The following is a 57,671-nucleotide window of genomic DNA, read 5'->3' as shown; positions in this document are numbered from 1 at the left end:
AAATGACAATCGTATTACAACATCAATTTCGGGATTTAAGCGTATCAGACACTGCTTTCGAAGTAACACTCTCTTTTAAAGAAATTTCTGAAAAATTGGTGATTCCTTTTTCTTCTATCCAAGTATTTTATGATCCTGTAGCAGCATTTGAAGCAGCATTTGACCTACCTTCAAATCTTACCTCTAAAGAAAGTAAAGGTTTAGAAAATAGCACACCTGTAATGTTATCGGACAAACAAAAAAAAGAAAAAAACATATTTACAAAAGAACAAATTTCTAAAACAAATAAAAAACCCTCAAACAATGACGTCAAACAAAGTGCTGACGTTGTTTCCTTGGATTCTTTTCGAAAAAAATAAATAAATTTTCTCATGACTGAACCGATTAACCTTCGCCATTTTCGCAAACAAAAAAAACGTGCAAAACAAGCCATTCATGCAGAGGAGAATCGTTATCGTTTTGGACGAACAAAAGCGGAAAAATTTTTAGAGAAAAAAGAAACTCTAAAAACTCAAAAATTTCTTGAACAGAATCGTTTATGTCGCGATGAATAAGAGTAGAAAAGATACAGATGAACGATTTTATCGATTGGTCAGAAGTAATTTCACAGAAAATATCCGTTCGAATTAATGGACATTCAACGAGCATATCTTTAGAAAAACCATTTTTGGATATTTTGAAAGCCATAGCGCGCAAAGAGGGGCAATCTTTAACTTCTATTATCACGAATATTGACAAAAAAAGACCACAACAAGTGAATCTTTCAGCTTCATTACGTATTTATGTACTCCAAAGCATTCTCGCCCAACGTCTTTAATATTTACTTTTATCTTTTCTTCTTTTGTGACCTCTATAATGCCTATTCAACCAAAGGTGCTGTAGCTTTCTTGAGAAAAAAAATTTTTAGACCTAGCGCTTAAATCAAAAAAATACTACACAATAAGGTATAATGAACAATTTTCTCGATCACATACCATTTTTTGAAGATGAGCCCCTTTCTCGTAAGCACGATAATAATTCTGGATTACCTGATCATGCTACACGAGTAAAAGAAAAAAACCTGTGTGATGCGGACTATTTAAAAAAACTTAATCCTGAACAACGGCAAGCTGTCATGAATACAGAAGGGGCTCTCTTAGTGCTTGCGGGTGCTGGTACTGGAAAAACGCGTGTTTTGACTACCCGCATTTCTCACATTTTACGCTCTGGACTTGCCTTCCCTAAACAAATACTAGCTGTAACTTTCACCAACAAAGCAGCGCGCGAAATGAAAATGCGTATTGGTGAACTTATTGGTGGAACTGTTGAAGGCATGCCTTGGCTTGGAACTTTTCACTCCACTGGCGCAAAGATTTTGCGCCGCCACGCAGAACTTGTCAACTTAAAAAGAAACTTTACAATCCTTGACAGCGATGATGTTGTTCGCCTTTTAAAACAACTTATTCAAGCTGAAGGATTAGATGATAAGCGTTGGCCAGCACGTCGCTTTGCAATAATGATTGATTCTTGGAAAAATCAAGGACTTTCACCAGAACACATTTCAGAAAGTGATGCCCATTCCTTTGGCAATGGCATGGGACGAAAACTTTACCGCAGCTATCAAGATCGATTAAAAAATCTTAACGCTTGTGATTTCGGCGATTTGCTGCTGCATTCCATCTCTATCTTCCAAAGTAATCCAGATATTCTTCGCGAATATCATTCCAAGTTCCGCTATATTTTAGTAGACGAATATCAAGATACAAATACAGCACAATATCTTTGGCTTCGCCTTTTGGCGCAACGACCCAAAGATCAGGTCGTTAACCTTTGTTGTGTCGGGGATGATGATCAATCCATTTACGGATGGCGCGGTGCTCAAATTGATAATATATTACGTTTTGAAAAAGATTTTCCTCTCGCAAAAATTATTCGTTTAGAACGCAATTATCGCTCAACATCACATATTCTCAAAACCGCTTCTCATCTCATTTCTCATAATCAAGGAAGGCTTGGAAAAGAACTATTTTCTGACCAAATAAATACTGAAGAAGAAAAAGTAAAAATTCATTCCGCATGGGATTCAAAAGAAGAAGCGCGCGCAATTGGGGAAAAAATTGAACAAGCGCAACAAGCTGGTCATTCATTAAATCATATAGCTATATTGGTGCGTGCATCATTCCAGATGCGTGAATTTGAAGATCGCTTCGTAACACTTGGTCTCAACTACCGCGTTATTGGTGGTCCACGCTTTTATGAGCGGATGGAAATACGTGATGCCATGGCTTATTTACGCGTTGTTGTCCAACCAGCAGACGATTTAGCCTTTGAACGCATTATCAACACACCAAAACGCGGTTTAGGAGATGCGACCTTACGCTACCTTTATGAAAGTGCACGTGCACGTGCTATTCCTCTCTTATATGCTGCTGCTGAAATAATTGAAACCGATGAGTTAAAACCCAAAGCACGCAGTGCTTTGCGAAACATTGTTGAAAGTTTTCGCCGCTGGCAAAATATGCTGCAATGCACACCTCATAGAGAGCTTTCTGAAATAATCCTCGATGAATCAGGCTATACAGCTATGTGGCTAGAAGATCGTTCTCCAGAAGCGCCAACACGATTAGAAAATCTTAAAGAAATGATCCGTTCCATGGAACAATTTGAAAGCCTTCACAGCTTTTTAGAACATGTTGCACTGGTTATGGATTCTGAAAGTAATGAAAATATGGATGCGGTCAACATTATGACTCTCCATTCAGCCAAGGGACTTGAATTTGAAACAGTTTTTCTTCCTGGTTGGGAAGAAGGACTCTTTCCCCATCAGCGCTCATTAGATGAAGGCGGACGCTCAGGATTAGAAGAAGAACGACGATTAGCGTATGTAGGGCTGACAAGGGCAAAAAAACATTTGCATATATGGTTTGTATCAAATCGAAGAGTTCATGGACTTTGGCAGTCTACACTTCCCTCCCGTTTTCTGAATGAATTACCGCAAGAACATATAGAAGTAGTAGAAATGGAAACATCTTATGGCGGTTATGGGAAACAACGCTTTAAGCATCAGAATCCCTTTTATAATGATTATTCCACACCAAAGTGGAAGCACTCACAAAAAAACATTGAAGGGGAAATCATCGCCCAATCAATATCTGATGTACCCTCCAATTTTTCAATCAATGATCGAATTTTTCACATAAAATTTGGCTATGGTTATATCTCAGCAATAGATGGTCATAAATTAACTATTATGTTTGATAAAGCTGGAGAAAAGCGTGTGCTCGACAATTTTGTAAGTAAAGCTTAAGCTCAAACAGAGTGAAACCACCTTTCCAAACAGAAAGTTATTTTATCATTTTACTTTGAATGCTATTTCCATTTGCGAATAAAAGTCTCGATCGACAAATTTTGCATATCAGGTAATGCGTTGTAAATCTTATCCAGCGACCAATTCCACCAAGCCATATCTAAAAGTGTTTGGATCACATCATCTGAAAAGCGCATCCGTAACCGCTTTGCAGGAACACCAGCGACAATCGCATAAGATGTAACATCTTTTGTTATAACAGCGTTGGCACCAATGACAGCGCCATGCCCAATTGTCACCCCCGGCATAATAACTGCACCATGTCCAATCCATACATCATGTCCAACGGTAACACGTTTTGCACAACGTCTTTCACGAAAAGAGCTATCTAGCGCCATATAGCGAAAATATTCGTTAGGGCGATATGTTATTTTATGCGTTGAAACCCGTTCTATAGGGTGCTCTAACGCATTTACACGTACATGAGACGCAATAGAACAAAAACGCCCAATATCGCTATAAATAGCCTCACTGTTTCGTTCAAAATAAGAAAAATCCCCAATGGTTACATCACGCAAAACCACCCGCTCACTAATTGCCACATAGCGTCCCAATTTACAACCATGTAATCGTGCCGTCGTATTGATACAAGGTTCACTCTCATGGAATCGAAGATCTTTCTGAGTATTCATCCATCTTCCACCAATTGTTTTTCCATAAATACGATAAGTAGATAATATGAGAAAACATACCGACTATGTGAACAAAATCAATCATAAAAGAGAGATTGCAAAATTAACCTGCCAATGTTATAGTTTTCAGGCATTTTAAGAGGATAAAATTATGAAAAATGTAATACGCATTTTGGGGCTAACAGTTATATTTCTTGCTGGAGTTTTCATTTATGATGCGTTTAAAAATAAGCCTTTAGGGGATAATTTTATACTCACTGATTCCAATGGAGAAACTGTTACTGAAGCTGATATTCGAAGCAAGCCTTCAGTGGTTTTCTTTGGGTTCACTATGTGTCCTGAAATCTGCCCTACTACACTGAGCAATCTTGATCGATGGCTTACAACAATTGGATCAGAAGCCGATAAATTGGGATTATGGTTTGTTACTGTTGATCCTGAACGTGATACGCCAGAAGTACTCCATGATTATCTGAGTAATTTTACCAGTAAAATTATTGGTATCACTGGGGATCCTGAAAAAGTTCGTAAAATGGTGGATTCTTTCAACGTTGTTGCTGAAAAAGTTCCTGGAACAAATGGGAATTACACCTATAACCACACAGCAGCCATTTTTTTACTAAAAAAAGGTGGAAAATTAGCTGGCATTATTCCTTATGATATTCAAGAGAACAACAATGAGTTAAAAGACGACATTGCTATTGAACGGCTTAAAAAACTCGTCTCAAACTAAATTGAAAAACTGCTTTCAGAGAAAAAATAGCATGTCGCAGCAAGTTCGTCTGTATTATACCGCTTTCAAAAGCGAAGCAGAGCGGTTTTACACTCTCATGGAAGCAGCTTTTGACGAAGAGGGATGTCCCCTTGCTCTTGCAGAGATAGATGAAAAAAATGCTGTGTATGAACTCTCGCTTTATGTAGACAACGAAAACCAAAAGAATATTTTGGAGCGTTTTGCACACATTCTTTCTACAGATCCTGATAAAATTAGTATGGAGATTTTACCCGATATTGATTGGGTTCAACAAAGCTTGGAAGGTTTAACGCCTGTGCGTGCAGGTCCTTTTTTTCTTCATGGAAGTCATAATCGAAACGACATTCCATCTAATGTTTTGCCTATTGAAATCGAAGCTAATCAAGCCTTTGGTACAGGACATCATGGAACGACAGCCGGTTGTTTAGAAATGATTGCCAAAGTGATGCAAAATGAAAATCCACAAAATGCCCTTGATCTTGGCACTGGTAGCGGTATACTCGCCATTGGCATTGCAATGCTTAAGCCTATTGCTGTACTTGCATCTGACATTGATCCAATTGCGATTCAAGTGGCACAACACAATATCCAACTCAATGGCGTAAAAAAATATATCACAGCTATTACAGCGACAAATTTTAATCATGACCAAATTGTATCGCGCTCACCCTTTGATCTCATTGTTGCTAACATTCTTGCAAATCCTCTCATTGAACTTGCACAAGAAATGGCACAGATACTCCAAAAAGGCGGATCGCTCATATTATCTGGAATTCTTGAAGAGCAACATGCTCATGTTTTGGAAACTTATGTAAAACAGGGTTTAAGGCATATTGAAACATACCACCGTCAAGGATGGGTCACTATACATCTAAAATGAAAGAAAGACGTTGCTATGTATCAATCTTTTGAAGCAACAACAAATCCAGCCTATGCTGAAGAGCGTATTTCCTCTCTTCGTAAAGAACTTGATCGCCTCGGACTAGATGGCTTTCTTGTCCCGCGTGCAGATGAACATCAAGGAGAATATGTTCCCCCACATGCTCAACGTCTTAGCTGGCTAACTGGTTTTACTGGATCATCTGGTATCGCATTAATTTTAAAAAACAAAGCCATCATATTCACAGATGGACGTTATAAACTCCAAGTTCGCCAACAAACCGATCCTCATATTTTTGATTATGAAGATCTCGTAACTTGCCCACTATCACGGTGGTTTGAAGAAAATAAGCAAAAGCTTTCTATTGGCTTTGATCCATGGCTTCACACCATTGCTGCCACAGATATATTGAGAAAAGCATTAGAATGTAAAGCAGGTGGAAAGCTTGTAGCGATTCACCCCAACCCCATTGATCTTATCTGGCATGAGCAACCAAAATTACCGCAATCTGCCTTATCAATTCATCCTCTTCAATATGCAGGCTGCAATACCGACGAAAAGTTAGCATTAATTCGCAAAAATATACAACAAGCCAATGCAAATGCTTTTATTTTTACAGACCCTTCTTCTATTGCATGGACATTCAATATACGTGGCAATGATGTTTCTAATACACCTTTTGCCCTTTGTTTTGCTCTCATTCCAATCAAAGAAGTACCTGCCTTATTCATTGATAGTAAGAAGCTTGGTGAAGAACAGAAACAATATCTGGAAAATTATGCAAAATTGTATGAACCAGAACAACTCATTACAAAAATCAAAGATTATGTTCAAAAAAGAACAGTTTTTGCCTTAGATCCCCGGCTAACATGCGAAAAATTACGTGCTATTATTGAAGAAGAAGGCGGCTCTTTTACTACGCTTACCGATCCCGCAGCTCTACCACGTGCCATTAAAAATACCACAGAACTAAACGGAGCACGCAAAGCGCATTTGCGCGATGGCGTAGCGCTTACCCGTTTTTTTGCTTGGTTAGATAAACAAGCACTAGGTACACTGAATGAAATTTCTGCTGCTCAAAAATTAGAAGAGCTTCGCATAATGACAGCAAAAGAAATGGGAGAAAAACTTGCAGATTTGTCCTTTGATACAATCTCAGCAGCAGGTGCAAATGGTGCAATTGTTCATTATCGTGTAACTACCCAAACAAATAAACAAATGAATGCTGGTGAACTTTATCTTGTTGATTCAGGCGGACAATATCGCGATGGCACCACAGATGTCACGCGCACAGTAGCAATTGGGAATGTTGGAGAAGAAGAAAAACACTGTTTTACTCTTGTCCTCAAAGGTATGATTGCTCTTTCAACTGCACGATTTCCAAAAGGCACACGCGGACAAGACATTGATGTCCTTGCACGTATCGCATTGTGGAAAGCTGGTTTTGATTATGCTCATGGCACTGGTCATGGAGTTGGGTCTTATCTTTCTGTTCATGAAGGACCACAAAATCTCTCACGTCACGGCAATCAAGAACTCATCCCTGGAATGATTATTTCTAATGAGCCTGGATATTATCGTGAAGGCGCTTTTGGCATCCGTATTGAAAATTTGATGGTCGTACAATCAGCACAAAAAATTAACGGTGGTGATATAGAAATGCTATCGTTTGAAACCCTCACAAATTGCCCCATTGATCGACGGTTAATCCTGCCAGAGCTTTTAACACTCCAAGAAAAGCAATGGCTTAATGATTACCATGCCCATGTTTATCACATTAATGCACCTTACTTAAATGAAGAAGACAAGAAATGGGCAAGAGAAGCTACACTACCCCTTTAAATGAATCAGCATACAACTTTACTCTTTTTACAAAACATCACTCCCCTTTCTCTTTTTAAGAGAAAGATGCGTATTTACCCTCAAAGGATATAGGAAATGATTTCTTGAGCTGTACCTAAAATATTTAAAAATTAATGCTTTTTATAAAAATAAGGCTGATTATACGAATTTAAGGAGAAGAAAAATTATAAATATTCATCACTATAGCATATGAGAAAAAATTTATACCTCACATAAGATGAACAATAGTGTTAATGTATTTTATCGTTTTTTAAGAAAAAATTAAACATAATGTCCCTCAATCAATTGCAACCAAGTCTCTTCATCCATAACCTCAACACCCAATTCTTGTGCTTTGGTCAATTTTGATCCCGCTCCAAGTCCTGCAACAAGAAGATCAGTTTTTTTAGAAATAGAGCTGGATGTTTTAGCACCTAATCGCTCTGCCAATGCTTTTGCTTCATCGCGTGACATCCGCTCTAAAGTGCCTGTAAAAACAATTATCTTTCCTGCTACTGGTGAATAAGATATCGTGAGAGGTTTTTCCTGAAGAAGCACTACTTCTCTAAGCAAAGCAGACAAAACCTTGCGGTTATGTGCTTCTTGATAAAAATCAATAATTGCTCTCCCTACATGTGATCCAATTCCCTCGATATCAGTAAGTTCTCTCCAAGCCTCATTGCCTTGTTCACCGACCTTGTCGCACGGCATAATGGCTGCCATTGCAGCAGTTTCAAAAGCTGTATAATTTTGATAAAATCGTGCAAGACGTCGTGCATTAACCTCTCCAACATGGCGAATCCCTAATGCAAATAAAAAACGACTTAAAGAAGTTTTTCGGCGAGCATTAATAGCATCATAGAGTTTACGAACTGAAACAGTACCAAAGCCTTCCATATTTTCTAAACGGGTCAGAGATTTTTCTTGACGTTGTTGTAAAGTAAAAATATCGGCTGGTGTATGAATACAAAGCGTCTCATCTTGAACATGAAAGAAAAACTCTACCTGCTTTTTACCAAGCCCCTCAATATCAAAAGCATTGCGTGAAACAAAATGGCGAATACGCTCAATTGCTTGTGCTGGACAAATCAGTCCACCTGTGCATCGACGCACAGCTTCTCCTACTTCACGAACAGCATGGCTCCCACAAGCTGGACACAGATGAGGAAAAATAAAAGCAGAAGCATCCTTTGGACGATTTTCAGCAACAATATCAACAATTTGAGGGATCACGTCACCAGCACGCTGCACAACCACTGTATCCCCAACACGGATATCACGCCCTTCACGAATTGGTTCACCTTTATGACCAACACCTTTAATATAATCCTCATTATGCAAACTTGCATTGGTAATCACCACACCACCAACAGTAATGGGTGCAAGACGCGCAACAGGAGTTAATGCTCCAGTCCGCCCTACTTGAATATCAATGCCCTCCAAAAGCGTCATAGCTTTTTCTGCTGGAAATTTATGCGCTATTGCCCAACGTGGCGAACGAGATACAAACCCCAAACGCGTTTGTAGCATCAAATCATTCACCTTATAGACAATCCCATCAATATCATAACTTAAACAATGACGGCGTTCTTCGATATCATGATAATATGAAATAATCTCTTCTATTGTCTTAAAAACTTTTGTTAATGGATTGATAACAAAGCCATATTTTTTTAGCTTGTTCATCATATCCATTTGATTTTCTGCAAACATTTCGCTCACCTCACCACAAGCATAAGCAAAAAAATGAAGCTTTCTGCTAGCGGTTATCCGTGAATCAAGCTGGCGTAAAGAACCTGCTGCTGCATTTCTAGGATTAGCAAAAGCTAATTTGCTTTTTTCCTGCTGAAGCATATTAAGTGCTTGAAAATCTTCCCTTTTTATATAAACTTCTCCGCGAACCTCAATGATATCAGGAAATTCGCCCTGCAAGACCTTTGGAATATCAGAAATTGTTCGTGCATTTGCAGTCACATTTTCACCTACATATCCATCACCACGCGTTGTAGCATGCACAAGTCTTCCTTTTTCATAGCGCAAAGACAACGATAAACCATCAATTTTTGGCTCAGCAGTTATTTCCAAAACTTGCGTTTCTGGGAGTCGTAAAAAACGACGAATTCGTTCAATAAATTCACTGACGTCTTCAGAATTAAACGCATTATCAAGTGAAAGCATCGGCTGTGCATGAACAGATTTTTCAAATTTTTCAGAAATTGGTGCTCCAATTTTATATGAAGGAGAATCTGAGCGAATTAACTCAGGAAATAGAGCTTCGATTTCTGCATTACGACAACGAAGAGCATCATATTCTGCATCAGAAATTTCAGGCTGATCGTTACTATGATAAAGCACATCATGACGCGCAATTTCTTTTGCTAACCATTCTAATTCATTTTCTGCTTCAAGAGCAGTCAAGTTTTCAATTGCATTCTTTTTCATAAAATTTATTTCAAATTATGGGCTATAGCCATCAGAAACCCCATCCTCGTGTTACGAATAAAATCCAAACAAACACGTGCCCATCAGTATCTTTATCGCTTATCAATTATATCTGAGTAAGAAGCTGTTGAGCAGCCGCACGTGCTTCCTCAGTGACCTGTTCTCCTGCTAACATGCGTGCAATTTCTTCTGCACGTTCATGCTCTTCCATTTTATGGATAGCTGTAATAAAGCGCCCTTCATCACGACTTTCACTTTTTGAAATAAGAAAGTGACTACATGCTTTAGATGCTACTTGCGGTGCATGCGTAATTGCAAAAACCTGAACATTTTTTGATAAACGCTGCAACCGTTTTCCAATGGCAGCTGCAACAGCCCCACCAACCCCTGTATCAATTTCATCAAAAATCAACGTAGGAGCTGATCCACGATCAGATAAGACAACCTTTAATGCCAATAAAAAACGAGATAATTCACCACCAGAAGCGACACTAAGCATTGGTCCAGCCCGTGTCCCAGGATTTGTCCGAACCCAATATTCAACGCGATCTATACCTTCTGCACTACGTTTCCCAGCATCACTTTGCATTTCAACGATAAACTCTGCCTTTTCTAATTTCAACGCAGGTAATTCAGTCATAACGCTTTTAGACAAGCGATTTGCTGCCTCTTTACGCTTCATCGACAGCGCTTGCGCTAATGTATCATAATTTCTTTGTGCTTCACGCGCCTCATCTTCAAAACGCTTTAATGTAATCTGAGCTTCCTCAAAATCAACGAGCTCGGCATCCATTTTATCACGCAACTGCGCTAATTCATCCGCAGAAACGTGGTATTTGCGAGCAATTCCCCGAAGAGCAAAAAGACGCTCTTCTATTCGTTCCAATTCACCAGTATCAAAATCCAACGCCCGCATTGCCGCTTCGATACCGTCTTGTGCTGTTGCAAGTGCATGCAATGCATCATCAATGGATTTCACTACAGGTGTAATCAGCGCTTGCGCTTCAGGAATTTTGCGCTCCAAACGTCTCACCAAATTAGAAAGCACAGGAATTGGCGACTTCGAACCACTCAAGAGATCATCAGCCTCCTTAATATCCGCTGCTATTTTTTCTAATTTAAGCATATCTGCACGACGAAGAGACAGTGCATCTTCTTCACCCACTTGAAAATCAAGCTTATCAAGCTCTTCCAAACAAGCACGAAGATAATCAACTTCACGCACACCATTTTCTACTTTGATACGCTGCTGCTGCAAACGCTCCTCAAATTCACACCATATCCGATAGCACTGACGCAACTTTTCCGTTTCACCCTCCAGCCCACCAAAAGCATCTAACAACTGGCGATGCGTAGTAACATCAACAAGCGCACGATCATCATGCTGTCCATGAATTTCAACTAATACACGACCAATATTCCGCATCAATGTGACACTTGCTACTTGATCATTAATAAAAACGCGACTACGACCATCACTTGACTGCACACGTCGTAAAATAATATCACCTTCGTCATCAAAACCATTTTCACGGATAATTTGACGTGCAGGATGTGAAACAGGCACATCAAAAACAGCTGTCACTTGCCCTTGTGTCGCACCATGACGCACAAGCGAAGCATCTCCGCGCCCACCAAGAGCCAGTGACAATGCATCTAGCAAAATAGATTTTCCAGCACCCGTTTCCCCAGTCAAAACCGACAAACCCGCTGCAAAATGAATGTCGAGCGTTTCGATCAAAACAATATTATGAATCGAAAGCTGTACTAGCATATAAAATCAACGTGCCCTATTTTTATCACCACTTAAAGCATTTGATATCCAAGAAGATTTATGCTCCTGTGGCGATACGCTATTTTTTTGCAATAAATTGTAAGACAATCTATACCACTCACTTTTTGGGTAATTACGCCCTAAAATAGCTGCTGCTGTTTGAGCTTCCGCAGTTAAACCAAGAGCAAGATTAACCTCTGTTAAGCGAAAAAGTGCTTCCTCAACTTGGTTGGTATCTGGGTATTCTTCAATCACCGTACGAAATCTTCTACTTGCAGCAAGATACCGCCGACCTTCTTCATAGTAACGACCAATTTGCATTTCTTTACCAGCAAGCTGTTCGCGCCCAAAACGTATTTTAGCTTTAGCATCTTGAACGTACTTAGAATTCGGATAGCGCTCCACAACAAGTTGCATAGCAGCAATAGCACGCTTAGTATCTCGCTGATCACGTGTTACATCAGGAATCTGATGAAAAGAAGAAAGACCAATGATATAATAAGCATAAGCTAAATCATCTGATCCTGGATAAAGAGTAATATAGCGCTGAGCCATGCTAATTGCATCATCATACTTGGCAAGCCGGTAATTTGTGAAAGCACCCATCACTAAAGATTTGCGACCCCAATCAGTATAGGCATACTGTTTCTCAATCGTAAGAAACTTTTTTGCTGCCTCTTCAAGTTGCCCATTATCAAGATTCACACGCGCCTGATTATACAAAACATCTGGTGGATCTATTTTTAAAACATAAGCAGATGAAGGAAGGGTATTTTTATCTTTAAATAAACAACCTGCCAGCAAAACAGTGCACCCTAAAAGCCCCCCACCTAATACTTTGCACACAATATCAGATTTCCTATATGCCATACTTTTAACACATGCATAAAATTTTATCATAGCTCTTTTGGTCTCCAGAGAACATCACCTTGTAGCAAGACTGACTTATAAAAATTCTTATACCATATCACTTAAAAACCCACTAACCAATTTAGTGGCTGAAAATCAATCATCCCCTTAAAAATCAAATAGATCGCAACAAAATCTTTTTAATTTTTTTCACTTTACCTATAAATAGCCTATCTCGTAACATGATTCGTTTGCTAAAAGAGCTTTAACCAATTGTAAATTAATCCTATGTCCACTACAATATGAGCGAAATAATCCTATAAAAGGCGCTCCAAGCAAAGCAACATCACCAATTGCATCAAGCATTTTGTGTCGAACAAATTCATTTTTCCAATAGGGACCATCTGGATTTATAATCTGGTCATTAAGATCAATAATAAGGGAATTTTCCAAAGAAGCACCCAACCCCTTCCCAGAAGCCCATAATGTTTCCACATCTTTGATAAAACCAAAAGTACGTGCACGCGACAAATCATCTCGAAACCCTTGCGAGGTAAGATCAAAACTTAAATGTTGCTTTCCAATAGCAGGAGAAGAAAAAGAAATCATGACATCAAAACGACACCCATCAAACGGCAAAAATTCTGCAAACCCACTACCTACCTCAACCCGCAGTGGCTTCTTGATAATGAAATAAGAGCGCAACACGTCTTGCTGCACAACACCGACTTCTTCAAAAGCTTGACAATACTGCCATGAAGAGCCATCCAAAATAGGGAGTTCATTATTCGACACTTCAATAACAAGGTTATCCAGATTATAAGCAGCAATTGCAGCCATCAAATGCTCAATTGTTGCAATTTTTACATCCCCATGTCCAAGCACTGTTGATAATTCAAGTGCTCCTGTTTGCGAGGCATGCGCTTGAAATATTTGTTCTCCTTCCATTTCACAACGCTTAAAAATAATCCCACACCCAACGTCAGCTGGACAAATTTTTATCACAGACGAACATCCACTGTGAATGCCATGACCTTTAAATGTTACTTCCTTTTTAAGAGTAGACTGATATTTTGGCATTAATTTTATCATATCGCTTCATTCAACTTTTTGTGCTTTTTAGAATATGAATAAAACCATAACAACTATATCCATAATGAAGAACAAACCCGCTTATAAATAATAAGCGGGTTTATATACAACACAAAAGCGCTTCAAAAAACACTGCACGTTCCATTGCACAACGCTCTTCTCCAGCCATAAAAGAGGTATAAAAATTTTTCTTCTCGACTACTTTTTCCAAAATTAGTTCGCTTGACGACGTAAAAACGCTGGAATTTCAAGCTGATCTTCTTCACTAACAAAAGTACGCTGATCCTGCGGAACACGTGGATGTAACTCACCAGAACGACGCGGAACATAAACAGAAGCATCTTGAGAAAATGGTTGAGGATTTTTATTATAAACGTGAGACTCTTGCTGCTGAGAAGATCTCACCGCAGGCTCTAACCGCGCCTCTTGTTCAGCCTCTTCACGAGATGTCAAGCTCTGCTTTAAACGTTGCCAAAGATTGCGAGGACCTTGATCTGCAGCAGATACTCTTTGATTTTCACCATGAGCAACAGAGGGAAAATCTTTTAAATTTGGCATCCGCACAGGTGCTGAACGAGGCTGCATCTGTCGTATTTGCTTCTCATTTTGCCTTACCTCCCCCATCACATCATCGAGAACATGCGCCGCTGCTTCCGTACTTACTGCTACGTTCATAGACTGCTGCGAAGCACGATTCACCTGCATACGTGGTGCATTTTGTATCTGCCCATGTACAGCACTTGATCCAGAAGCGGTTGGATTCATATTCCGTGCAGGAATTGTATCTGCAGGCTGTGAAAAAATGCGACTTTTGGGATGAAATTGCTCTTCAGCTGACTTACCCATTTCCATTTCAAGTGCTTCCATCACTTCTACCATTGAATCAGAACGTGATGAAGGAGACTGAGGATGAAAAGAAGTTTGTGATGTTCTAGAATCACTTTTACGAACTGAAGCTGCAGGTTTGTGTTTAGGATGAGAAGGCTGAACCACATCACTAGCCTCACGGTCAATCCCCGTTGCAACCACTGATACACGAATAACACCTTCTAGTGATTCATCGTCAATGGCACCAAAAATAACATTCGCATCAGCATCAACTTCTTCACGAATACGATTAGCAGCTTGATCCACTTCAAATAAAGTCATATCGCGACCACCAGTAATGGAAATCAGAAGACCGCGAGCACCACGCATAGAAGTATCATCCAACAGCGGATTCGCAATAGCAGCTTCAGCAGCATTCAAAGCACGTCCTTCACCAGATGCTTCACCAGTTCCCATCATAGCGCGACCCATTTCGTGCATAACAGAGCGAACATCAGCAAAATCAAGATTAATGAGTCCCTCTTTAATCATCAAATCGGTAATAGAAGCAACACCAGAGTAAAGCACCTGATCAGCCATAGCAAAAGCATCAGAAAATGTCGTCTTTTCATTTGCAATACGAAAAAGGTTTTGATTAGGAATAACAATCAATGTATCAACAGATTTTTGTAATTCTTCAATACCAATCTCTGCCGTTTTCATACGGCGAGCACCTTCAAACTGAAACGGTTTTGTCACGACACCAACGGTCAAAATACCTTTGTCCCGTGCTGCACGAGCAACGACAGGTGCCGCCCCCGTTCCAGTACCTCCTCCCATGCCTGCAGTAATAAAAACCATATGAGAACCTGCAATATGGTCGAGAATTTCATCAATACATTCATCGGCAGCTGCTTTTCCAACTTCTGGTAAAGCCCCAGCACCTAAGCCTTCCGTAACTGCCGCACCAAGCTGGATCACACGCTCAGCTTTTGACATTGCCAAAGCCTGCGCATCCGTATTAGCAACAACAAAATCAACTCCCTGAAGACCAGCATGAATCATATTATTCACGGCATTTCCTCCACCACCGCCGACACCAAAAACGGTAATGCGTGGTTTCAATTCCGCGATATCTGGCCGATGCAGATTAATCGTCATTTCCTTTTCCTTCTCATAAGACATCGCAAGCCAAAGCGATGAAAATTAACTTGATCTGAATAGACTCACTTAAAAACTCTCACGCAACCACTGAGCAACACGCCTAAAACACCCACGCGTACCCATAGATAAATGATTTACCTCAGCCTGTACTGTCTTTTCTTCAAAACCCACTAATTGCGGATAAATTAACAGTCCAACAGCAGACGAAAATGCCGCCCCTTTTGCAAGAGAAGGAAGCCTCGAAATACCCAAAGGCCGCCCCACACGAACATTTCTTCCCAATATAGTGCGTGCCATCTCTGGCAATCCCGTCAACTGGCTTGCCCCCCCAGTCAAAATAACACGCTTCCCAATAATGTGACCAAAACCAGAGCGATTCAAACAATCACGCACCATTTCCAATATTTCTTCAACACGTGCACGAATGATACGACTAAGAACAGCACGTGGATATTGAGTTTCACGATGCTCGCTCCCAATCTCTGCCACATTAATCATACGCCGATCATCAACACTTGCCAAAAGTGCTGAGCCATACACAACCTTTAAACGCTCTGCCTCTTGAATAGACATAGAGAATCCACGCGCAACATCAAGAGTTACATGATGTCCACCAACCGCAAGTGCATCCGCATGAACAAATTTTCCCTCAGAAAATACTGAAAATGTCGTTGTTCCACCACCAAAATCAATACACGCCGCTCCTAAATGCGCCTCATCATTAACTAAAACAGAAAGACCACTTGCAAAAGGCGTTGCAACCATTGCTTCGACACTCAAATGCGCACGATTAATGCAAGCTTCTAAATTACGCAAAGACGCTGTTTCCGCCGTTACGACATGCACATCTACACCAAACAATTCCCCCATCATCCCAACAGGATCAGAAATTCCTTTATCTCCATCCAACACATAAGATACTGGAACTGAATGCACAACATGACGCTCAACATCAAAAGCTTTGCGCGAAACATCTGCCAATGCCATACGCACATCACGCGTAGTGACTTCACGACCGTTCAAACATACCATACCGTTGATAAGGGCACTTTGTAATCGGCTTGAAGAAAAATTTACAATCACCGAATCCACTACCAAGCCAGCCATTTTTTCTGCCGCATCAACAGCCAACCGTATTGATTGCTCTGCTGCAAACATATCCATCACAACACCAGATTTAATTCCGCGTGAACGCTGTACTCCAAAACCTAGAATTTCCATAGAATGCGTACGACCATGTAAATGTTGCGTATGCTTTAAAGGACGCAAACAAGCAATAAGACAAACAATCTTACTTGACCCTACATCGAGAACCGTCAGAAAACGCGTTTTGCGCACCCCTACATGATGTGATCCTAGCAGCATCATAAGCTCCCTGCCTTTCGCGTCTTTAAAACGCGCTCTTCTGCTGCCACAATAACGTCACGACGTTCCAACGCCTCATCCGACAAAGAAACTGTAATCCGATCAGAAAGACGCAAATCAACACTCAAAACATCGCGCGAAAAAAGATCTTGTGCCATACCTGTCTCAATAAGAGAAGCAAGCCTTGTTAGCGCACCATTTTCAGGCAACATAATGCGCATCCCATTATCCAAAACAAGATCCCAACGCCGATTAGCTACACGAACATAAGCACGAACACGATTATATAACTGCGGATACACCGAAAATGCTTGAATAAATATTTTTGCAGCATTTTGTGCCCCCTGACCAACCACAAGAGGCAAGTCCTGCGTCATCCCTCTCTGAAAAGGCACAATTACGCGCCCTGTATTATCAACAATATCCACCATGCCATCATGTTGCCAAATTGCATACGGCTCACGCTCTACAACTGAAATGCGCACGCGATTAGGATAAATTTTCTGAACATGAGCTGACTGCACCCAAGCTTGCTGTTCTAAAACAGAACGCGCCCAATCAACATCAAAAACAAATATTGATGGAGAAACATCAAGTCCTAAAACCTTCAAAATTTCCTGCTTCATTACGCGTTTATTGCCGCTGACATCAACAGCGGTAACGACAAAACCAATATCCGATACCGCAGTTTTCATAATCATTCCCATATGACCACTCGATAAAACTCCATAAAGCAGCGTAACAAAGAAAAAAAGCAAAACCGAGAAAGAACCTAAATGACGAGGCACGTGAATAGCAGTAAAGACGAATTCGAACATAAATCGAAAAAAGCGACGATAAAGACGCGGCAAAGCTGGCACTGATCGCACCATAGAAAGATCTGCTTTGTCAACATTCAACGCATACATGACGCGTCCTCCACCATCCACTGAACGATATCGCTATAAGTACGGTCACTTGCTTTTGCGATATCAGGAAAAAGAGAAGTTGATGTCATACCAGGTTGCGTATTAATTTCGAGCCAAACCAACTCTCCCGTCTCCTCATTAAAACGAAAATCAGAACGACTAACACCTCGACAGCCTATTGCCTGATGCGCCGCTAAAGACATTCTTTGCACCTTTTGGTAAATATTTGGTGAAAGTTGTGCAGGACAAATATGAAGAGAACCATTAGACTTATATTTTGAGTCATAATTATAAAATTTGAAACGCTGCTCGGGGAAAATTTCACAAACATCTAAAACTTCATTTCCTAAAACAGCACAAGCAAGTTCACGCCCAGGGATATATTTTTCAATCATCACCTCATCTGCATAAGCCCATTCATCTCCCACAATATCACGCGGTGGCAAGGCTTCTCGCTCATCTACGATCACAACACCAAAACTCGACCCTTCACATACAGGCTTAATGACATAAGGAGGATCCATGGGATGCGCCCCCTCCACAGCAAAGCGGCTCATCACGCGAGAAGGAGCGACAGAAACACCAACATTGGCAACAATAATTTTTGCGCGTCCCTTATCCATTGCCAGTGCTGACGCCATCACACCAGAATGGGTATAGGGAATTTTTAAATACTCCAAAATACCTTGAATACGACCATCCTCACCAAATGGTCCATGCAACGCATTAAAAGCGATATCAGGCTGCAATTGCTCAAGGACAGAAGCAACATGAGCATCAACATCCACGCGGCTCACACGATACCCTTGAGTTTCGAGAACATCAGCACAAGCAGTACCTGAAGACAAACTTACAGACCGCTCCGAGGAGACCCCCCCCATCAACACAGCTATATGCTTATCCCTCATAACAACTTATCCTTTTTATACTATATATAGACTACATAGAAATCCACAATACCACATACAGGAAAAGACAAAATTTATCCTTGCGAATCAACAGCCTAGCATTGTCTCTAATGAATCAGACTCAGACGCATGACGCAAGAGTTTATCTGTTAATTTATTGATTTTTAATGGATTTTTTTATTATCTCTTTGAAATGACTCAATTTTTTATTTATGTTAAATAGAGGAATTAAACTGATTAAAAGAAGGAACTATACGATCCTGTTCAAATTGACCAATACGCTGGATTTCCCACTGTAATAAATGGGACGAATGACTAAAAACACGAGCACGCACTGTTTCACCCAATATTTCAAGATCATAACCTGTTGCTTGACCAGTATTAACCATAAAATTACAATGCATTTCACTCATTTGAGCACCACCAATCTGCAAACCACGACACCCCGCTTCATCAATAACATGCCATGCAGATGTACCTTCAGGGTTCCGGAAAGTTGATCCGCCTGTTTTTTCGCGAATGGGCTGTACTGTTTCCCGATGCAGAGAAACTTCATCCATAGCAATACGAATATCATCTCCCTTTCCTTGCCACCCCTCTAACAAAGCAGCAGTAAACACGAGATCTTCAGAAATACCACAATGACGATAAGAATAGTGCATATCTGCCAAACTCAAGATATGGCGCTGTCCTTTACGATCAAGTGCATAGACCTCAACAACACGCGCAGCTGTTTCAATACCATTGGCTCCTGCATTCATTTTGAGCGCCCCTCCAAGACCACCAGGAATACCATGATAAAAATGAAATCCTGCAATCTCAGCTTCTAAAGCTGCTGCTGCCAAATGTTTATCCGCCGTAGCAGCACCAACCCAAAGACGCTTTGGAGAAACTTGCCGCACTTGCCCAAAACCTTTTGCCGAAAGACGAATCACAACTCCAGGAACACCCCCATCACGCACGAGAAGATTAGAACCAATCCCCACAATGGTGATAGGAATAGATTCAGGCAAAACTTGAAGAAAGAGAGCTAAATCTGCCTCATCAGCAGGCTGATAAAAAAGCTCTGCCAACCCACCAGTGCGAAACCACGTCACCTTTCGCATATCAACATTAGGTGTAAGCTTGCCTTTGATACCACTTAACGCTGGCTGCAATCGCGCTAAAAGCGCCTCACCATCAATTCGTTGAAAATTCATCATTGTTATCCAGCACCATCAACTTGTTAGGTAACGCATAAGCCCATTGTGTGATATTGCCAGCCCCAAGAAAAACAATATAATCACCAGACTTAGCAGATGTAGAGACGATGGAAACAACATCCTCTAAAAAATTAATCAGACATACATCACGGTGACCTGCCATTTGCAGATGTTCAACCAATTCCTTAGCACCAAAGCCAGCAATTGGCTCTTCACCTGCTGCGTAAATTGGTGCAATCATCACTGTATCTGCATCATTAAAACAAGCAGCAAAATCATCAAATAAATCACGTAAACGTGAATAACGGTGTGGCTGTACAACTGCAATAACCTGCCTTTTTGCACTCTCACGCGCCGCACGTAAAACAGCTCTTATTTCAACAGGATGATGCGCGTAATCATCAAAAATTTCAATGCCGCGCCAACTCCCTGTTTTCGTGAAACGCCGTTTCACTCCGCTAAATTCTGCCAAACCTTTTTTTATAGATTCACTTGAAATGCCAAGTTCATGCGCAATAGCAATCGCTGCAGTCGCATTAGAAACATTATGCTGTCCAGCCATCGGTAAAATTAAATTTTTAAACTCAGTCTCTCTCCCTGTTTTGCGCGAGCGAACAAGAACATCAAAATACGTTTTTTGACCATCTCTTGATAAATTTAAAAAACGAACATCAGCTTGTGGATTTGCACCATAAGTGATAACCCAGCGATCATCAATACGGCTTGCCAACGCCTGAACCTCCGGATGATCAAGACACAACACAGCAAAACCGTAAAAAGGAACATTTTCTACAAACTGCCGAAAAGCATCACGAACAGCACCAAAACTCCCGTAATGATCCAAATGTTCAGAGTCAATATTTGTAACAACAGCAATATCAGCAGGCAACTTTAAGAATGTACCGTCACTTTCATCCGCTTCAACCACCATCCAATCACCGTCCCCCACACGAGCATTGGTACCATAAGCATTGATAATACCGCCATTAATCACCATCGGATCAAAACTACCAGCATCAAGGAGTGCTGCTACCATTGACGTAGTTGTTGTCTTCCCATGCGTACCACCAACAGCAATTGCTCGACGAAACCGCATCAACTCTGCAAGCATCTCTGCACGCTTTACAACTGGTAAATGCCTCTTTTTTGCAGCTATATACTCAGAATTTGTTTTTTTTATAGCAGTAGAAATAACAACAACCTCTGCAGCTCCTAAATTTTCAGCAGAGTGACCTATATGAACATTAATTCCTTTATTTCGTAAACGTTCAACATTTGCATTATTAACTTGGTCAGACCCTTGAACTCTATAACCAAGATTATGAAAAACCTCAGCAATTCCACTCATGCCTATCCCACCAATTCCAACAAAATGGATAAGACCGATATTAAGCGGCATTTTCATCAAAAAACTCCTCTCTAATATCTGACAGCGATTGCCCCAAAATCAATGCTTCAGCCATATCTGCAAGACGACTAGTCGCATAAGGTTTTCCAACTTTTTTTGCAGCCAGCGCTTGTTTTTCCAGTAAATTTGGTGCGCAACAAGCTTCCGTTAAGATAGAAGCAAGCCTTTGCGCACTTAAATCTTTTTCTGGTACAATTTGAGCAGCTCCCACTGCAGAAAGCAATGCTGCATTGGCTGCTTGGTCGTGATCCAAAGCATGAGGATATGGAATAAGCAAAGCTGGTCGCCCAATGACAGCTATTTCACAAACGGATGAGGCACCAGCACGTGATAGAATAAAATGAGAAAGTGCCATACGTTTAGCCATATCATCAAAAAAAGGTGCAATCTCTGCTTGCACGCCCATATCACGATAAATTTTTATCAACTCTACAGCTTCACCCCGAATTTGCTGAACAATCCGTAAACGTTTACGTATCTTACTATCCAGCAAAGCAATTGCTTCAGGTACAATATGTGAAAAAAAAGAAGCTCCTTGACTTCCTCCAAAAACCAAAAAATAAAATGGCTTTTCACCAACAGCAGGAGAATAAGGAACTTTTGCTGCTTTAAGAACAGCCTCACGTACGGGATTTCCAGTCAAAAACGTTTTATGAGCGTGAGCACCATTTGACGATAACAGACCACCTGCTATCGCATGCACCACAGCTGCCAACACGCGATTAGCACGTCCCATAACAGCATTTTGCTCATGAATAAATGTTACACGCCTCGTCAAAAAAGCAACCAAAAGAGGAGGAACGGTAGGGTAACCACCAAACCCACCCACAAGAACAGGACGCAGTTTATAAAAAAGCGCTAAAGATTGCCCCATTCCCTTCAACAGATACCAAAATGTTTTTATCAATGCCAAAGGGTGACGTCGTGCAAATGTTGCCGATGAAATAATATGAGTATGCTCCTCATCAAAGCAGCGCACAAAACGCTTAGCTCTTTCATCCGTTGCCAAATGCACATCATATCCACGCTGCCTAAATTCAACAGCAAGAGCTTCTGCAGGGAAAAGATGTCCACCTGTACCACCAGCAACCAAAACAATCACTTTTTTATTTGTCATAAGCAACGTCCGAAACAACAGATGAAGAAAAAGCTGAAAGGCGTGCTTCTGGCCAGCGACGTGTCAAACTGAGCAAAATACCCATCGAAATAGCAATTGCTATCATAGATGAGCCACCATAAGAAATAAACGGCAATGTCATACCTTTTGGAGGCATTAAATGAAGGTTAACAGCCATATTAATCCCTGATTGAAAGCCGATCATCATTGCTATGCCAGTAATACCAAGACGTGTAAATGAATCGCGCGTATTCAATGCTATATAAAGTGAGCGCATGACGATAAAACCAAAAAGCATCATAATTAATATACAAAGAATAATACCATATTCTTCAGCAGCGACGGAAAACACAAAATCCGTATGACTATCGGGAATGATACGTTTCACGGTTCCCTCACCTGGTCCTTGTCCAAACCAGCCACCATTCAAAATAGCTTCACGTCCTACATCTACTTGAAAAGTATCACCCTCACCTGTCAAAAAGCCATTAATACGTTCACGCACATGATGAAGAAAAAGATATGCGAAAACACCTCCGACAACACCTAAAATAAGAAATAAAAAAATGACGGTAAGAGATACACCTGCAACAAAAAATAAACCACCCCATGCTGCACTCACCAAAAGTGTTTGACCAATATCAGGCTGAAGAACAAGAAGCACACAACAAAAAACATAAAATGCAATCGCTAGCATGTAGTTAAGAATAATCCTACGTTGTACCTGTCCTGAAAAAAGCCAAGCCGACATAACCACAAAAGCAGGCTTCATAAATTCTGAAGCTTGTACAGAAACGCCAAATATAGAAATCCACCGCCGTGCTCCTTTTAATTCAGGACCAAAAAATAAGGTTGCAACCATAAGAGCAAGAGTTGTCACTAACAAAAGGGCACATAAACGACGAATATTACGGGGTGAAAAAAAAGAAATAGTAACCAACGTAAAAAACGCAGAAGCACTAAAAATGATATGCCAGCGAACAAAGTAAAAACTATCGTCAATTCCAATTTTTTTCGCAATAGTCGGACTCGCTGCAAAAGACAGCATAATCCCAATTCCCATCAAAAGCAAACAAGCAGCAAAAATGGAACGATCAATTGTCCACCACCAATTGGCAATCGGATCTCGATCTGCACGTGTAACCATCATATTCACTTGATCCTTTTCATTTTTCTGCTCAAAGTGATATAATCTCCTTATTTTTGATAAGCACTTCAGCAACTCAATTACATGAAAAAAGATTCTGGAATATTAACAAAAATCATTTTTTTATATTTTATGTTTCTTTCAATTGCGTAACAAAAGAAATAAACGCTTCCCCGCGCGCTTCATAATTTTTGAATTGATCATAACTTGCACAAGCTGGTGAAAAGAGAACAACAACCTCTTTCGCCTTACAACAAGTTGCATCAATAGCTGCTTCATGCACTGCATTTTCCAAAGTTAAGCTCATTGAAAAAGGAACGGTGGATCCAATAACATCGGAAAATTCTTCTGCCGAACTTCCAATCAAATAGGCTTTGCGAATTTTATGAAAAAATTCTCTAAGAGCGTCAATCCCACCTTTTTTCGCCTGTCCTCCAACAATCCAAAAAATATCATTAAACGCAGAAAGTGCGGGAGCTGATGCACCTGCATTAGTCGCCTTGCTATCATTGATAAACAAAACTGGTCCAATTTTACGCACCTGCTGCATACGATGCGCCAATCCTTTATAACTTGCTAAGTGCTTTTCTATATGTGGATCAGTTATTTTTAAAGCCTGCAATGCTGCCAATACCATAAGAGTATTTTGCGCGTTATGGCTACCACGCAATGCAGTCATATTCGCGAGATCTGCAATCATCTGACATTGCCCGTGGCAAACAGAAAAAAGTTTAGTTCCATCCGCATAGAAACCATTTTCAATTAAACGTTCTTTGGAAATTGCCTCCACTTGACAACCTTCATGAACCAATTGTTGATACAAAACCTGACAAGCTGTATCATCCACTGAAATAAAAGCATGAGAAGCCCTAGCAACTAAACGCTTTTTGGCTTGCACATAGTGATCAAAGCTACCATGGCGATCAATATGATCGGGCGTCAAATTTAACAAAATACCAACAGTTGGCTGAAGAGATGGTGTCAGATCAATCTGAAACGATGAACATTCAATCACATAAATACGTTTTTTAATAAATGGCTTAAGCGTTAATATTGCGGTGCCAATATTTCCCCCCATCTGCACATCATAACCCATTTGTTTTAACAGATGGACAAGCAAAGCAGTCGTTGTTGATTTCCCATTCGTACCTGTAATGGCAACAAGCGGAACATCCTGATCGCGAAGATTATAGTGCTGTAAAAAACGGTTACGCGCACGAACAAACAATTCAATATCACCGATAATTTCTATATTTGCTTGACGCGCTTTATCAACAACCCAATGAGGCTTAGGATAAATTAAAGGAACGCCTGGCGTTAAAATTAATGCAACAAACTCTGACCAATCTTCATCTTGGAGATTCTTCGTTGGAATATTTTCCCGACAAGCAGCTTTCACGCCTGAAGGATTATCATCCCATGCCACAACTTCTGCACCGCCACTCATCAATGCTTGTGCCGCTGCTAATCCTGACCGCCCCAATCCAAATAAAGCAACTTTTTGCCCCTTATAACACTCAACTGGAATCAAAATCTCACCGTAATTTAAGTGTTGAAAGACCAATCAAAGCGAGAACGATCGAGATAATCCAAAAGCGTATCACGATCTGACTTTCCGTCCAGCCTTTTTTCTCAAAATGATGATGAATCGGTGCCATAAGGAACACACGCTTTTTTGTTAATTTGAAATAACCAACCTGAATAACAACCGAAAATGCTTCCAAAACAAAAAGCCCGCCAATGAGAACCAAAACAAGTTCATGCTTGGTTGCTACAGCAACAACGCCCAACAATCCTCCAAGTGCTAATGAACCAGTATCTCCCATAAAAATAGCTGCTGGAGGTGCATTAAACCATAAAAAACCAAGACCCGCACCAACAACAGCGCCCAAAAGAACAGCTAATTCACCTGTCCCTGATACATAATGGATTTGTAGATAATCAGCAAAATTTATATTACCAGATAGGTAAGCAATAAGAGCAAAAGAGAGAGCCGCAACCATCACAGGAACGATAGCAAGCCCGTCAAGACCATCGGTCAAATTAACTGCATTACCAGTTCCTACAATAACAAGAGTAGAAAAAGGAAGAAAAAACCAACTCAAATTGATAAAATAATCTTTCACGAAAGGCAACGCTAACCCAGGGGAGCCAACTTGCAAGATAACAAAAGCAGCAATTGCTGCAATCAAAAACTCTAAACTTAACCGCGCCTTACCAGAAAAACCCTTCTCCGTTTGTTTTGTTACCTTAAGATAATCATCATAAAAACCAATTGCTCCAAAGGAAAGCATAACGCACAGCGATACCCAAAAATAAATATTCGATAAATTACACCACAAAAACGCTGAGACAACAATGCCAGTTAAAATTATTAACCCACCCATAGTCGGTGTTCCAGCCTTTTTAAAATGCGTTTGAGGACCATCAGCCCGAATAGGCTGTCCTTTTCCCTGCCGCAATTTGAGAGCAGCAATGATGCTTGGACCAAACAAAAACACAATTAACCCTGATGTAAGCATAGCTGCCACAGTACGAAAGGTAATGTAACGAAAAACATTAACACCTGGGAGCCAATCGCTAAGCGAAGAAAAGAATAGCAGCATAGATAAAACCCTACTAAAATTATAAAGAAGCCACTTTATAACGATCTAAAAGCGCAGTCACAATATTTGACGAATAAATACTATGGGATGATTTAATCATGATAAGATCTCCATCTGAAATTTCTGAAAAAATAAGCTGTAAAAGCTTTTCAATATTTTCAGCATAATGAACCGTGACATAAGCAGACAAATCGCTAATTAAACACTTCATTGCTTCACCAAATAAAAAAACCAAATGAGCACCAGAAGTACGTATTGGTTTTACCAGATCACGATGAAGTTTTTCACTATAGACTCCCAATTCAAGCATATCACCCAAAACAGCAATTCGCCTTCCCTTCTTTCCTACGGGGCCTGTAGTAAGAAGATTAAGAGCAGCCTGCATGGAAGCAGGGTTAGCATTATAACTCTCATCAATTAAATGAAATACACCACTATTTGGTAAAGACAACCGATAACGAATGCCGCGACCTTTTTGGAGAGAAAGACAGCTCAATGAAGGCGCTGCATGTGTTAAATCAGCACCAACTGCATCACAAGCTGCAAGAACGCCTAAACTATTTTGTACAATATGTCGACCAGGCGCACCAATTTTAATCGTCATATCACGACCAGAAATGCACACAGTTATATGAGAGGAATCTGTCAAAAGACGAAGTTCTTTTACTTGATAATCAGCAAGCTTACTTTCACCAAAACTCAAAATCTTTTTCACACCATATTGCTCTGCTTTATGAGCTAAATAGGGAAAAAAATTATCATCTGCATTTAAAACAGCAACACTTTCCTCATCGAATCCTTCAAAAATTTCAGCTTTTGCCTCTGCAATTTCTTCAAGATTTTTAAAAAACCCCATATGTCCAGCAGCAATACGAGTAATCAAAGCCACATGTGGACGAACCATCTTCACGAGGGGGCGAATTTCATCCTTATGATTCATACCAATTTCGAAAACGCCGTAATCACTATCTGCAGGCATTCGCGCCAAAGTGAGTGGGACACCCCAACAATTATTCAAAGAAGCAAGATTAGCATGAACCTTCCCAACAGTTTCAAGTGCTCCTTTAAGAGCTTCTTTTGTGGTTGTTTTTCCAACGGAACCTGTTATCGCTATAATTTTAGCTTTTGAACGCTTACGTGCTGCTTGCGCAAGCTTTTCTAGTGCTTGCAAAACATCAGGAACAACAATCAATGGAAGAGATAATTTTTCCATTTCAGACAAATGGTCTTGCGCAATTACAACAGCTCCAGCACCTTGATCGTAAGCTTGTAGTGCAAAATCATGACCATCAAAACGATCACCTTTTATACAAAAAAAAATATCGCCTTTTACAAGTGTGCGGCTATCGATAGAAACTCCAGAAAAAGCTTCTGCTACACACCCAATTGCAAAACCATCCATTGCAGTTAAGAGTGCCTGTTTATCCCATAAAGCGCTCATTTATGTCTTTCCTTTAAAGCAGAAAGCGCATGCAAACGATCTGAAAAAGGATATGTTTTCTGCCCTATAATCTGACCGTCCTCATGACCTTTTCCAGCTATAATCAATGTATCTCCTGCTTCAAGAATCCCCACTGCATAGGAAATTGCTTCACCACGATCTGCTATTTCTATCGCTTCTGGTGCGGCTTGTAGAATATCTTTTCGAATTTTCTCTGGTGCTTCAGTGCGAGGATTATCATCAGTTACAATAACAATATCAGCTCTATTGGCTGCAATTTTCCCCATTAAAGGTCTTTTTCCCTGATCACGATCACCACCACAGCCAAAAATAAGAATTAAACGTCCCTGCGTAAATGGGCGAACAGAAAGCAATACTTGCTCCAAAGCTTCTGGTTTATGTGCATAATCTACATAAACAGGAGCATTATTTTCTGTCTTTCCAACCAATTCTAACCGACCAGGTGCTCCTTGCAAATTTTCAAGAGAACGAAAAACTTTATCAGAAGATACACCTGTTGCAATTGCTAACCCCGCAGCCACCAGTGCATTAGCTACCTGAAAATCTCCAGCTAGAGGCAAATCAAATGTATAAATATCATTATCCATACGACATTCAACACACTGTTTTGATCGTTGATGCTCAACACGATTAATTGTGATAAATTGCCCTTTACGCCCAACTGTTAATACACGACGATGCGCTTGTTTGACATAATCAATAACTTTTTGCGAATAAATATCATCGGCAAAAATCACAGCAGGAAAATTTTGTGGCAAAATTGTATCAAATAGTTTCATTTTAGCACATAAATAATCCTCCAAACTTGTGTGATAATCCATATGATCGCGCCCTAAATTCGTAAAAGCAGCAGCAGCCAAATGAACTCCATCGAGTCGACTCTGATCCAACCCATGCGAAGAAGCTTCAAGAGCTGCATGTGTAACATCCTCTTTAGTAATTTCATATAATAAACGCTGCAAAACTACTGGATCTGGCGTCGTAAGAGACCCATAATCGTTCCGTTTAGGAGAAATAACGCCTACCGTTCCGATGCTGGCTGCACAAAATCCAGCAAATTTCCAAATTTGCTGAACAAAAGATACAACTGATGTTTTTCCACTTGTACCTGTCACAGCCACTATAGTTTCAGGTTGAGAGCCGTAAAAACGTGCAGCAGCTATCGCTAAACTATGACGAACATCTAAAACACGTAAAACTGGAACAGATAAATTTTCAGACGCAAAATCACAATCCGTAACGATTGCCCGTGCACCACGCTTTATCGCATCACTTATATATTGCCTGCCATCACTTTTATTTCCCTGAACAGCCACAAAAACATAACCAGGCAATATTTGCCGAGAATCTGCACTTATTCCCGTAACTTCAATGAGTCCAAGATAATCTTCCTTAATATCTTCTGAAAACAGCGCTCCAAGTAACATGACCACACACCTATCTTATGTTAGTTTCTCACTATTGTTTTTTTACAATCACATACTACCATTTGGACTTAAAATTGGTTCATATTCTTTCTTAAAATCTGGTTTAATCTCTAAAAAACTAGCAGAACGGCGAATAATATTAGCAAGAATCGGCCCCGCATTCATCGCTGCTGTTGCCAATTTTTGTCCATCTTCAGGCTGAGGTTCATCAATAATTGTTAAGACAACATAAGCAGGATCATCAATAGGAAAAGCAGCGAGAAAACTATTGAAATTTTTTGTCTTAGAATATTTTCCATTTTCAACTTTTTCAGCTGTTCCCGTCTTACCACCAACGCGATAACCTTCTACTTTTGCATTACGCCCAGAACCAATATTGCTGTTTAACTTATAAAGATAACGCATATTTTGACTTGTTTGAGCACGCAAAACTGATTTTGCATGCTTCAAAGCTTGTTCTTTTGTGCTTTTTAAAAATGTAGGTGCAATCAACAAACCACCATTCATTAAAGCAGCTGCTGCTACTGCCGTTTGCAAGGGCGTTGTTGCCATACCGTGCCCAAAAGAAATTGTCATGGAATGGATATCTTTCCAACGATGCGGCTCAACAGGATGGGCAACTTCAGGCAATTGCGTTACCATACGATCAAGTAAACCAAGACGTTTCAAAAAATTACGATGACCATCAATCCCTATCGTCAATGCTTCTTTAGCAGAACCAATGTTAGAAGAATAAATAAAGACTTCCCATAATGTTAGAGGACGATTTTTTCCATGAAAATCACGAATAAAGTAATTTCGACTTGCTTGAATGGGTCGTGAAGCATCAATAATACTGTTTAAATGAAAAATATCTGAATCAAGTGCCATTGCAGTTGTAAAACTTTTAATGACAGATCCCATTTCAAAAACCCCAGCAGTCATCCGATTTAAGCGATCACTTTTCAAAGCATCCACAGGATTGCTAGGGTTAAAATCAGGTATAGACGCCATAGCCAAAACTTCACCAGTGTGAATATTTAAAATAACTGCTCCCGCAGCAATCGCTTTATAACGCTTCATTGCTTGGGTCAATTCATCATGCACAATTGTCTGAATGCGAACATCTAACGAAAGCTGAACTGGTTTTAATGACGATTCAGTTACAAAACCCGCAGCACGCAAAACGCTCAAGCTAGCATCATCAATATATTTCTCCATACCTGCTATGCCCTGATTATCAACATTAACCATGCCGAGAATATGCGAAGCTACAGAACCACCTGGATAAAAACGACGAATCTCAGTACGAAAACCAATCCCTGGAATACCAAGTGCCATAATTTGTGATTTTTGCGTTGGCGTTAACCCACGTTGTATCCAAGAAAAACCAGACTTTCTTTTTAAACGCTTATAAGTTTCCTGCCAATTAAGATTGGGCAAAACTGTTGAAAGCAATTCAATTGTTTCATCCACATCAATAATGCGTCGTGGTTCAGCAAAAAGCGAGTAGGTTTTAATATCCGTTGCCAGTAAACGACCATTGCGATCAACGATATCGGGTCGAGTTGCCAACTGAATAACTCTTGGCCCTTTTGCTTCTTCAATCTGTCCGCCTTTCAATCCATAAGAAATAAGACAAGCGCCCATAATACCGTACAAAATAAGAAAACATAACAAAGAAAAAAGCAAACGTAGACGACTAGAGTGCAAACGACGAGCAGAAAAATTATGAACATCTAACTTATTATTCAAATGCTTTTTCTTCCACGAAAATAGAAATAATGTTTTTATCACTGCACGCCCTTTTGAATAACGCTATTCATACGTGAAACATGATTATTAGCCTCAAAATCTTTATTTTTCTCCAAAGTATTTTGTTTAATCACTTCTGCAACTTGATCATGTTGTACACGTACAGGAATATCATCAAATTCAATAACTTGGCGTGGTTGAATTATATCTAAAGCAAGCTCTTTTTGATAACGTTTTGCAAGTCTTTGCATACGTGAAGGCTCTATCATTACAGCCCATTCAGCACGGAGGAGATGAACCATATTTTTTTCTGCAGAAATTTCACGTTCAAGACGACGAACTTCGCTAATTCGTTTTTGAACATCATATTTTACCTTATAAGTGAAACCTGCTGTACAAATCATAATTATCGCTAAAATCATATCCACTGTGCGAAAAACTGTCATTTTTTGCTGCCTTCAAAACTGACAACCTCACTCAAACCGAATAATTTCATATCTGCAGCAAAACACTCTGCCTCAGTGCGGACACCAACACGCAACCTTGCAGAACGTGCACGAGGATTTCGTTGTAACTCCTCTTCATTTGCAGTTACTGTACCTTTAAACAGAGGAAGAAATGTCGCTGGAGGAGTTTCTATTTCAGGAAAGTAGCGTGATCTCCCATGTCCTCCTGAGCGAGCAGAAAAAAATCTTTTGACCATACGATCTTCAAGAGAATGAAAACTAACGACTCCTAAACGACCTCCTGCTTTCAAAACACGTTCAGCAGCAAATAAGCCACGCGCCAATTCGCCCATTTCATCATTTACATACATACGAAGAGCCTGAAACACACGTGTTGCAGGATGAATGCGGTCTTTTGGGTTACGACCTACAAGTGCTTCAATGGCATTGGCAAGATCACCTGTACGCAAAAAAGGACGAATACAGCGACGTTTTGCTATCATCCGTGCAATTCTACCTGCATAACGCTCTTCTCCAAATATTTTAAATATCCGTGCTAAATCCTCTATTTTGAAACGATTCACAACATCGCTGGCTGTAAAACCAGTCTGAGCCATTCGCATATCCAACGGACCATCTTTTTGAAAAGAAAATCCCCTTTCAGCTTCATCAAGCTGCATTGAAGAAACACCAATATCTAAAATAACTGCATCTACCTTCTTTTCAACTACGCGATCTAACTGCGAAAATTCCATCTGCACCAAACGAAGTCGTGGAAAAAACGCATCAACAAGTGGTTGTCCATCACGAATCGCGTGAGGATCACGATCAAGAGCAACAACATCTGCCCCCGCACTTAACAGAGCACGCGTATAACCACCAGCACCAAAAGTGCCATCAATCACTTTTGCTCCAACCAATGGTTCAAGCCCAGCTAAAACTGGCTGTAACAACACTGGAATATGGCGTTCAGCTCTGTCACTCTGTTTTATCAAAATAATCCGTCTTGATTTATGCTTGTTCAAATCAATAGCCATCAATGGCAGCTTATACCACAATAACTAAAATTCACTGTCCATATTCATCACAATGAAAGAAAATGGATCTAAAGTTGACCTGATACATATATTGACGCACTATACTTAAAAAAATGTTATAATTTTCTAAAAATACACTCTTTGTTTGAGTGTAAAGCAAAAAAAACCTTCATAAAAGCTCACATGCAATACTGAGTGTATACAATGCCAATCATGAAAATACTTGCTAGTACGTAGATTAGATTCTGTATGGTAAAACTTACACTGATACAAAAATTATTCATCTAAAACGGATGTACCATCTACCTTACTATAATCTACCTAAATAGGCTACCTCAAAATTGGCTGCAAGCTAAATCTTGTGTGTCATTCTATTCAGCCTTGCTCTCAATAAAGTGGAGATTACCTTGTTACATTCATTATTGAAAAGCCCATATGCAATACTGGATATATACAATGCCAATCACACAAATATCAGTCGGCCTGTAAGCCGGGTTCTGTATAGTAAAGCTTACACTCTACATGGCAGCCATTCATCTGGGACGGATGTTACCACCCGCCTCGTGCAACCTACCCGAATGACTCGCCTGGAAACTGGCTGCAAGTTAAACCTTGCGCGTCATTTCTATTCGGTCTTGCTCCCAGTGGGGTTTACCTTGCCACATTCATTACTGAATGCGCGGTGGGCTCTTACCCCACCCTTTCACCCTTACCTATAAAAATAGGCGGTTTGCTTTCTGTGGCACTTTCCCTAGGGTCGCCCCCGCCGGGTGTTACCCGGCACCGTTTTTCCATGGAGCCCGGACTTTCCTCACTTGCCGCCTTTAGGCATTGGACAAGCGCGGCTGCCTAGCCGACTGACACGTCACTTATAAAACATTTTTCATGAAGTGAAAATAGCCCCCCATCAAGATATTTCACAAGTCTTTTCAAAAGATTCTCATCTTTAAAATATATCATTATCTTAATGAAGCGAGATAAGTTTTAACTTTAAGGCAATATTTTGCCGAAGTAGAATTCATTTTTTTTGCAGCATGACCTGCATTATATTTAAGGATTGTGCCACATGTATTGCCACCACTTAATTTATATGCCCGTGCCAAATAACGCATACCATATTCAAGATTGGTCGCAGGATCATAAAGATCTTGTACAGAACCATTAAAACCCAACCCGCGTGCAGTAGATGGTTTAATTTGCATTAAACCTATCTCGCCAGCAGCTCCCTTGGTATATGCTTTATAACTGCTTTCAACATGCACAACAGCATGTGCCAAATTAACAGGAACATTATATTTGGTTGCCAATTTTTGAATAAGAGACTCGTAAGGACGAACAGATACTTTAGAAGCCGTTGTTACCGATTCATTACCTGAATTTGCAACATTTAATATTGCATAAGCCCAGCTCATCTCAAATACACATAATACAGCAAACGCCACACTTAGAACGATTTTCAAAAATTGCATTCTCTCTCTCTTCATGAATAATTTTTAAATTAAGACATAAAAAACCCCGCAGGTGCATTATATTTAGAAAAAAAGCTAAAGAGCGTCATAAAAACGAAAATATTAAGACAATTTCAATATAACTTTAATTACCAAAAGAAGCACGATCACTTTACTCACTCTATATTTCTATATTACAAAAATATCGAAAAACAAAAAAACTGTAATGAAGATTTTAACGTGCTCAATAAAACACTATAATATATCCATTACTAATATAGCTGCCCCGTGCTCAACTTTTAACTAATGAAAATACCACTTGAAAAGCCTCTATTACTTTTCACACCCAATTATTATAAATCCCTATTTATGTTAATCTCATAATCGAGACAAGCTAACATAAACCAAAATGCTTTCACCAAAACACCATAAGTTTCGTATATCACTTTAGAAAAAAACAAAAACCTTTCTCCACTCTCTCAGAAGCAGATAAACACCAGTTGTTATACAAACTTTATGCCAAACAAAACTGTTTGCCAAAATTAACCATTTTATAGAAAACAATACATCAGCTTTTAAATGCATAGCATAGCTGAATAAACACTTTTATCCGTTTTTGGAAAATTTTACAAAATCAGCATAAACCCCACTATTCATCGAGTAAAAATTTATATTGCTGACTCTCCCCGAAAACATTTTTCCTCTATATAATTATGGCACAATCACACTTGTAACCATTTTGTATTACACATATCCATATTCAAGAATCATACAAAAACTGATACTCTAACAATAGCTTAACTCTCTCCCCTCTCCCTATAATATCCAAATCAAAAATCGGAGGATCTTCCCGCACATTTTTCAAAGCGCTACAAAGAGCATAATATTCACTTAGAATCAATAGTAAATGTAAATTTTTTCAAGAAATATAAAAAAAATAGCTAAAAATAAGCATCACTAACGTAAGGATGAAAAATAGCTTTTGATAAAGCGACGGAAATAACCTCACCAAACTTTTGCGCATCCTCATCACTCTGACCATTCGCAGAAGCTATAATAACCGCATCCTGCCGTATTAACTCAACCAATTGCTGTTTCTGTTGAGGACTCATCTTAGAAAGGCTAGCTATAACATCTGGAAAAAATAACACTAATCTCTCTAAAAATGTATCTCCTATTTCTGTTAGGCTTACTTGACGAGAAGGCAGGGTTTCGTTGAGTACAATTTGGTAAGACCCCTTAATTCTAGGAATAAAAAAACTCGCTCCAAAGACCAAAAATACAAAAAAAATACAAACAATACGATGCATACAGCTCACTTATAAACATTATAAGACATAAAGCGTGCATCCCCCCTACACAAAGAAAAGTCTTCAATCAAAAACCAACCGCCAAACACTAAGAAAAACTAACCTCCCCCAATTAAACAATTCTCAATACTCCCGCTTATCACTTTATACTAACTATACAATACAAGATAGCTCATAGTTTCTCAAAACCCCGCTAAACACTTCATAAGACTTTAATACCGCCCCCCAAAGCCCGGCTGAGGATTTCCTCAGTCAGGCCAGACAATCTAAGGGATCCACGCGGGGGGGGGGAGGAGGCTCCCTGATTGTCCTCTCGCATCAACCACTAAGATAGCCAATGCAATGTTCTTGCTATGGAATAAAATATTCTCAACAACAAGAATTTATTATCATCCTCATGCGAAAAAATATAAAAAAGTTACAAATTGCTAAAAAGTGGAAATATTGAGGCAAAAAAATATTTAAATTGATCCAATTTGAGGCAAAATTATTTTAAATGCACTAAGAAGCATCTATTAATTATCTTAATTTCTATTTTTTTTGCTAAAAAATGCATCACTGTAAAAATTTTAAAAACACAAGTAATTTTTATAAATCGAACCCCTATAAAGGAAAAACCATATCAACACAGTCATCACTTATTCAACAACTGCCATCATTGAAAGAAAAATACGGAGATGGAAATATCTTTTAACCTATGTAAACTATATCGAAGAATCAAAACATACGCACTAACGTAGGCATTAACGGCTCTCATCTGCCTAAAACAATAAATTAATATAACTTCAACATAATCAAAATAAAAATACTAAACCTGACATATTTTCGTTACAGATATTGAGAATCATCATCAAAAAATTGTTACCTATACAGAAACGACATTAATGGTAAGTTTGAAAAAATTAATTGCCGCACAAGACTAAAATTTTCAGTATACTTATTTTGAATTACCCATCGTCATAATCCAAGATAACTGCAAATTATTTTCTAAACGATCAACAAACCCAAACGCATTACCTCGCAAACAGCGATGAATATGGACATTTTTTTGCCATCTTTCTTGCCTGTACAATTTTCATAAAATGATAAAATGACAAATTCCTGTACCTAAAATTGCTGTATTATAATCTCGTTCAACACACACTGTATCATCGTAAGCTAAATAACTTCGCTTCTGTAAAAATACCTTGTTTATGTCTTTACATATTGAAACACCTGCACTCTATTTCATAAAGGTACGATGGCAAGAATGATAACATTCAATAATTTCCTCAATTCCTTCTTTGCATTTTTAATCAAGAAAAATCAAAATCGATAAGATACTGTAGAAAATATAATTTATGCAAACTCCACATGTTTATCTTTTATATCATCTATTAGTAAACGCGGATCACGAGCAAGCCAAAGCTTCACCATCAAGCCTTTTTTGTTTTCATTTTGCATAGGAGTAAGACAAACCGTTTTTTCTAGAATGAGCCCTACACTTTTAAGCCATTGTTTTATTTGTAAATTTGAAAATCCCAAACGCATATAAGCATGGTGAGCATATGAAGATTTAGTTTTGTGGAAACAAAAATCTACAATTAAGAAACGTCCATTAGGGCGCAAAATACGCGCTACTTCATTAAAAACTCTCTGAGGGCTATCAAGAAAATATGAAACCCAATGAAGAATTACCAAATCAAAAGTTGTATTCCCAACAGATAAATGCAAAGCATCGCTCTCAATAGCGATTTCAACTGCATACGTATAAAGACCTGAAAATAATTTTAATACAGAGCCTGTACCTGTACCAATATCCAACATCGTCTCAAATGGTTTATTGCCGACAATTTCAAGCAAAGCATTTTCTACAACGTGATCTGCAACATATGATAGCCGTAACGCATCCCATTGCGCAGCATTTTGTAAAAAATACTCCTCAATCTTTTTTCGATGCTGCTCTTTAAGATCTACCAAACGCGCTAAATCGCGCCCTAACATCACGTCGCTCTCTGGCAAAGATAAAATTGCAGCCATCACAATCTCTTTATCCCAACAACCATGGCAAAGCTTAAAATAAACTTCCTCCTCCTTTTGATAACGCTCAACCAACCGTGCCTTATACAACAAACGTAAATGCCAAGATACAAGAAACCGTGATTTACCAAGTATAAAAGTAAGCTCTGAAACCGTTAAATCTTCGTGATACAAAAGCACAAGAACACGCAAACGACTTGATTGTGCCATCGCTTTCAGCAACAAAGTCATCGCATCCAAACTTGCCACTTTTTTCATAAATACTCCCTCTATCACTCATATAAACGTTTGTTTCTATTAATAAAAAGTCAAGCAGAAGGCACACATATTTGCATTTATTCTACGAGTGATTTTTGATGATAACATGAAAAATTAGGTAATTGCTAAAGAGTTAACGACACGCATTTTCATTTCACTGTAATAGCTAAAATGTTCGCACCTTAAACACACCAACTTTATATGAGAAACTTATCATTCCTCATTACAATTTAACAAGCAACAATCGGCTTACATATCATTGCCATAAAATATAATTATTTACTGCATGAAGGATATAATTCAAGATTCAGCACTCTTTTTTATAACCCTATAGCTCATTGATACTCTATAATCTGCTATAGAATAATCTCTGCCTGCCTATAATAATAACATGCAGAAACTATTCTACTAAAATCTACAAAGTCGTACCACAAAATAGAATTTTTAACTGATGAAATTGAACGACTCAAAACTCTATAACTTAATGATCTTCATGCAGGTCACAACAAATCACAATATGTAACGTATGCAACGATTTGTACCAGATGAATTTACTTTTATTAATTTTGATGATTTAGGTGTTATCAACAAACACCTTAAAAACGTATAATTCTCTTTTGCAAAACAAAGCGAACACAGACATCATCAACATTTGCTCAATTCAGCTTATAAGCTTAAGGCAAGATAGAAAATGCTAACGTGTAAGCGGCTTATAACTTACACGCTTATTGAGAGCATCTGAACCAAGACGGCGAATTTTATCAGCCTCATATTCGGCAAAATTACCTTCAAACCATTCCACATGACCATTCCCTTCAAAAGCCAAAATATGCGTTGCTAACCGATCAAGAAACATACGATCATGCGATATAATAACCGCGCAACCAGCAAAATTCTCCAATGCATCTTCCAATGCGCCCAACGTTTCAGTATCAAGATCATTTGTCGGCTCGTCAAGAAGAAGAATATTGCCTCCCTCTTTTAAAAGCTTAGCCAAATGTACACGATTACGTTGTCCTCCTGACAAATTTGCCACTTTTTGCTGTTGATCTGCACCCTTAAAATTAAACGCACCGCAATAAGCGCGACTATTCATCTCATATTTACCTAGTTTAACAATGTCATTTCCGCCAGAAATTTCCTCCCAAACGGTTTTATCACCTGCCAATGAATCACGACTCTGATCAACATAACTCATCTGAGCAGTCTCACCGATGCGTATTTGACCCGAATCTGGTTGTTCTTGCCCCGTTAACATTTTAAACAAGGTAGATTTTCCCATACCATTGGCACCAATAACTCCTACAATCCCACCAGCAGGAAGCTTAAAAGAGAGAGAATCGATCAACACACGTTCGCCATATGCTTTAGAAAGATTATCAACTTCAATAACAACCTGCCCCAACCTTTCACCAATAGGAATAATGATTTGCGCTTCTTCAGGATGACGCTCATGTGCAGCCTGAACTAACTCATCATAAGCCCTAATTCGAGCCTTTGACTTTGCTTGCCGACCCTTAGGGCTAGAAGCTATCCATTCTTGCTCACGTGACAATGCACGCTGACGAGCTGCCTCTTCACGACCCTCCTGAGCTATACGTTTGGCTTTAGCCTTCAAATAAGCAGAATAATTCCCTTCATAAGGAATACCTTTGCCGCGATCTAATTCCAATATCCAACCCGTCACATTATCAAGGAAATAACGGTCATGGGTAACCAAAAGTACCGCACCAGAATATTCGCGCAAATGCCTTTCAAGCCAAGCTGTCGTTTCAGCATCCAAATGGTTTGTTGGTTCATCTAAAAGCAATAAATCAGGTTTTGACAACAGTAATTTACAAAGCGCGACACGTCGCTTTTCACCTCCTGAAAGTTTTGTCACTTCCTCATTGGCTGGCGGACAACCAAGGGCAGCCATAGCCATTTCTACTTGATTTTCTAAATCCCAAAGATTCTGGCTGTCAATGATATCTTGCAGTCGCGCACTTTCATCAGCTGTTTCTTCACTATAATTCATCATCAATTCGTTATAACGTTCCACAATTGCCTGCTTATCCGCAACACCTTCCATCACATTGCCACGCACATCTTTGTTCGTATCCAGAATAGGCTCTTGCGGAAGATAGCCACAACGTGCCCCCTCAGCAAGCCATGCTTCTCCCGTATATTCTTTATCTAATCCAGCCATAATACGTAAAATGGTTGATTTTCCTGCACCATTTGGTCCTAAAATACCGATTTTTGCATCTGGATAAAAAGACAAATGAATATTTTCCAAAATTTTTTTATTGTTGTAAGCCTTACTAAGCCCAGCCATGTGATAGATAAATTGACGTGCCATAAATTTCTCTTATATCGTGTAGTATTATATTATTATTTATATTGTGCAGTATTAAATTATGCGGCAATAAAGGTTAGAATTTTAAAAATACTTTTACTTTTCTTAAACCTTGCGATAAACAACGCTTACTTCATATCAAGAGCTGTTAGCTTTATATTGATACATTTTTTTAATCTCACAAGCCTCACTATAATTTTGAATGCAAAAACATACCCCTTCGACAAGCAAAAAACAAATCTTTTTAGCTGTACCTGAAACATGCTATCAAACGTCATCTCTTTTTTCCATACCAGATATAAAATTATGTTTTTATCGTATCAAACCGACCTATCAGTGTGATACGACACCACAAAGAAAACCAATTCTCTATGCTCCCTCTTTTTTTGCTTTGTGGGCTTTACAATATACCGTAGAAAATCCCCATCTCTTTTCATCGCTTTTGTGTCATGGAAAACAATGGTATTCACCTCTTGCCTTAATGTGGATCAAGTTGTGTTTACAAAAAGACCGCCGCCTTATGGGATCTGATGTACCAAGTCCTATGATCATTAAAGCCTTGCACCAACATGTAGCTGTAAGTGACTATAGCGCACTCCCCATTGGCACGTGGTTGCAATTAGTGAAAAATTATAAAACTAATTGTAAAAATTTATCCTCGCCCCTCTTTTGGCTTGATAATTGTAAAAATTATACCAACATCCGCCAAATTATCTCCAAACTTTAAGACAAAATAGAGTCTTTAAAGGCTATTACAAAAAATAAACCTCCTACAGGAGCATATTCATGGAAAAAAAAGCCTTAATCGTCATTGACATTCAAAATGACTTCTTGCCTGGTGGAGCACTTGCAGTACCACAGAGTGAGACCGTTTTATCTCCTATCAATAATCTCATGGATCATTTTGATCATATCATTTTAACCCAAGACTGGCATCCTAAAAATCATTCTAGCTTTGCCTCTTTCTATCCTGAAAAAACGCCCTACGATACCGTCAATCTTGACTATGGTTCCCAAATACTTTGGCCTGATCATTGTATACAAGGAACACAAGGGGCAGACTTTCATACATCTCTCAGAGTTGAGAAAGCACAACTTATCCTTCGAAAAGGTTATAATCAAAAAATTGATAGCTATTCCGCCTTTTTTGAAAATGATCAAAAAACACCAACAGGCTTACAAAGCTATCTCAAAGAACACGGTTTTACAAAGTTAATCATGTGCGGCTTAGCGACTGATTTTTGTGTCGGTTTTTCTGCACTCCATGCTATAAAGTGCGACTTTCAAGTCAGTGTTTCATTAAACGCCTGTGCTGGCATTGATCTAAACGGATCACTTAACACAATGCTCAAAACTATGAATGAAGCTGGCGTAGAACTTTTGATGACTTCTTAAAATTTTCTCTTTTTTTACGCTGTTGTAACGATAATAAAAACTTTTAACCTATCCAGACACAACATGTTTATTGAGATGATGACGCTTAAAGCGAATAGAAGAATAAAATGCCATCCCAATAATACATACCCCAACAAATCCTGTTAACACCTCAGGAACCGATATGATGGTTTGCATATACATAATCACTGCAAGTACCAAGATCGCATAAAAAGCACCATGTTCTAAATAGCGATAATGCAACAATGTTTCTAATTCGACAAATATAATCGTCATAGAACGCACATAAAATGCACCTATACCAAGACCAATTGCAATAATAAAAAGATTGTGTGAAAAAGCAAAAGCACCAATGACACCATCAAAAGAAAAACTTGCATCCAAAACTTCTAAATAAAAAAATGAACCCATCCCCCCCTTTGCGACTGCAGATAAAGTGGCTTTTGGAGCATCCAAAAGCGAACCAACAATTGCAACGCCTATAAATGTCAAAAGCCCATAAAGCGCAGCAAGTAAAAAAGTCACTTTATCTTCTGGTGCAACCCACCTTAAAAAAAGTAACATCAGCATCAACATAATGGCAATATCAATCCCGACAAGCGACCCTAATTTTTGAGCAGGTTTTTCGATAAATGTAAGCCAATGCACTTTTTTTTCAGAATCAAAAAAATATTTCAAACCAACCATCATGAGGAAAGTTCCTCCAAAAGCGGCAATACCCACATGCGCATTCGTTAAAATTGCAGCATACCGATGTGGTTCCCATACCGCTAATTTTACTGCTGCAATTGGATTAATCCCAATAGCAACAGCAACCACCAATAACGGAAAAACAATCCGCATCCCAAATACTGCCACCAAAATACCCCATACTAGAAAGCGACGGCGCCATATCTGATTCATTCCTTCAAGGATACGCGCATTGACAATAGCATTGTCAAAAGACAAAGAAATTTCTAAAATTCCTAAAACACAACAAACAAAAAAATATTTAAGAAACCCAGAGGCATTTCCTGTTTCAAACCAACCAATCCCCCCTCCTGCGAAAATGCCAATAATTGTGCAAAAAAAAGCCCCCCGAAAATAGCTAAACAGAGCCATCATCATTCCTCAAAATTTATTCTGTGACTCATTACGCAACTCCAAAAAGTGCATCCTTCTTAATAAAAAAGTGCATCCTTTTTAATATAAGGATAGAATATATACGAAAATTTACATGGAATTTTTCTAAGGAAAAGCAAGAGAAAAACTGATAAATGCACTTTTTATTTGAAATGAATACCACTCTTAAATAAGATACGATAAGTTTAAAATTATTGCCTACTTACTAAAATTTTAAAAATAAAGAAACAAAAATTATAAATATTGACTACAAATATTGACATTACATAATAAGTTATTAATACATAGTGTGCTTTTATTAGTCAAAGCTTACACCATGATGATTTACTGAGGGAGATAATTCGTGGCACGTCCTGAAACTGAAGCAAAAACTATATTTGGAAAACGTTTACGTTATGTACGCCTCGCTTTGGGGGATCCATCACGTGAAGCATTAGCTAAAAGTTTTAGCATGACAAAAAACTCTATTGCTTTTTATGAGCGTGGAGAAAGAGAGCCTAATCTTAGTGTCTTACAAACATATCACACATTGTATGGGGTCAATATTAATTGGCTACTAACTGGGCAAGGAAAAATGTTTGACACTGAGTATACTAAAAGTGACTTTGACTGGAATTATTTTATTAAAAAAATTGAAAAGCTTGAAGAGATTCTTACCAACAGCGGCCGTAACGAAGAACCAAACAAAGAAAAAATTGAGAGTTCTTATGAAAAATTGCAACAATATCTGTTGCCACAGAACTCATCCAATGATCTCAATCCCAAAGCGGCAACTTCTCTGATTGATATGAAAGCAAAGATGGCTAATTCTTATGCCCTTAGCCTTTTTATTGATTTACTCATTCGAAGCATATCACAAAAGGAGATTATAGCTAATCAATAAGCTTTTAATATTATGCAATAATAATAAAAAATTTGAACTTTACTTGCACAACAAAAAACACTCTTATTGTTTTACGCAAGTAAAGTTCAAGGTGGGACATAAATTCTGTTTTTAGAATAGCATAACTAAATATATTGCTAAAAATAAAAAAAAATCTTTCCATTTTAAATAAAAAAAAGTAAAATTGCTTCACGTATAAAGTATTTTTTGTAGATTATTAACAGTAAACGTTTTTTCATTACAGGATATAATTTTCATAGAATTTATTGTAAAATAAAAAAAATTAAGAGAAGTATATTGACTGCTTATTACAGTGACATACCTAACATTTATAAATCAGATAGATTGTATACTTATCCAATCAGGCGACGACTATTTTTGAGGTAAGAAGCATGTATTTTGAAGTGTTTCAGGGGGTTCATAATCAATGGTATTGGCGTTTAATCTCAGGAGACAAACAAAAAATTGCTTTCTCGAGTAGGGGCTATCCAACAAAGCAAGATATTCTAATGAATATTGAACAGATCAAAAAAATTACGCATAAAGCCTTTATTAGAGAGCTACAATCTTAGCTTTTTTACGATTAAGATAAGATTTACTTTGTATATTACTTTTCATCACATTTTTGTGATAAACAGCAAGGTAATGGATTTTTCTTCAATAATAAAAGATGATATTTTATATAGCTGCAAAGCAATTTGTTAAACAAACTTTTCATGAGCGGAATGCTTTTCTCTTAACTGATAACAAAATAACTCATTAATCAGTAAGAGTATTAGTTGTTATGAATTTTAAAAGAGAATAAAGTAATTCCACTCTACATAAAAAATACGTTATTATTACTTCATTTCAAAATATTTTATACTATTTCTTTTAGCGCACAACCTAATTCCCATACGAAAATATACAACTAACTTAATTTCAGGGATTAAAAGAATAAATAAATTAATGTTAGAAAATGAATTAAAAACTTGAAATTTTTCTCAATAAATGAAGTAATTCCTATATTTATAAAAATACTATATATGATTGTGGAGCTCAAATTCACCATTAAGCACAAAAAACCACATATTTGTCTCTTATCTTTAGCTTAGTCAACCTCCCCTCAATTAAAGAAAAAATATATAGACAATGATAGCTGTGAACATTAACTTCAGCATAACATATTTTAATTAATAAAAATCTTTACAGTTCAGCATATTTCACAACTTCTCTAGAGGATATAACCATAATTCCATTTGGCAATATCACGAATCACAAGCGCGCTAAAAATCGTGTAAAGAAGTAAAGCTCCGGATATAAAAACTTCAAAAGTTTATATAGAACCAATAATTACAAAATCTCTTCATATTGTAATAAAGGGCAACGTGGGCCCGGAGGGACTCGAACCCCCAACCAAGCGGTTATGAGCCGCTGGCTCTAACCAATTGAGCTACAGGCCCCACAGACTGTTTTTCTCTAAACTAAAATGTTTCATGATACAAGAGCTTGCTTCAATTATAAGCCATCTTTTTCTCTTTTTTATCAGTTTTTGTTCTCAAAACCCTAATTTCTTTACAAGAACTTCAGAAGATGAGAAAATGATAAATCGACAAACATAGAGGAATAGATATGACAAAAACAATTTTTCAACTACTAAATAGTTATCAAATGAGAGTAGGCATGATAGCATTCACATTGCTAGCCACTTCATTTACCGTACATTCTGAAGAAAGCAAAATTAAAAATCCAACTATTACAGTTACTGCAACTGGCGAAAGCAAAGCAGTACCAGATATGGCAATTATCAATTTAGCCATTGTTACTTCCAATAAAACTGCCCAAAAAGCGTTAGCAGCTAATAATAAATCTATGACCAGTGTTATAAACGCTCTTAAGAAAAGCGGTATTCAAGAAAATGATTTGCAAACTTCAGGACTATCCATTTATCAATCAAGTCCAGATACACATAACGCAAAACAAAACAATGAAAGCCTCTATTACGTTTCAAAATCTTTAACAGTGCGTATTCGTGATCTTTCTAATGCTGGGAAAATATTTGATCAAGCAATGGCGCTTGGTGTTAATTCTGTTAATGGTATTACCTTTACCAATACCAATACAAAGCCTTTTTATAAAGAGGCGCGGGAAAGAGCTATTGCTGAAGCGATTGAAAAAGCTGAAACTATTGCACAAGCAGCTCATTTAAAATTAGGAAAAATCATTAAAATCAATGAAGGCGATGATGGCTATCATCCAACACCGCGTCTCATGAGTAGTGCAATAAATACAAGCTCTGCAGACACCAGTTTTTCAAGTGGTGAATTAAACTATAACGTCAATGTTACTGTGACATTTGTTATTGAATAAGTCATATAATCAACACTGAATAATCAATTATCGTATAAAATAATTTTATCACTGGTCTTCATGTATAATACCAGTGATATATTGAAGATAATCTTCTTCAGATGATAATTCATCTTCATGAATTTCTATCTGTCCACGTGCAGAAAATGGTGTCTGATGTACCGTCTGGGAGTTTCCTGACACCAACGGATGCCACCACTGAAGATCTTTTCCCTCATAAATCAGTCGATAAGCACAACTTTCAGGAAGCCAACGTGCCGTTTTAATCGTTTCAATATCTAGCGATATACAATCTGGAACTGTTGCTTTACGGTGAGCATAGTTTTGACATTGGCAAGTCTCTCCATCTAAGAGACGACAAGCAACACTGGTTGTATAGATTTTACCTGTATCATCATCTTCCACTTTGTGTAAACAGCAACGCCCACAACCATCGCAGAGGCTCTCCCACTCAGCAATAGAAACTTCTTCCAGTTTTTTTACTTTCCAAAAAGGAATCTCTTTGTTCATAAAAATTGACCGTACCTTTTTAAAATAAAAAAATTGATCAAAAAACAGAATAAATGAAATTTAATTTCAATAACTGTGCAAATATTTTTGTCTCTCTAAAAATTATTTAATTCAATATACTGCCTCAAAATAATTTTCTCAAAATCCAGTTTAATAAAAATGAAAGACATTTTCAGCAAACATTTTAGAAAAATAAACAATAACCTATCTCAACATCTTTCATGAACAAACATTAACACAAACCATCATGCATGATTGTAAATATTTTACAGCATAAAACAATCACATAATTTAAACGCATAATTTAAATGAAATTTTTCGGACACTTACATATTTAAGCATAAGTGCTTTCATATAATGCCCCTATAAAGCAGAGTTTCCTCATTCATCTGAAAATGATAAGTGCACTTTGACATCAAACACTCTTCATACATTCATTATTTATGTATAAACGCACTCGTGCATGCAAAATAATGCGTTAAGTCTTACGCATCCCTTTTTTTAAATTACTACAAAACCCTATGCAATTTGATCCACTGCTTTATGGGCCGCAGTATAAGTAATAACAAAGCTAAGAGAAAGTTTTACCAAGATTATTCAACCTGCCCCGTAACCTTCCTCAAAAAGATATCTCAAGAACAATAATGATATATCTTTCATTCATACTTATTAATAAACGGCGCATTTTTTAAAATGCGCCGTAGACATTAAGAATCAAGAAAACTACGCAATTTACGAGAGCGACTTGGATGCTTTAATTTACGAAGCGCCTTTGCTTCAATCTGACGAATACGCTCCCGTGTAACTGAAAATTGTTGACCAACTTCTTCCAACGTATGATCAGTGTTCATCCCTATACCAAAACGCATGCGTAAAACACGTTCTTCACGTGGTGTAAGTGAAGCAAGAACACGAGTCGTTGTATCACGCAAATTTGCTTGAATAGCTGCATCAATCGGTAATAATGCATTCCTATCTTCAATAAAGTCACCTAAATGAGAATCATCCTCATCACCAACAGGTGTTTCAAGTGAAATTGGCTCTTTTGCAATTTTAAGTACTTTCCGTACTTTTTCCAACGGCATAGAAAGTTTACTAGATAATTCTTCTGGTGTAGGTTCTCTTCCAACTTCATGGAGAATCTGGCGCGATGTGCGAACAATTTTGTTAATTGTTTCAATCATGTGAACAGGAATACGAATGGTGCGTGCTTGGTCAGCAATTGAGCGTGTAATCGCTTGACGAATCCACCATGTTGCATAAGTTGAAAACTTGTACCCACGCCGATATTCAAACTTATCCACAGCCTTCATCAAACCGATATTGCCTTCTTGGATAAGATCAAGAAACTGCAAACCACGGTTAGTATATTTTTTTGCAATTGAAATGACGAGACGCAAATTAGCCTCCACCATTTCTTTTTTGGCAATTGTTGATTCGCGCTCACCTTTTTGCACTTGCATAACAATTCGACGAAACTCACCAATCGAAATGGCAGTTTCTTGTGCAAGATTTTGTATCTCACTACGCAAACTTTGGATTTTTTTAGCTTCACGCGTTGAAAATTCTTTCCAACCACGCCCTGACAGCGATGCAACATAGTCAAGCCAATTTGCATCCAATTCACGACCTTGATATTCTTTTAAAAAATCTTCATGACCAATACCATAATTATTGGCAATCCGCTTCAGCTTACCCTCATTATGAATCAATCTCTTATTAATGTCGTAAAGCTGCTCAACCAAAGCTTCAATGCGATTCTGATTCAAAGAAAGGGATTTTACTGCTTGAACCAGTTTATTCTTCAACTGGGTATATGTTTTTTTCTGAGAAGATGAAAGAGCTCCTTCTTTACGTTCTGCCAAGCTGCTTTCAACATGCTGATCTTGTAATTTTCGCAACTTTATATAAGTTTCGGCAATAAAGTCCAATGTTGCCATAACCTGAGGGCAAAGTTCATTTTCCATTGCAGTAAGCGATAGATTCACTTCATCATCATCTTCTTCATCATCCTCAATGTCTATATTTCTCGTGATCCCCTCCATATCACGTGCATTATGAGATGACCGTTCCTCTTTTATTTTTTCAACTTCACTTCGCTCAATAAGTGGAGCCTGTTTAGCCTCTGGACCAGCATAAGTCATTTCAAGATCGATAATCTCACGAAGAAGAATGCGCTGCTCTTTTAATTCTTCACGCCAAATAATGAGAGCTTGAAAAGTCAAGGGACTCTCACAAAGTCCCGCGATCATTGTCTCACGCCCTGCCTCAATACGCTTGGCAATAGCAATTTCACCTTCCCGCGAAAGCAGCTCAACCGCCCCCATCTCACGCAAATACATGCGCACTGGATCATCCGTACTATCTGTTCCCTCACGCTTAGTTGTTGTTGCAACTGCGCGGCTAGTGGCTTCTACTAAATCACCACCCTCCATAGCAGATTCTTCATCATAATGCTCGGACTTAGCCTCATCTTCATCATCCACAACATTAATGCCCATCTCAGAGAACATCGCCAAGGTATCTTCAATTTGTTCAGACGTCACTTCATCAGGAGGAAGAACCGCATTCAGTTCATCCATTGTCACGTAACCATTTTTTTTGGCGAGTTTAATCATTTTTTTGATGGCATCATCAGAAAAATCAAGAAGAGGACTATCCAAACTCGCTTGGCCCTTTACTTCCGTATTATCTTTCTGTTTAACCTTTGTTGCCATACCGTTAACTCCACTTGACCACTACACAGCTTTTATGTGACCAATCTTTACGTCCTTATTTAGCGTATTTAGCGTACCAACAATTTTTATATGCTTCCCTCCTCTTAGAGGAGGGCTTTTATTGAAAAGAATACATTTTGTATAAACTTTTCACTCACACAAAAACACGGGAAAACCACAGAAGCTTCCCCGATACCTCTCAGTTTTTCTGAGACAATCTCTGCACCATACAATTAAGAACCAATTTCCCGCTTTTCCCAAAACTTAGTCGCCATTTTTATAAAAATGCCACAGCTACATAAACTTCCTCATACTAAAAGCTTTAGGTGACTGATTCGTTCAAAAAAAGCGAATCATTTTATCTTATCTTACCTATTCCCGTCTATTTTTTCATCAAATTAGCGTCCAAGTTTCTCAATTAAAGCTTCTATTGCTTGCACCTGCTTCAGCTCAACTTGTATTTCATGAAACAGACTAAAAGCTTCATTATCAGGATTTTTCATGAGTTGCTCTTCAATATCTTGTAATCTCTTATGTAGGTGGTGTTCTTGAAGATGCAAGTAGATAGCTTGTTTTAATGTAGTACGAGCATCTTCTATAAAATTTCCAGAAAAGACCGTACGTATACCAATGCTTTGCGCAAGATTTACCATACGTTCTAAAAGAGCTTTTTGTCCTCTTTTTTCTAAAAGCGCAACCATTGCCTCTCGATCATAAGACTGTTGAGCCCCAAGAATTTCCAACATAGTTTGATGAAAATTTACCAATTGAGCACTTTGCAACTCCAACTTAGCAAGAAATTCAAAATTTTCATGCCATAATTCAGGATAGTAAGCTAAGATCAGTAAAATAACTGCCTCACGGATAGGAACAAAATGCGATGAATTCCGCACTATGTTAGAATTTTCCAATGAAGAAAAAGACTGACCTTTTAATATTTTATTTGAGAAATGAGGATTATATTGCTCTGCGCCTCTTTTTTTCGAAAAAGATGGACGAAAAAAATTAAAGAGTCGCTTCTTTATATCTTGAAAATAATAGCGGCGAACATCCTCATCCTTAATCGTAAAAACTTGCTGCTTCAATTGTTTCTCCAACGCTGCTCGTGCATCTGGAGTTTCAAAATGCTTTCCATATATTGCGCGTCTCCATAAAAGCTCAATCAACGGGATTGACTTTTGCAATAAAGAAGAAAAAAGTTGTGCACCACCTGCGCAAATAATTTCATCTGGATCTTTGCCTTGTGGCAATAAAATAAAGCGTACTGACATCCCTGCCTTTAAAAGAGGCAGTACATGATCAGCAACACGAAAAGCAGCGTTTAAACCAGCATCATCTCCATCAAAACATAAAATTGGATCAGGATCCATCTGCCATAAAAGCCCAATTTGTGCTTCCGTTAACGCTGTCCCTAAAGGGGCTACTACTCCCTCAAAACCAGCTTTAGTTAATGCGATGACATCCATATAACCTTCAACAACAAGGACAGAGCAAGCTTTTGCACCCCCAACAGAGCGGCTATTTTTGCGAGCTGCTGCTGCATTATAAAGCATATTACCTTTATGAAACAGTACTGTTTCAGGACTATTAAGATATTTTGCCCGTGTATTTTTATTTAATGCACGACCTCCAAAAGCGACTACACGTCCACGCAAATCTTCAATAGGAAACATAATACGATTTCTAAATCGGTCATAAGAAACCGTACTATCGTCACTCAATTGAAGAAGTCCACAATTTTCCATTTGTTTTATTGAAACCCCACGTGCACTCAAAGCTTCTTTCAAAGCTGTGCGCCCCATTGGAGCAAAACCAATCCGAAAACGCTCTGCAAGTTTTGGTGTCACACCACGCGCATCAAGATAATTTCGTGCCTGTTCTCCCCCTTTATCGTGTAAATTATATTGAAAAAAATCTGTAGCTATTCTCATAACATCATAAAGATCAGCTTTTTCTACTTGACGCTTATGGCTTTGTGGATCAAAGACAGGTAACGTTATCCCCGCAAAATCAGCTAAACGCTCTACACTTTCCGAAAAGCGTAATCCATCAAGCTCACAAAGAAAGGTAAAAATATCACCACTCACACCACAACCAAAACAGTAATAACGGCCTTTGCGGTCATCACAATGAAAACTAGGCGTTTTTTCACCATGGAATGGGCAGCAACACCAAAAATCTCCTCGCGAAGGCTTGCTTTTTTTGGGATCAAACATCACCCTTTTGCCAATAACTGTTGAAATTGGTAACCTAGCACGAATCTCATCAAGGAAATCAGGAGGAAAACGCATTATCTCTCACAGAATTTAAAAATTCTTTTTTGCATGTTTAACGACTTTGGAGCATAATTCCAATACTTCATATTAATTAAGCGGTTGAAAAATTTTAAAAGCTCGGCAGCATATCATTTAGAAATGGAGATAGAAAAAGTGATCAACTTCTTTGTTCAGTATCCGTTGTTAGAAACTATTATTTGGCTCATTGCTCTCATTCTCATTGCGCTTTTAATTAATTTTTTAGCACGAAACCTGCTTATTCATGGAGCAAAACGACTTTCTTCCTTTCTTCCTCAAAATACAACCGCTGATATTGAGCGTGCCATTCAATATATGGCTAATATTGCTGCAGCTTTTATACTCTCAATCGGGATTAATTTTATCCCCACACTACCCAAAACATTCAGCACAATTATCCGCAATGTCTCTAATGCCTTTATTATTTTTGTCGTTACTCTCATCATTTCTGCTCTTCTCAGTGTCATTAATACCATTTACGAACAACGACCAACATCACGGTTAAAGCCGATAAAAGGTTATATTCAAATTGCCAAAGTTACACTTTTTGTTGTTACTGCAATTTTAATGGTTGCCACATTGCTTGACCGCTCGCCTCTTATTCTCTTTTCTGGTCTTGGTGCCATGGCAGCTGTTTTGATGTTGATTTTTCAAGACACACTCCTTTCCCTTGTTGCAGGCATCCAAATTTCATCTACTGATATGGTGCGTGTTGGCGATTGGATTGAAATCCCCGATCTGGGTGCAGATGGTGATGTCACTGAAATTGCACTTCATACCGTCAAAGTTCAAAATTTTGATAAAACCATCACCACTGTCCCTATTCGTAAGCTTGTAACTAATTCTTTTAAGAATTGGCGTGGAATGACAGAATCTGGTGGAAGACGCATCAAACGATCTTTATTTATTGACCAGTTGAGTATCCGTTTTCACACAGAAGAAGAACAAAAATACCTTTTACAATTGAACTTGTTAGAAAGTTATTTTGCGCAAAAAATACCACAGATCAATGAATGGAACGCCCGATTAGATAAAAACCCCAATGTATTAGCCAACACCCGCCGTTTAACCAATATTGGCACTTTCCGTGCTTACGTTTTAGCTTATCTAAAAAAGCATCTAGACATTAAACAAAATGAAACCATAATAGTGCGACAATTATTTCCTACACCCAACGGTCTACCTTTAGAAATATATTGCTTCACGAATACAACCGTTTGGTCGGATTATGAAAAAATTCAATCTGATATTTTTGACCACCTTTATTCCATTCTTCCCAGTTTTGGTCTTAAAGTTTTTCAAAATCCAAGTGGCTATGATTTTATGCATGCCTTAGAAAAAAAATGAAATGGTAAACCTCAATTTTATAAATTTTGAAGTTGCCCCATATTCATAACAACAGAGAAAGAGAAAGTATCATGGATGGTTCATTGATACTCCTTCGTCTTGCAGGCGCTATTTCCTTACTTCTTTGGGCGACACGCATGGTGCGTACAGGCGTTGAGCGCGCCTATGGTGATAAACTTAAATTAAAAATGCGTCACGTCATGTCCAATCCATTTTTTGCTGTAGGTTTTGGACTTTTCACAGCAGTCATTTTACAAAGCTCTACAGCGGTAACACTCCTTGTTGGATCTTTTGTTAACTCTGGCTTTGTCTCTAGTTTAATGGGACTTATGGCTGTGCGTGGAGGAGAATTAGGATCAGCACTCGTTGTCAAAATTCTTGCCTATGACCTTAATATCGCTGTACCGCTTTGTCTTTTCATCGGCACTTGTATTTTCATGACAACTGAAAAACGTGATTGGCGTCAAATAGGACGCATTGTCATCGGCATTGGTCTTTTGCTTTTATCTTTACAAATGACGAGCGCAGCCACAAAACCTTTCCGTGATAGTGCAATTTTACCCAGTATCATGGGCTATCTTTCAACTGATCCTGTTTCCGCTTTTCTGTTGGCAGCAGCATTGACCTACCTGTTGCATTCGTCCATTGCTGGAATAATTTTATTGGTCAATTTCGCTAACTATGACCTTATCCAAGCCCAATTATGTATTATCATGGTTCTTGGCGTTAATTTTGGCTCTTCTCTCATAGCACCACTTTTAACACGCAATGCTCCCCCTAACGCTCGCCTTGTTCCCTTAGGAAATTTACTCATGCGTGGAGCTGGTTCCATTCTTATTTTTATCTTATTTCTCTCTTTTCAACCACCAATCACATGGCTTGGCAATAATGCGTCTACTCAAACTATTAATGCCCATATCATTTTTAATGCTTTCATCCTTTTTGCTGGAATACCACTATCAAAATGGGTTTTAAAACTGACCACTAAAATTGTTCATATAAGTACAAAAAAAACGCAACCTGATAAAATTCTTAATTTATCTGATCAAACAGCTCTCGATGATAGCGTTATTGAGCGTCCAACTTTGGCACTTTCTAATGTCATGCGTGAAGTCATTCATATTTGTGATCTTGTGGATATCATGCTGGAAAAAGTTATAGAACTTTATGAAAAGCCTAATCCCACCATCACACGTGAACTTAACCAGCTTAACACTTTACTGGACAAAAAGCATATTGCAATCAAACTTTACCTTGCACGATTGGCTGGACAAAAATTATCTGATGAAGAAGCCCTTCAAACACAAGAGCTTTTAGGCGCTTGTATCAAGTTGGATCAAGCAGGAGACATTATTATTCATAATATGCTGATGCTAGTAAAAAAGAAACAACAAAAGGGTTTACAATTTAGCAATGACGAATGGAATGACCTGCTGCGTTTCCATGCCATTGTTCTAGCGAATGCGCATATTGCATTTAATGTTCTTGTTTCACATGATGCACATACTGCGCATTTATTGGTGCAAAAAAAAGATCAACTCCGTAATTTAGAAAAAGAGATGAGCCTAAAGCATTTTAAACGCCTGCGTGAGGGTGATTTCAAAAATGTAGAATCATCTAGTCTTCATCTAGACACTGTCCGCGATCTGAAACAAATCAACTCTCTTCTAACCTCAATGATCTACCCAATTTTAGAGGCTCAGGGACTACTTCAAAGTTCTCGCCTGCGTCCTCCCCCTAAACAACAAATAGCAAAACTGTAACTTTGAGGTTCTTTTAACAAGAAAATTAATGATTTTCATTCAGAGTAAAAGATATATCGTGAAAGATACAAACATTAGTGAGATTGTACATTGGCTAGGTTGGAACTGTTATATCAATATTTTTTCAGTTCGACCTGCACAACTTTTTGTAAAAAATTAAGCAGAAATATTTTTAACATCATTCCAAGTATTATTGATATCGCAAATGCTTCCTTCCCAACTTTTTGATCGTTAATTTTGCTAAGTTGCTTTCATCATGCCATTTCAGATTTTTTGAAACTTAAGTTATATAAGCCAACAAAAAAATCCATCTATCTATAAATGCTCTTTGGCACGCACAAAGAACTCTTTTGCAGACATTCTTTCTTTTTACATAAAACTGTTTTTAATTTCTTAGCATTTTTGGAAACCATGAGCAAAGCTGTGTGTCTTTGTGATTTCGTGGATATAATGTTAAACGCATAACATATTCACATGAATTGAAAAAACAGAAAAGTGAAAACTGTAACAAAATTCCTACTTATAACATCCCCTCAGACAAAAAAGAGATAAACCTTGATCTTTACCAAGCTCACCCTAGTTACAATTAACAGTCTAAGTTCGTGCAAAGAAAAATATAATGGAAGGGAGAATATAATGGAAGATGCAAATATTGGCTGGATTGCAGCTATTATTATCGGTGGCCTCGCGGGCTGTGCTGCACAATATCTTATGAAAAGCCAAACAGGAATATTTCTAAACATTGTGTTGGGAATTATCGGAGCAGCATTAGCCAGCTTTCTTTTTGGTCTTTTAGGCGTTAATTTTGTTGGCTGGATTGGCTATCTTATTTCAGGTTTTATTGGAGCTTGCATTCTTATATTTGCAGGACGAAAAATTCGACTATAGAGTGTTTTATGTGTTTTTTAGAGGCACCTTTTGGTGCTTCTTAAGACCCGCTAAATATTTTCGTTATGGCATTGGAGGTGCGGGGTGTTGGCTTTGGAGGGAAAGTGATTAATTGCTCAATTTCCAGCCTTTTTGAGCCATCATCATATCGTTAAGTAATAACGAGGAACTTTAACGCGTTGCCTCTATCTCTCACTTATTGTGCCTTCATATGAAAAAGGAAGGCGTTTGCATTAAGCCAATTTTTGCTGTATTTGTTATACGCAGTGAGTCATCTTTTTTATAATTCACGCACAAATATCATTGTTTTCAACACAGAATTGCTTACAAACATCATAGTGATAATCAAAACTTGTTAATTGAACTATTATCTCAACGTAATCAATGAATTATTACAAAAATTTAAACCAAATTATAAAAATTTTCATCACCCAGTACTTAACCAACACATCTTTCACTAATAATTAACGCTTTACTAGAAAACTCAACGCCCGCTTTGAATCCGTTAATGAAAGCAGAGTCGTTTTCGTATTAGCAAAAAGTAAAAATACTAAAAAGAATACATCACCCTCCTTTTTACATCTTTCCCATTTAGAATCTTGCTGCCTTTGCATTTCTGCATTACAATAAAACCGTCTATTTGTATGATCCAGCATAACGCATATGGAATACGGATTTAGGTGTAGAGCGAAATGATATCTGACCTTAAAGATTCTATCTTGCCGCCTCTGAAATGGCTATCCGATCAAGATCCTCCAGTACCAGCTGACGTCAATGATTGGCTCATGGAAACGGGATCTATGACACGTCGACTAGAAAATTACTGCACTCGCGTACATGTCGAACCGCAACGTGAATGTTTCATTACGCGTGATAAACTGGAGGAAGAAGCTGAACACCTGCCCAATAGTGCACGTTATTGGCTACGTGAGGTCATATTAATGGGAGACAATCAACCTTGGCTCCTTGGGCGCACTGTGATCCCACAAGAAACCTTACTCGAAGACAATCAAGCATTGATGAACTTAGGGAGTGTACCACTAGGACGTTATTTATTTAGCAGTGGTCAACTAACCCGTGATTACATTCACATCGGTCGACAAAATGCACTGTGGGCACGTCGCTCCCGTTTGCGATTAGCAGACAAACCATTATTACTAACTGAGCTATTTTTATCAGCTTCACCGCTGTACACAACAAATCCCGCATAAATGGGAAGATGTAAATATCCTAAAGAAAAGACAGTAATAAAGAAGAAGCAGATATTTTGTTTCCCTATCAGCAAAAAGAATCTACTAACTTGCTTTCTTTAAAGAATTCCTTTGCGATAAACCTTTATTGTATAATGTCAGCTACTGATATTTTCCTATGCTCTTTACACACTTGTTATAACTTGACAGGCGAACGATGATAATAAAAACACTTCTAGATACCCTCTATATTAAAATATAGTAATTTATTGTAGCTTTTTACGAAGTATTACCAACTTTAGAAAAATTCTTTTGCCCTGCATAGCGTTTCTTTAGCCAACCTTACCTCTCTATATACTGGAGAATCCCTCAACTTTTGTTTACGCCAAAACCTCACAAAAAGCTTTCTCAACTTCCACTTCATCAAGTTGAAGAAAAAAATCACAAATAACTACCATTTTTCCTTATCCGTTCTCTGCCAATTCTAAACACCCCGATTCTTTATGCAGAATAAATACGCACCAATTTTCCACACCATTCAATCACTTTGAGCTAAAATGAAAGTGTATCTAATAATCATCCCTCCCCCACAACATCAATTAAACGAAACATAGAAAAATCATCCTATCGTGCACTTTTAAAACAATTTTGCATACCACATCAATTTTATCCTGCAGCATAAATTTATCCAATTTTTTTCGAGTAAAAAGCAATGTTTAACTATCTCTTATACATCTTGCAATGTATGAAAAAATAATTAGCCTCTAAAGCTTGGAAAATTTAAAAACAAAACTTTACCTCTTCATGGAATATCCCTATACTCTCAATCTTAAGCGAAACATTGCAATAACAATATACACAACATCCGTTATAGTTGTGCTTTTTGCGTAACGTTGACCATTATATCTTTAAGATCACAAGTTGTGAGCACACACTATGACACAAACTATCTCATCTCCCAATCCTTGGAATGTAAATAAACCTACAGCTCTCTTAGTGCTGGCTGACGGCACAGTTATTCAGGGTAAAGGAGCAGGTGCTACGGGTATTACTGAAGCTGAGGTATGTTTCAATACTGCCATCACAGGCTATCAAGAAATCTTAACGGATCCATCCTATAAAAAACAAATTGTTAATTTTACTTTTCCCCACATCGGCAATGTAGGAGCAAATAACGAAGATATTGAAGATCTCACACCCCTTAACTGCCACGGGGCAGTTGGTGCTATTTTTAAAGCAGATATTACGCATCCCTCCAATTATCGCGCGAATGAAAATCTTAATCAATGGCTTAAAGCGCGTAATATCATTGCACTTTGTGGTATTGATACACGAGCACTAACTGTTCTTATTCGTGAAAAAGGTGCGCAAAATGGTGTCATCGCTCATGATCCCAATGGAAACTTTGACATCAAAGCTCTAAAAGAACGCGCACAAAAATGGACAGGTCTCCTCAATCTTGATCTTGCAAAAGAAGTGACATCGAAACAA

45 protein-coding genes, 1 tRNA gene and 1 other RNA gene (2 of these 47 cut by a window edge) are annotated in these 57,671 nt (G+C 38.4%); 17 read left to right on the top strand and 30 right to left on the bottom strand.

The window, feature by feature from the left end; genetic code table 11:
- From ACMFKV_RS04455 to ACMFKV_RS04440, 4 genes are all read left to right on the top strand, one after another.
- On the top strand, nt 1-359 hold the 3' portion of the coding sequence (locus ACMFKV_RS04455) for an SspB family protein (protein WP_336288264.1). Its footprint begins 184 nt before the window's first position; the window shows 359 of its 543 coding nt (coding positions 185-543); its start codon lies beyond the left edge, outside the window; it ends in the stop codon at nt 357-359.
- A gap of 12 nt (nt 360-371) precedes the next feature.
- Nucleotides 372-554, top strand: coding sequence for a DUF4169 family protein (locus tag ACMFKV_RS04450; protein WP_336288263.1), 183 nt, complete (start codon nt 372-374; stop codon nt 552-554).
- A 17-nt stretch (nt 555-571) separates the two neighbouring features.
- On the top strand, nt 572-817 hold the full coding sequence (locus ACMFKV_RS04445; RefSeq protein WP_413154600.1) for a ribbon-helix-helix domain-containing protein: 246 nt from the start codon (nt 572-574) through the stop codon (nt 815-817).
- Between the two features lie 132 nt (nt 818-949).
- Nucleotides 950-3,286, top strand: coding sequence for an ATP-dependent helicase (locus ACMFKV_RS04440; RefSeq protein WP_336288262.1), 2,337 nt, complete (start codon nt 950-952; stop codon nt 3,284-3,286).
- 62 nt (nt 3,287-3,348) lie between these two features.
- Here the strand turns inward: ACMFKV_RS04440 and ACMFKV_RS04435 are convergent, their stop codons facing one another.
- Complete coding sequence (locus tag ACMFKV_RS04435; protein ID WP_413154599.1) at nt 3,349-3,978, bottom strand: DapH/DapD/GlmU-related protein; 630 nt, start codon at nt 3,976-3,978, stop codon at nt 3,349-3,351.
- A 151-nt stretch (nt 3,979-4,129) separates the two neighbouring features.
- On the opposite strand from ACMFKV_RS04435, the gene ACMFKV_RS04430 reads away from it, so the two are divergent.
- The 3 genes from ACMFKV_RS04430 to ACMFKV_RS04420 are packed head-to-tail and all read left to right on the top strand — an operon-like array spanning nt 4,130 to nt 7,454.
- The gene (locus ACMFKV_RS04430) at nt 4,130-4,711 is read left to right on the top strand and encodes an SCO family protein (RefSeq protein ID WP_336288260.1); all 582 of its coding nucleotides are present in this window, start codon (nt 4,130-4,132) and stop codon (nt 4,709-4,711) included.
- 31 nt (nt 4,712-4,742) lie between these two features.
- Nucleotides 4,743-5,612 (top strand): 50S ribosomal protein L11 methyltransferase, encoded by an 870-nt coding sequence (locus ACMFKV_RS04425; RefSeq protein WP_413154598.1) that lies wholly within the window; start codon nt 4,743-4,745, stop codon nt 5,610-5,612.
- 15 nt (nt 5,613-5,627) lie between these two features.
- Nucleotides 5,628-7,454: an aminopeptidase P family protein gene (locus ACMFKV_RS04420; RefSeq protein WP_413154597.1), complete on the top strand. Its 1,827-nt coding sequence runs from the start codon at nt 5,628-5,630 to the stop codon at nt 7,452-7,454.
- Nucleotides 7,455-7,736: 282 nt separating this feature from the next.
- Here ACMFKV_RS04420 and ligA read toward each other — a convergent pair whose 3' ends face one another.
- The 24 genes from ligA to ettA all read right to left on the bottom strand — a co-directional run bounded on the left by ligA (nt 7,737) and on the right by ettA (nt 39,725).
- Nucleotides 7,737-9,896: an NAD-dependent DNA ligase LigA gene (gene ligA / locus ACMFKV_RS04415; protein ID WP_413154596.1), complete on the bottom strand. Its 2,160-nt coding sequence runs from the start codon at nt 9,894-9,896 to the stop codon at nt 7,737-7,739.
- Nucleotides 9,897-10,002: 106 nt separating this feature from the next.
- Complete coding sequence (gene recN / locus ACMFKV_RS04410) at nt 10,003-11,670, bottom strand: DNA repair protein RecN (RefSeq protein WP_413154595.1); 1,668 nt, start codon at nt 11,668-11,670, stop codon at nt 10,003-10,005.
- Between the two features lie 6 nt (nt 11,671-11,676).
- Nucleotides 11,677-12,570: an outer membrane protein assembly factor BamD gene (locus tag ACMFKV_RS04405; protein WP_336288255.1), complete on the bottom strand. Its 894-nt coding sequence runs from the start codon at nt 12,568-12,570 to the stop codon at nt 11,677-11,679.
- Between the two features lie 168 nt (nt 12,571-12,738).
- Complete coding sequence (gene lpxC, locus ACMFKV_RS04400) at nt 12,739-13,611, bottom strand: UDP-3-O-acyl-N-acetylglucosamine deacetylase (RefSeq protein WP_336288254.1); 873 nt, start codon at nt 13,609-13,611, stop codon at nt 12,739-12,741.
- Between the two features lie 213 nt (nt 13,612-13,824).
- On the bottom strand, nt 13,825-15,579 hold the full coding sequence (gene ftsZ, locus ACMFKV_RS04395) for a cell division protein FtsZ (RefSeq protein WP_413154594.1): 1,755 nt from the start codon (nt 15,577-15,579) through the stop codon (nt 13,825-13,827).
- Nucleotides 15,580-15,648: 69 nt separating this feature from the next.
- Nucleotides 15,649-16,950 carry a cell division protein FtsA gene (ftsA, locus tag ACMFKV_RS04390; protein WP_336288252.1) on the bottom strand — a complete coding sequence of 434 codons (1,302 nt, stop codon included), beginning with the start codon at nt 16,948-16,950 and terminating at the stop codon, nt 15,649-15,651.
- Complete coding sequence (locus ACMFKV_RS04385) at nt 16,947-17,855, bottom strand: cell division protein FtsQ/DivIB (RefSeq protein WP_413154593.1); 909 nt, start codon at nt 17,853-17,855, stop codon at nt 16,947-16,949. Before ACMFKV_RS04385 ends, ftsA begins: the two co-directional genes overlap by 4 nt.
- On the bottom strand, nt 17,843-18,763 hold the full coding sequence (locus tag ACMFKV_RS04380) for a D-alanine--D-alanine ligase (RefSeq protein WP_336288250.1): 921 nt from the start codon (nt 18,761-18,763) through the stop codon (nt 17,843-17,845). The genes ACMFKV_RS04385 and ACMFKV_RS04380 overlap by 13 nt, the downstream gene beginning before the upstream one ends.
- A 215-nt stretch (nt 18,764-18,978) precedes the next feature.
- Nucleotides 18,979-19,965 carry a UDP-N-acetylmuramate dehydrogenase gene (murB, locus tag ACMFKV_RS04375; RefSeq protein WP_413154592.1) on the bottom strand — a complete coding sequence of 329 codons (987 nt, stop codon included), beginning with the start codon at nt 19,963-19,965 and terminating at the stop codon, nt 18,979-18,981.
- The gene (murC, locus tag ACMFKV_RS04370; RefSeq protein ID WP_336288248.1) at nt 19,943-21,370 is read right to left on the bottom strand and encodes a UDP-N-acetylmuramate--L-alanine ligase; all 1,428 of its coding nucleotides are present in this window, start codon (nt 21,368-21,370) and stop codon (nt 19,943-19,945) included. The genes murB and murC overlap by 23 nt, the downstream gene beginning before the upstream one ends.
- Nucleotides 21,354-22,490 carry an undecaprenyldiphospho-muramoylpentapeptide beta-N-acetylglucosaminyltransferase gene (gene murG / locus ACMFKV_RS04365; protein WP_413154591.1) on the bottom strand — a complete coding sequence of 379 codons (1,137 nt, stop codon included), beginning with the start codon at nt 22,488-22,490 and terminating at the stop codon, nt 21,354-21,356. The genes murC and murG overlap by 17 nt, the downstream gene beginning before the upstream one ends.
- The gene (locus ACMFKV_RS04360; protein ID WP_413154621.1) at nt 22,480-23,637 is read right to left on the bottom strand and encodes an FtsW/RodA/SpoVE family cell cycle protein; all 1,158 of its coding nucleotides are present in this window, start codon (nt 23,635-23,637) and stop codon (nt 22,480-22,482) included. Before ACMFKV_RS04360 ends, murG begins: the two co-directional genes overlap by 11 nt.
- 130 nt (nt 23,638-23,767) lie before the next feature.
- Nucleotides 23,768-25,168 (bottom strand): UDP-N-acetylmuramoyl-L-alanine--D-glutamate ligase, encoded by a 1,401-nt coding sequence (gene murD, locus ACMFKV_RS04355; RefSeq protein WP_413154590.1) that lies wholly within the window; start codon nt 25,166-25,168, stop codon nt 23,768-23,770.
- 4 nt (nt 25,169-25,172) lie between these two features.
- The gene (gene mraY, locus ACMFKV_RS04350) at nt 25,173-26,243 is read right to left on the bottom strand and encodes a phospho-N-acetylmuramoyl-pentapeptide-transferase (RefSeq protein WP_336288245.1); all 1,071 of its coding nucleotides are present in this window, start codon (nt 26,241-26,243) and stop codon (nt 25,173-25,175) included.
- A 19-nt stretch (nt 26,244-26,262) separates the two neighbouring features.
- Complete coding sequence (locus ACMFKV_RS04345) at nt 26,263-27,684, bottom strand: UDP-N-acetylmuramoylalanyl-D-glutamyl-2,6-diaminopimelate--D-alanyl-D-alanine ligase (protein ID WP_413154589.1); 1,422 nt, start codon at nt 27,682-27,684, stop codon at nt 26,263-26,265.
- On the bottom strand, nt 27,681-29,132 hold the full coding sequence (locus tag ACMFKV_RS04340) for a UDP-N-acetylmuramoyl-L-alanyl-D-glutamate--2,6-diaminopimelate ligase (RefSeq protein WP_336288243.1): 1,452 nt from the start codon (nt 29,130-29,132) through the stop codon (nt 27,681-27,683). Before ACMFKV_RS04340 ends, ACMFKV_RS04345 begins: the two co-directional genes overlap by 4 nt.
- A gap of 48 nt (nt 29,133-29,180) precedes the next feature.
- Nucleotides 29,181-30,905, bottom strand: coding sequence for a peptidoglycan D,D-transpeptidase FtsI family protein (locus tag ACMFKV_RS04335; protein WP_413154620.1), 1,725 nt, complete (start codon nt 30,903-30,905; stop codon nt 29,181-29,183).
- Nucleotides 30,905-31,312: a cell division protein FtsL gene (gene ftsL / locus ACMFKV_RS04330; RefSeq protein WP_413154588.1), complete on the bottom strand. Its 408-nt coding sequence runs from the start codon at nt 31,310-31,312 to the stop codon at nt 30,905-30,907. Before ftsL ends, ACMFKV_RS04335 begins: the two co-directional genes overlap by 1 nt.
- Nucleotides 31,309-32,307, bottom strand: coding sequence for a 16S rRNA (cytosine(1402)-N(4))-methyltransferase RsmH (gene rsmH, locus ACMFKV_RS04325; RefSeq protein WP_413154619.1), 999 nt, complete (start codon nt 32,305-32,307; stop codon nt 31,309-31,311). The genes ftsL and rsmH overlap by 4 nt, the downstream gene beginning before the upstream one ends.
- A gap of 512 nt (nt 32,308-32,819) precedes the next feature.
- An RNA gene (gene rnpB / locus ACMFKV_RS04320) (RNase P RNA component class A) lies at nt 32,820-33,210 on the bottom strand.
- Nucleotides 33,211-33,308: 98 nt separating this feature from the next.
- Nucleotides 33,309-33,818: a lytic transglycosylase domain-containing protein gene (locus tag ACMFKV_RS04315; protein ID WP_336288241.1), complete on the bottom strand. Its 510-nt coding sequence runs from the start codon at nt 33,816-33,818 to the stop codon at nt 33,309-33,311.
- Nucleotides 33,819-34,738: 920 nt separating this feature from the next.
- Nucleotides 34,739-35,107: a hypothetical protein gene (locus tag ACMFKV_RS04310; protein WP_413154587.1), complete on the bottom strand. Its 369-nt coding sequence runs from the start codon at nt 35,105-35,107 to the stop codon at nt 34,739-34,741.
- A gap of 1,338 nt (nt 35,108-36,445) precedes the next feature.
- Nucleotides 36,446-37,384, bottom strand: a complete 939-nt coding sequence (locus ACMFKV_RS04305; protein ID WP_336288239.1) for an ArsR/SmtB family transcription factor — start codon at nt 37,382-37,384, stop codon at nt 36,446-36,448.
- A gap of 694 nt (nt 37,385-38,078) precedes the next feature.
- A complete protein-coding gene (gene ettA / locus ACMFKV_RS04300; RefSeq protein ID WP_413154586.1) occupies nt 38,079-39,725 on the bottom strand; it encodes an energy-dependent translational throttle protein EttA in 1,647 nt (548 codons plus the stop codon).
- Nucleotides 39,726-39,924: 199 nt separating this feature from the next.
- Here ettA and ACMFKV_RS04295 point away from each other — a divergent pair, with 199 nt between their 5' ends.
- Nucleotides 39,925-40,449, top strand: a complete 525-nt coding sequence (locus ACMFKV_RS04295; protein WP_336288237.1) for a hypothetical protein — start codon at nt 39,925-39,927, stop codon at nt 40,447-40,449.
- Between the two features lie 59 nt (nt 40,450-40,508).
- On the top strand, nt 40,509-41,117 hold the full coding sequence (gene pncA, locus ACMFKV_RS04290) for a bifunctional nicotinamidase/pyrazinamidase (protein ID WP_336288236.1): 609 nt from the start codon (nt 40,509-40,511) through the stop codon (nt 41,115-41,117).
- Nucleotides 41,118-41,165: 48 nt separating this feature from the next.
- Here the strand turns inward: pncA and ACMFKV_RS04285 are convergent, their stop codons facing one another.
- Nucleotides 41,166-42,218, bottom strand: a complete 1,053-nt coding sequence (locus ACMFKV_RS04285; RefSeq protein ID WP_413154585.1) for a DUF475 domain-containing protein — start codon at nt 42,216-42,218, stop codon at nt 41,166-41,168.
- Between the two features lie 364 nt (nt 42,219-42,582).
- Here ACMFKV_RS04285 and ACMFKV_RS04280 point away from each other — a divergent pair, with 364 nt between their 5' ends.
- Together ACMFKV_RS04280 and ACMFKV_RS04275 are read left to right on the top strand one after the other, a co-directional pair.
- The gene (locus tag ACMFKV_RS04280; RefSeq protein WP_336288234.1) at nt 42,583-43,122 is read left to right on the top strand and encodes a helix-turn-helix domain-containing protein; all 540 of its coding nucleotides are present in this window, start codon (nt 42,583-42,585) and stop codon (nt 43,120-43,122) included.
- 392 nt (nt 43,123-43,514) lie between these two features.
- Entirely contained in the window at nt 43,515-43,694 is a 180-nt protein-coding gene (locus tag ACMFKV_RS04275; RefSeq protein WP_332060491.1) for a YegP family protein, read from the top strand.
- Between the two features lie 796 nt (nt 43,695-44,490).
- On the opposite strand, the gene ACMFKV_RS04270 is transcribed toward ACMFKV_RS04275, so the two are convergent.
- Nucleotides 44,491-44,564, bottom strand: a tRNA-Ile gene (locus tag ACMFKV_RS04270).
- Between the two features lie 169 nt (nt 44,565-44,733).
- Here ACMFKV_RS04270 and ACMFKV_RS04265 point away from each other — a divergent pair.
- Nucleotides 44,734-45,471, top strand: a complete 738-nt coding sequence (locus tag ACMFKV_RS04265; protein ID WP_336288233.1) for an SIMPL domain-containing protein — start codon at nt 44,734-44,736, stop codon at nt 45,469-45,471.
- A 48-nt stretch (nt 45,472-45,519) separates the two neighbouring features.
- Here ACMFKV_RS04265 and ACMFKV_RS04260 read toward each other — a convergent pair whose 3' ends face one another.
- The 3 genes from ACMFKV_RS04260 to dnaG all read right to left on the bottom strand — a co-directional run bounded on the left by ACMFKV_RS04260 (nt 45,520) and on the right by dnaG (nt 50,989).
- Nucleotides 45,520-45,981: a YcgN family cysteine cluster protein gene (locus ACMFKV_RS04260; protein ID WP_413154584.1), complete on the bottom strand. Its 462-nt coding sequence runs from the start codon at nt 45,979-45,981 to the stop codon at nt 45,520-45,522.
- Nucleotides 45,982-46,688: 707 nt separating this feature from the next.
- A complete protein-coding gene (gene rpoD / locus ACMFKV_RS04255; RefSeq protein WP_336288231.1) occupies nt 46,689-48,698 on the bottom strand; it encodes an RNA polymerase sigma factor RpoD in 2,010 nt (669 codons plus the stop codon).
- Nucleotides 48,699-49,096: 398 nt separating this feature from the next.
- Nucleotides 49,097-50,989 (bottom strand): DNA primase, encoded by a 1,893-nt coding sequence (gene dnaG, locus ACMFKV_RS04250; RefSeq protein WP_413154583.1) that lies wholly within the window; start codon nt 50,987-50,989, stop codon nt 49,097-49,099.
- A gap of 138 nt (nt 50,990-51,127) precedes the next feature.
- Between dnaG and ACMFKV_RS04245 the strand changes: the two genes are divergently transcribed.
- From ACMFKV_RS04245 to carA, 5 genes are all read left to right on the top strand, one after another.
- Nucleotides 51,128-52,339: a mechanosensitive ion channel family protein gene (locus ACMFKV_RS04245; protein WP_336288229.1), complete on the top strand. Its 1,212-nt coding sequence runs from the start codon at nt 51,128-51,130 to the stop codon at nt 52,337-52,339.
- 71 nt (nt 52,340-52,410) lie between these two features.
- Nucleotides 52,411-54,102, top strand: a complete 1,692-nt coding sequence (locus tag ACMFKV_RS04240; RefSeq protein ID WP_336288228.1) for a Na/Pi cotransporter family protein — start codon at nt 52,411-52,413, stop codon at nt 54,100-54,102.
- Between the two features lie 636 nt (nt 54,103-54,738).
- The gene (locus ACMFKV_RS04235) at nt 54,739-54,990 is read left to right on the top strand and encodes a GlsB/YeaQ/YmgE family stress response membrane protein (RefSeq protein WP_336288227.1); all 252 of its coding nucleotides are present in this window, start codon (nt 54,739-54,741) and stop codon (nt 54,988-54,990) included.
- A 692-nt stretch (nt 54,991-55,682) separates the two neighbouring features.
- Nucleotides 55,683-56,201: a chorismate lyase gene (gene ubiC, locus ACMFKV_RS04230; RefSeq protein ID WP_413154582.1), complete on the top strand. Its 519-nt coding sequence runs from the start codon at nt 55,683-55,685 to the stop codon at nt 56,199-56,201.
- Nucleotides 56,202-57,116: 915 nt separating this feature from the next.
- Nucleotides 57,117-57,671: the 5' portion of a glutamine-hydrolyzing carbamoyl-phosphate synthase small subunit gene (gene carA / locus ACMFKV_RS04225; RefSeq protein WP_336288224.1), read on the top strand. It continues 642 nt past the right edge of the window; 555 of the gene's 1,197 nt are visible here — the first part of the coding sequence; the start codon lies at nt 57,117-57,119; its stop codon lies beyond the right edge, outside the window.

It is taken from the genome of Bartonella propinqua, assembly GCF_047263965.1.
Classification (GTDB): domain Bacteria; phylum Pseudomonadota; class Alphaproteobacteria; order Rhizobiales; family Rhizobiaceae; genus Bartonella.
The sequence above is the reverse complement of the archived record's forward strand: the minus strand, read 5'-3'. Positions and strand labels throughout refer to the sequence as shown.

What these genes read in the sequence shown, in the direction of transcription:
- ACMFKV_RS04420 (WP_413154597.1), top strand. Translation starts at nt 5,628, where the DNA reads ATGTATCAATCTTTTGAAGCAACAACAAATCCAGCCTATGCTGAAGAG.
- ACMFKV_RS04340 (WP_336288243.1), bottom strand. Translation starts at nt 29,132, where the DNA reads ATGTTACTTGGAGCGCTGTTTTCAGAAGATATTAAGGAAGATTATCTT.
- mraY (WP_336288245.1), bottom strand. Translation starts at nt 26,243, where the DNA reads ATGCTGCTATTCTTTTCTTCGCTTAGCGATTGGCTCCCAGGTGTTAAT.
- ACMFKV_RS04385 (WP_413154593.1), bottom strand. Translation starts at nt 17,855, where the DNA reads ATGTATGCGTTGAATGTTGACAAAGCAGATCTTTCTATGGTGCGATCA.
- ACMFKV_RS04425 (WP_413154598.1), top strand. Translation starts at nt 4,743, where the DNA reads ATGTCGCAGCAAGTTCGTCTGTATTATACCGCTTTCAAAAGCGAAGCA.
- ACMFKV_RS04275 (WP_332060491.1), top strand. Translation starts at nt 43,515, where the DNA reads ATGTATTTTGAAGTGTTTCAGGGGGTTCATAATCAATGGTATTGGCGT.
- murB (WP_413154592.1), bottom strand. Translation starts at nt 19,965, where the DNA reads ATGATGAATTTTCAACGAATTGATGGTGAGGCGCTTTTAGCGCGATTG.
- ettA (WP_413154586.1), bottom strand. Translation starts at nt 39,725, where the DNA reads ATGGCACGTCAATTTATCTATCACATGGCTGGGCTTAGTAAGGCTTAC.
- ACMFKV_RS04265 (WP_336288233.1), top strand. Translation starts at nt 44,734, where the DNA reads ATGACAAAAACAATTTTTCAACTACTAAATAGTTATCAAATGAGAGTA.
- ACMFKV_RS04360 (WP_413154621.1), bottom strand. Translation starts at nt 23,637, where the DNA reads ATGGTTACACGTGCAGATCGAGATCCGATTGCCAATTGGTGGTGGACA.
- ACMFKV_RS04450 (WP_336288263.1), top strand. Translation starts at nt 372, where the DNA reads ATGACTGAACCGATTAACCTTCGCCATTTTCGCAAACAAAAAAAACGT.
- ftsL (WP_413154588.1), bottom strand. Translation starts at nt 31,312, where the DNA reads ATGACAGTTTTTCGCACAGTGGATATGATTTTAGCGATAATTATGATT.
- ligA (WP_413154596.1), bottom strand. Translation starts at nt 9,896, where the DNA reads ATGAAAAAGAATGCAATTGAAAACTTGACTGCTCTTGAAGCAGAAAAT.
- ACMFKV_RS04380 (WP_336288250.1), bottom strand. Translation starts at nt 18,763, where the DNA reads ATGAGGGATAAGCATATAGCTGTGTTGATGGGGGGGGTCTCCTCGGAG.
- ACMFKV_RS04295 (WP_336288237.1), top strand. Translation starts at nt 39,925, where the DNA reads ATGCAAAAACATACCCCTTCGACAAGCAAAAAACAAATCTTTTTAGCT.
- ACMFKV_RS04240 (WP_336288228.1), top strand. Translation starts at nt 52,411, where the DNA reads ATGGATGGTTCATTGATACTCCTTCGTCTTGCAGGCGCTATTTCCTTA.
- rpoD (WP_336288231.1), bottom strand. Translation starts at nt 48,698, where the DNA reads ATGGCAACAAAGGTTAAACAGAAAGATAATACGGAAGTAAAGGGCCAA.
- ACMFKV_RS04305 (WP_336288239.1), bottom strand. Translation starts at nt 37,384, where the DNA reads ATGAAAAAAGTGGCAAGTTTGGATGCGATGACTTTGTTGCTGAAAGCG.
- pncA (WP_336288236.1), top strand. Translation starts at nt 40,509, where the DNA reads ATGGAAAAAAAAGCCTTAATCGTCATTGACATTCAAAATGACTTCTTG.
- ACMFKV_RS04260 (WP_413154584.1), bottom strand. Translation starts at nt 45,981, where the DNA reads ATGAACAAAGAGATTCCTTTTTGGAAAGTAAAAAAACTGGAAGAAGTT.
- dnaG (WP_413154583.1), bottom strand. Translation starts at nt 50,989, where the DNA reads ATGCGTTTTCCTCCTGATTTCCTTGATGAGATTCGTGCTAGGTTACCA.
- murG (WP_413154591.1), bottom strand. Translation starts at nt 22,490, where the DNA reads ATGACAAATAAAAAAGTGATTGTTTTGGTTGCTGGTGGTACAGGTGGA.
- ACMFKV_RS04435 (WP_413154599.1), bottom strand. Translation starts at nt 3,978, where the DNA reads ATGAATACTCAGAAAGATCTTCGATTCCATGAGAGTGAACCTTGTATC.
- ACMFKV_RS04445 (WP_413154600.1), top strand. Translation starts at nt 572, where the DNA reads ATGAACGATTTTATCGATTGGTCAGAAGTAATTTCACAGAAAATATCC.
- ubiC (WP_413154582.1), top strand. Translation starts at nt 55,683, where the DNA reads ATGATATCTGACCTTAAAGATTCTATCTTGCCGCCTCTGAAATGGCTA.
- ACMFKV_RS04430 (WP_336288260.1), top strand. Translation starts at nt 4,130, where the DNA reads ATGAAAAATGTAATACGCATTTTGGGGCTAACAGTTATATTTCTTGCT.
- lpxC (WP_336288254.1), bottom strand. Translation starts at nt 13,611, where the DNA reads ATGATAAAATTAATGCCAAAATATCAGTCTACTCTTAAAAAGGAAGTA.
- murC (WP_336288248.1), bottom strand. Translation starts at nt 21,370, where the DNA reads ATGAAAATGCCGCTTAATATCGGTCTTATCCATTTTGTTGGAATTGGT.
- ACMFKV_RS04440 (WP_336288262.1), top strand. Translation starts at nt 950, where the DNA reads ATGAACAATTTTCTCGATCACATACCATTTTTTGAAGATGAGCCCCTT.
- ACMFKV_RS04310 (WP_413154587.1), bottom strand. Translation starts at nt 35,107, where the DNA reads ATGCATCGTATTGTTTGTATTTTTTTTGTATTTTTGGTCTTTGGAGCG.
- ACMFKV_RS04285 (WP_413154585.1), bottom strand. Translation starts at nt 42,218, where the DNA reads ATGGCTCTGTTTAGCTATTTTCGGGGGGCTTTTTTTTGCACAATTATT.
- recN (WP_413154595.1), bottom strand. Translation starts at nt 11,670, where the DNA reads ATGCTAGTACAGCTTTCGATTCATAATATTGTTTTGATCGAAACGCTC.
- ACMFKV_RS04235 (WP_336288227.1), top strand. Translation starts at nt 54,739, where the DNA reads ATGGAAGATGCAAATATTGGCTGGATTGCAGCTATTATTATCGGTGGC.
- ACMFKV_RS04405 (WP_336288255.1), bottom strand. Translation starts at nt 12,570, where the DNA reads ATGATAAAATTTTATGCATGTGTTAAAAGTATGGCATATAGGAAATCT.
- ACMFKV_RS04315 (WP_336288241.1), bottom strand. Translation starts at nt 33,818, where the DNA reads ATGCAATTTTTGAAAATCGTTCTAAGTGTGGCGTTTGCTGTATTATGT.
- ACMFKV_RS04345 (WP_413154589.1), bottom strand. Translation starts at nt 27,684, where the DNA reads ATGAGCGCTTTATGGGATAAACAGGCACTCTTAACTGCAATGGATGGT.
- ftsZ (WP_413154594.1), bottom strand. Translation starts at nt 15,579, where the DNA reads ATGACGATTAATCTGCATCGGCCAGATATCGCGGAATTGAAACCACGC.
- ftsA (WP_336288252.1), bottom strand. Translation starts at nt 16,950, where the DNA reads ATGATGCTGCTAGGATCACATCATGTAGGGGTGCGCAAAACGCGTTTT.